General features: G+C 65.2%; 57 protein-coding genes (2 of these 57 running past the window's edge). 40 read left to right on the top strand and 17 right to left on the bottom strand.

Annotation, left to right across the window (positions count from 1 at the left end):
• On the bottom strand, positions 1-534 hold the 5' portion of the coding sequence (locus N4G42_RS03555) for a triacylglycerol lipase (RefSeq protein ID WP_260666196.1). The gene continues 363 nt to the left of window position 1, outside the view; only the first 534 of its 897 coding nucleotides appear in the window; the start codon lies at positions 532-534; its stop codon lies off the left edge, out of view.
• Between the two features lie 91 nt (positions 535-625).
• Here N4G42_RS03555 and N4G42_RS03550 point away from each other — a divergent pair, with 91 nt between their 5' ends.
• The 9 genes from N4G42_RS03550 (at position 626) to N4G42_RS03510 (ending at position 10,822) form a co-directional block, all read left to right on the top strand.
• Positions 626-1,369: an FFLEELY motif protein gene (locus tag N4G42_RS03550; RefSeq protein ID WP_260666194.1), complete on the top strand. Its 744-nt coding sequence runs from the start codon at positions 626-628 to the stop codon at positions 1,367-1,369.
• A gap of 74 nt (positions 1,370-1,443) precedes the next feature.
• Positions 1,444-3,126 (top strand): AMP-binding protein, encoded by a 1,683-nt coding sequence (locus N4G42_RS03545; protein ID WP_260666193.1) that lies wholly within the window; start codon positions 1,444-1,446, stop codon positions 3,124-3,126.
• A gap of 466 nt (positions 3,127-3,592) precedes the next feature.
• Positions 3,593-4,546, top strand: coding sequence for a sugar ABC transporter substrate-binding protein (locus tag N4G42_RS03540; RefSeq protein ID WP_056745474.1), 954 nt, complete (start codon positions 3,593-3,595; stop codon positions 4,544-4,546).
• Between the two features lie 160 nt (positions 4,547-4,706).
• On the top strand, positions 4,707-6,368 hold the full coding sequence (locus tag N4G42_RS03535; protein WP_260666192.1) for a sugar ABC transporter ATP-binding protein: 1,662 nt from the start codon (positions 4,707-4,709) through the stop codon (positions 6,366-6,368).
• Complete coding sequence (locus N4G42_RS03530; RefSeq protein WP_260666191.1) at positions 6,365-7,357, top strand: ABC transporter permease; 993 nt, start codon at positions 6,365-6,367, stop codon at positions 7,355-7,357. The genes N4G42_RS03535 and N4G42_RS03530 overlap by 4 nt, the downstream gene beginning before the upstream one ends.
• A 57-nt stretch (positions 7,358-7,414) precedes the next feature.
• Positions 7,415-8,437, top strand: coding sequence for a LacI family DNA-binding transcriptional regulator (locus N4G42_RS03525; RefSeq protein ID WP_260666189.1), 1,023 nt, complete (start codon positions 7,415-7,417; stop codon positions 8,435-8,437).
• On the top strand, positions 8,434-9,378 hold the full coding sequence (rbsK, locus tag N4G42_RS03520) for a ribokinase (RefSeq protein ID WP_260666188.1): 945 nt from the start codon (positions 8,434-8,436) through the stop codon (positions 9,376-9,378). Before N4G42_RS03525 ends, rbsK begins: the two co-directional genes overlap by 4 nt.
• Complete coding sequence (gene rbsD / locus N4G42_RS03515; protein ID WP_146870051.1) at positions 9,375-9,764, top strand: D-ribose pyranase; 390 nt, start codon at positions 9,375-9,377, stop codon at positions 9,762-9,764. Before rbsK ends, rbsD begins: the two co-directional genes overlap by 4 nt.
• Positions 9,765-9,889: 125 nt before the next feature.
• The gene (locus tag N4G42_RS03510; RefSeq protein WP_260666187.1) at positions 9,890-10,822 is read left to right on the top strand and encodes an MBL fold metallo-hydrolase; all 933 of its coding nucleotides are present in this window, start codon (positions 9,890-9,892) and stop codon (positions 10,820-10,822) included.
• Positions 10,823-10,918: 96 nt separating this feature from the next.
• On the opposite strand, the gene N4G42_RS03505 is transcribed toward N4G42_RS03510, so the two are convergent.
• Positions 10,919-11,515, bottom strand: coding sequence for a DUF4124 domain-containing protein (locus tag N4G42_RS03505; protein ID WP_260666186.1), 597 nt, complete (start codon positions 11,513-11,515; stop codon positions 10,919-10,921).
• Between the two features lie 119 nt (positions 11,516-11,634).
• Positions 11,635-13,620, bottom strand: coding sequence for a lytic transglycosylase domain-containing protein (locus tag N4G42_RS03500; RefSeq protein ID WP_260666184.1), 1,986 nt, complete (start codon positions 13,618-13,620; stop codon positions 11,635-11,637).
• Positions 13,621-13,634: 14 nt separating this feature from the next.
• Between N4G42_RS03500 and N4G42_RS03495 the strand changes: the two genes are divergently transcribed.
• The 3 genes from N4G42_RS03495 (at position 13,635) to N4G42_RS03485 (ending at position 15,349) form a co-directional block, all read left to right on the top strand.
• On the top strand, positions 13,635-14,207 hold the full coding sequence (locus tag N4G42_RS03495; protein WP_056059531.1) for a 5-formyltetrahydrofolate cyclo-ligase: 573 nt from the start codon (positions 13,635-13,637) through the stop codon (positions 14,205-14,207).
• Between the two features lie 132 nt (positions 14,208-14,339).
• The gene (locus N4G42_RS03490) at positions 14,340-15,032 is read left to right on the top strand and encodes a glutathione S-transferase family protein (RefSeq protein WP_260666182.1); all 693 of its coding nucleotides are present in this window, start codon (positions 14,340-14,342) and stop codon (positions 15,030-15,032) included.
• 8 nt (positions 15,033-15,040) lie between these two features.
• The gene (locus N4G42_RS03485; protein ID WP_260666181.1) at positions 15,041-15,349 is read left to right on the top strand and encodes an NIPSNAP family protein; all 309 of its coding nucleotides are present in this window, start codon (positions 15,041-15,043) and stop codon (positions 15,347-15,349) included.
• Between the two features lie 42 nt (positions 15,350-15,391).
• Here the strand turns inward: N4G42_RS03485 and N4G42_RS03480 are convergent, their stop codons facing one another.
• Complete coding sequence (locus N4G42_RS03480) at positions 15,392-15,853, bottom strand: hypothetical protein (RefSeq protein ID WP_260666180.1); 462 nt, start codon at positions 15,851-15,853, stop codon at positions 15,392-15,394.
• An 8-nt stretch (positions 15,854-15,861) separates the two neighbouring features.
• Positions 15,862-16,317: a hypothetical protein gene (locus N4G42_RS03475; RefSeq protein ID WP_260666179.1), complete on the bottom strand. Its 456-nt coding sequence runs from the start codon at positions 16,315-16,317 to the stop codon at positions 15,862-15,864.
• Positions 16,318-16,356: 39 nt separating this feature from the next.
• On the opposite strand from N4G42_RS03475, the gene N4G42_RS03470 reads away from it, so the two are divergent.
• Positions 16,357-17,616 carry a multifunctional CCA addition/repair protein gene (locus N4G42_RS03470; protein ID WP_260666178.1) on the top strand — a complete coding sequence of 420 codons (1,260 nt, stop codon included), beginning with the start codon at positions 16,357-16,359 and terminating at the stop codon, positions 17,614-17,616.
• Positions 17,617-17,724: 108 nt separating this feature from the next.
• The gene (locus N4G42_RS03465; protein WP_260666177.1) at positions 17,725-18,183 is read left to right on the top strand and encodes a GNAT family N-acetyltransferase; all 459 of its coding nucleotides are present in this window, start codon (positions 17,725-17,727) and stop codon (positions 18,181-18,183) included.
• A 21-nt stretch (positions 18,184-18,204) separates the two neighbouring features.
• On the opposite strand, the gene N4G42_RS03460 is transcribed toward N4G42_RS03465, so the two are convergent.
• Positions 18,205-18,846 carry a DUF1109 domain-containing protein gene (locus N4G42_RS03460; protein WP_099731337.1) on the bottom strand — a complete coding sequence of 214 codons (642 nt, stop codon included), beginning with the start codon at positions 18,844-18,846 and terminating at the stop codon, positions 18,205-18,207.
• Positions 18,843-19,439 carry a sigma-70 family RNA polymerase sigma factor gene (locus N4G42_RS03455; protein WP_260666176.1) on the bottom strand — a complete coding sequence of 199 codons (597 nt, stop codon included), beginning with the start codon at positions 19,437-19,439 and terminating at the stop codon, positions 18,843-18,845. Before N4G42_RS03455 ends, N4G42_RS03460 begins: the two co-directional genes overlap by 4 nt.
• A 161-nt stretch (positions 19,440-19,600) precedes the next feature.
• Between N4G42_RS03455 and N4G42_RS03450 the strand changes: the two genes are divergently transcribed.
• Genes N4G42_RS03450 through N4G42_RS03435 form a run of 4 tightly spaced genes read left to right on the top strand, consistent with a single transcriptional unit; the run spans position 19,601 to position 22,002 of the window.
• Positions 19,601-19,894, top strand: coding sequence for a DUF2282 domain-containing protein (locus N4G42_RS03450; RefSeq protein ID WP_056059544.1), 294 nt, complete (start codon positions 19,601-19,603; stop codon positions 19,892-19,894).
• Positions 19,895-19,896: 2 nt separating this feature from the next.
• Positions 19,897-20,745, top strand: coding sequence for a DUF692 domain-containing protein (locus N4G42_RS03445; RefSeq protein WP_260666175.1), 849 nt, complete (start codon positions 19,897-19,899; stop codon positions 20,743-20,745).
• Positions 20,736-21,506, top strand: a complete 771-nt coding sequence (locus N4G42_RS03440) for a DNA-binding domain-containing protein (protein WP_260666174.1) — start codon at positions 20,736-20,738, stop codon at positions 21,504-21,506. Before N4G42_RS03445 ends, N4G42_RS03440 begins: the two co-directional genes overlap by 10 nt.
• A 10-nt stretch (positions 21,507-21,516) precedes the next feature.
• Positions 21,517-22,002, top strand: coding sequence for a DoxX family protein (locus N4G42_RS03435; RefSeq protein WP_056059550.1), 486 nt, complete (start codon positions 21,517-21,519; stop codon positions 22,000-22,002).
• A gap of 108 nt (positions 22,003-22,110) precedes the next feature.
• Here N4G42_RS03435 and trxC read toward each other — a convergent pair whose 3' ends face one another.
• Positions 22,111-22,548, bottom strand: a complete 438-nt coding sequence (gene trxC, locus N4G42_RS03430; protein ID WP_108498515.1) for a thioredoxin TrxC — start codon at positions 22,546-22,548, stop codon at positions 22,111-22,113.
• Positions 22,549-22,692: 144 nt separating this feature from the next.
• On the opposite strand from trxC, the gene otsB reads away from it, so the two are divergent.
• The 3 genes from otsB to otsA are packed head-to-tail and all read left to right on the top strand — an operon-like array spanning position 22,693 to position 26,658.
• On the top strand, positions 22,693-23,430 hold the full coding sequence (otsB, locus tag N4G42_RS03425; RefSeq protein ID WP_260666173.1) for a trehalose-phosphatase: 738 nt from the start codon (positions 22,693-22,695) through the stop codon (positions 23,428-23,430).
• Complete coding sequence (locus N4G42_RS03420) at positions 23,427-25,232, top strand: glycoside hydrolase family 15 protein (protein WP_260666172.1); 1,806 nt, start codon at positions 23,427-23,429, stop codon at positions 25,230-25,232. The genes otsB and N4G42_RS03420 overlap by 4 nt, the downstream gene beginning before the upstream one ends.
• A 49-nt stretch (positions 25,233-25,281) precedes the next feature.
• Positions 25,282-26,658, top strand: coding sequence for an alpha,alpha-trehalose-phosphate synthase (UDP-forming) (gene otsA, locus N4G42_RS03415; protein ID WP_108498523.1), 1,377 nt, complete (start codon positions 25,282-25,284; stop codon positions 26,656-26,658).
• Between the two features lie 29 nt (positions 26,659-26,687).
• Here the strand turns inward: otsA and N4G42_RS03410 are convergent, their stop codons facing one another.
• On the bottom strand, positions 26,688-26,882 hold the full coding sequence (locus N4G42_RS03410) for a DUF2905 domain-containing protein (protein ID WP_056745516.1): 195 nt from the start codon (positions 26,880-26,882) through the stop codon (positions 26,688-26,690).
• A 21-nt stretch (positions 26,883-26,903) separates the two neighbouring features.
• Positions 26,904-28,022 carry a class I SAM-dependent methyltransferase gene (locus N4G42_RS03405; RefSeq protein WP_260666198.1) on the bottom strand — a complete coding sequence of 373 codons (1,119 nt, stop codon included), beginning with the start codon at positions 28,020-28,022 and terminating at the stop codon, positions 26,904-26,906.
• A 10-nt stretch (positions 28,023-28,032) separates the two neighbouring features.
• On the opposite strand from N4G42_RS03405, the gene N4G42_RS03400 reads away from it, so the two are divergent.
• The 7 genes from N4G42_RS03400 to N4G42_RS03370 all read left to right on the top strand — a co-directional run bounded on the left by N4G42_RS03400 (position 28,033) and on the right by N4G42_RS03370 (position 34,593).
• Entirely contained in the window at positions 28,033-28,827 is a 795-nt protein-coding gene (locus N4G42_RS03400) for an SDR family oxidoreductase (protein WP_260666171.1), read from the top strand.
• Positions 28,828-28,860: 33 nt separating this feature from the next.
• A complete protein-coding gene (locus N4G42_RS03395) occupies positions 28,861-29,244 on the top strand; it encodes a dihydroneopterin aldolase (protein ID WP_260666170.1) in 384 nt (127 codons plus the stop codon).
• Between the two features lie 4 nt (positions 29,245-29,248).
• Positions 29,249-30,217, top strand: a complete 969-nt coding sequence (gene ttcA / locus N4G42_RS03390; RefSeq protein WP_199731319.1) for a tRNA 2-thiocytidine(32) synthetase TtcA — start codon at positions 29,249-29,251, stop codon at positions 30,215-30,217.
• Between the two features lie 55 nt (positions 30,218-30,272).
• Complete coding sequence (locus N4G42_RS03385) at positions 30,273-30,896, top strand: DUF4136 domain-containing protein (protein ID WP_260666169.1); 624 nt, start codon at positions 30,273-30,275, stop codon at positions 30,894-30,896.
• Between the two features lie 23 nt (positions 30,897-30,919).
• Positions 30,920-31,561 (top strand): histidine phosphatase family protein, encoded by a 642-nt coding sequence (locus N4G42_RS03380; RefSeq protein WP_056059569.1) that lies wholly within the window; start codon positions 30,920-30,922, stop codon positions 31,559-31,561.
• A complete protein-coding gene (locus tag N4G42_RS03375; protein ID WP_099731351.1) occupies positions 31,545-32,711 on the top strand; it encodes a DSD1 family PLP-dependent enzyme in 1,167 nt (388 codons plus the stop codon). The genes N4G42_RS03380 and N4G42_RS03375 overlap by 17 nt, the downstream gene beginning before the upstream one ends.
• A 79-nt stretch (positions 32,712-32,790) precedes the next feature.
• Positions 32,791-34,593, top strand: a complete 1,803-nt coding sequence (locus N4G42_RS03370; RefSeq protein WP_260666168.1) for a lysoplasmalogenase family protein — start codon at positions 32,791-32,793, stop codon at positions 34,591-34,593.
• Here N4G42_RS03370 and ruvB read toward each other — a convergent pair.
• From ruvB to ruvA, 3 genes are all read right to left on the bottom strand, one after another.
• Complete coding sequence (gene ruvB / locus N4G42_RS03365) at positions 34,550-35,611, bottom strand: Holliday junction branch migration DNA helicase RuvB (protein WP_056059575.1); 1,062 nt, start codon at positions 35,609-35,611, stop codon at positions 34,550-34,552. The genes N4G42_RS03370 and ruvB overlap by 44 nt on opposite strands.
• 30 nt (positions 35,612-35,641) lie before the next feature.
• Entirely contained in the window at positions 35,642-37,555 is a 1,914-nt protein-coding gene (locus N4G42_RS03360) for a trypsin-like peptidase domain-containing protein (protein ID WP_260666167.1), read from the bottom strand.
• Between the two features lie 93 nt (positions 37,556-37,648).
• Complete coding sequence (ruvA, locus tag N4G42_RS03355; RefSeq protein ID WP_116748819.1) at positions 37,649-38,224, bottom strand: Holliday junction branch migration protein RuvA; 576 nt, start codon at positions 38,222-38,224, stop codon at positions 37,649-37,651.
• 80 nt (positions 38,225-38,304) lie between these two features.
• Here ruvA and N4G42_RS03350 point away from each other — a divergent pair, with 80 nt between their 5' ends.
• From N4G42_RS03350 to N4G42_RS03330, 5 genes are all read left to right on the top strand, one after another.
• Positions 38,305-39,261: a PhoH family protein gene (locus tag N4G42_RS03350; RefSeq protein WP_056059579.1), complete on the top strand. Its 957-nt coding sequence runs from the start codon at positions 38,305-38,307 to the stop codon at positions 39,259-39,261.
• A 62-nt stretch (positions 39,262-39,323) separates the two neighbouring features.
• A complete protein-coding gene (gene ybeY / locus N4G42_RS03345; RefSeq protein WP_260666166.1) occupies positions 39,324-39,782 on the top strand; it encodes an rRNA maturation RNase YbeY in 459 nt (152 codons plus the stop codon).
• 167 nt (positions 39,783-39,949) lie between these two features.
• The gene (locus N4G42_RS03340; protein ID WP_243415691.1) at positions 39,950-40,696 is read left to right on the top strand and encodes a sulfite exporter TauE/SafE family protein; all 747 of its coding nucleotides are present in this window, start codon (positions 39,950-39,952) and stop codon (positions 40,694-40,696) included.
• Positions 40,697-40,770: 74 nt separating this feature from the next.
• Positions 40,771-42,012: a nitrate/nitrite transporter gene (locus N4G42_RS03335; protein WP_260666197.1), complete on the top strand. Its 1,242-nt coding sequence runs from the start codon at positions 40,771-40,773 to the stop codon at positions 42,010-42,012.
• Positions 42,013-42,238: 226 nt separating this feature from the next.
• Positions 42,239-43,612: an immunoglobulin domain-containing protein gene (locus N4G42_RS03330; RefSeq protein ID WP_260666165.1), complete on the top strand. Its 1,374-nt coding sequence runs from the start codon at positions 42,239-42,241 to the stop codon at positions 43,610-43,612.
• A gap of 55 nt (positions 43,613-43,667) precedes the next feature.
• On the opposite strand, the gene dtd is transcribed toward N4G42_RS03330, so the two are convergent.
• Both dtd and N4G42_RS03320 read right to left on the bottom strand, forming a co-directional pair.
• Positions 43,668-44,114: a D-aminoacyl-tRNA deacylase gene (gene dtd, locus N4G42_RS03325; RefSeq protein WP_260666164.1), complete on the bottom strand. Its 447-nt coding sequence runs from the start codon at positions 44,112-44,114 to the stop codon at positions 43,668-43,670.
• Complete coding sequence (locus N4G42_RS03320; RefSeq protein ID WP_260666163.1) at positions 44,111-45,061, bottom strand: cation diffusion facilitator family transporter; 951 nt, start codon at positions 45,059-45,061, stop codon at positions 44,111-44,113. Before N4G42_RS03320 ends, dtd begins: the two co-directional genes overlap by 4 nt.
• Positions 45,062-45,188: 127 nt before the next feature.
• Between N4G42_RS03320 and N4G42_RS03315 the strand changes: the two genes are divergently transcribed.
• The 4 genes from N4G42_RS03315 (at position 45,189) to N4G42_RS03300 (ending at position 48,725) form a co-directional block, all read left to right on the top strand.
• Positions 45,189-46,733 (top strand): sensor histidine kinase, encoded by a 1,545-nt coding sequence (locus N4G42_RS03315; RefSeq protein ID WP_260666162.1) that lies wholly within the window; start codon positions 45,189-45,191, stop codon positions 46,731-46,733.
• Entirely contained in the window at positions 46,723-47,355 is a 633-nt protein-coding gene (locus tag N4G42_RS03310; protein WP_260666161.1) for a response regulator transcription factor, read from the top strand. Before N4G42_RS03315 ends, N4G42_RS03310 begins: the two co-directional genes overlap by 11 nt.
• Before the next feature lie 139 nt (positions 47,356-47,494).
• Complete coding sequence (locus N4G42_RS03305) at positions 47,495-47,989, top strand: GlcG/HbpS family heme-binding protein (RefSeq protein WP_260666160.1); 495 nt, start codon at positions 47,495-47,497, stop codon at positions 47,987-47,989.
• Positions 47,990-48,032: 43 nt separating this feature from the next.
• Complete coding sequence (locus tag N4G42_RS03300) at positions 48,033-48,725, top strand: ankyrin repeat domain-containing protein (RefSeq protein ID WP_056059593.1); 693 nt, start codon at positions 48,033-48,035, stop codon at positions 48,723-48,725.
• 78 nt (positions 48,726-48,803) lie between these two features.
• Here the strand turns inward: N4G42_RS03300 and dbpA are convergent, their stop codons facing one another.
• Positions 48,804-50,222: an ATP-dependent RNA helicase DbpA gene (dbpA, locus tag N4G42_RS03295; protein ID WP_260666158.1), complete on the bottom strand. Its 1,419-nt coding sequence runs from the start codon at positions 50,220-50,222 to the stop codon at positions 48,804-48,806.
• 93 nt (positions 50,223-50,315) lie between these two features.
• Here dbpA and N4G42_RS03290 point away from each other — a divergent pair, with 93 nt between their 5' ends.
• Complete coding sequence (locus N4G42_RS03290; protein ID WP_260666157.1) at positions 50,316-52,391, top strand: bifunctional diguanylate cyclase/phosphodiesterase; 2,076 nt, start codon at positions 50,316-50,318, stop codon at positions 52,389-52,391.
• Positions 52,392-52,633: 242 nt separating this feature from the next.
• Here the strand turns inward: N4G42_RS03290 and N4G42_RS03285 are convergent, their stop codons facing one another.
• On the bottom strand, positions 52,634-53,116 hold the full coding sequence (locus N4G42_RS03285) for an Hcp family type VI secretion system effector (protein WP_056059598.1): 483 nt from the start codon (positions 53,114-53,116) through the stop codon (positions 52,634-52,636).
• A 769-nt stretch (positions 53,117-53,885) separates the two neighbouring features.
• On the opposite strand from N4G42_RS03285, the gene N4G42_RS03280 reads away from it, so the two are divergent.
• Positions 53,886-55,865: a serine/threonine-protein kinase gene (locus N4G42_RS03280; RefSeq protein WP_260666156.1), complete on the top strand. Its 1,980-nt coding sequence runs from the start codon at positions 53,886-53,888 to the stop codon at positions 55,863-55,865.
• Positions 55,866-55,965: 100 nt separating this feature from the next.
• Positions 55,966-56,067, top strand: partial view of a PEGA domain-containing protein gene (locus tag N4G42_RS03275; protein ID WP_260666155.1) — the 5' end (the start) only. It continues 651 nt past the right edge of the window; only the first 102 of its 753 coding nucleotides appear in the window; its start codon is at positions 55,966-55,968; its stop codon lies off the right edge, out of view.

Genomic DNA, 56,067 nt, shown 5'->3' with positions numbered 1-56,067 from the left:
GCTGTGGCACAACAGCACCGGCGCCTGGCCCGTGGCCGCCGTCACTTGGCACACAGCGTCTTCAATGATGTCCGCGTACTCGTCAATCGAGCCCATCGCCGGCTCCAGATTCACCGCCACATAGGCATGACCCCGCGCCTGCAAAGGCGCAAACCACGGCAGCCAGAGCCCCCGGTTGCACATGAATCCATGCACCAGCACCACGCCGCGCTTTCCTGTCGGCTGTGCAGGCAGCCAGTCGGGCACGGAATCATGGCGAAACGGCTGGCGCCAGCAAAACACCATCAACGCCACCCACACCTCGGCCCACCAGGCACCCACCACCTGCGACAGGCGGGCGCGGGGCGCAGCATCGGCACGGTTGGTGATGTGCATCAGCACAAACTCCACCGCCATCACCACCAGGTAAATGCCGAGCGGCACCAGTGCCCCCAGTACGGCACGCAACGGTGAATGGGGCCATTGCCACACCAGCCAGGCGGCTATGGTCAGCAGGATGAACAGGAGCAGGGTTCGTTGCCAGCGCGCGATCATGGTGGTGATGGGCAGATGTTGTAATTGACCAGCCGCATTGTGCGGTCTGACCACCGCCCGACCCCGCAGAACGCAGAAAGGACCCCGCCCCATGGATGCCGCCCAGACCATCCGCGACTGCATCGCCGACGTGACCGCCCTGCGCCTGCACCGCACGGGCGACCCGGCGCTGGGGGCGGCGGTGGGCAGCGTCAAAAGCTTGCAGGCGCGGCGCTTTCGGGGCACCTATGCGGACCTGATGGACTCGCCCTCGTTCGGACCCGCAGCACAGTTCTTTCTGGAAGAGCTGTATAGCGACACCGACTACACCGACCGCGATCTGCAGTTTGGCCGCATCGCCGGCACGCTGCAGACCATGTTCCCCCAACCGGTCGTGAACACCGCCGTGGCCCTGGCGGTGCTGCACGCACAGACCGAGGGACTGGACCAGGACATGGGCCGTGCGTGGTTGCTGCACGAAGCCGATGCGGCCAACGTTGCCGCCCGCTACACCGCCGCCTGGCGCACTGTGGGCCAGCGCCATGCGCGCCAGCAGCAGCTGCAGCGCGTGCTGGCCATGGGGAATGACCTGGCGCGCCTCACGCGCACGCCCGGCCTGCGGATGATGCTGCGCATGATGCGCGGCCCGGCCAACGCCGCGGGCATGGGGGCGTTGCAGAAGTTTCTGGAGGCGGGGTTTGACACCTTCGGCCAGCTTGCGCGCCAGCGCGGCGGGGTGGAGCAGTTCCTGGCCACCATCGAGCAACGCGAGCGGGCGCTGATGGAGCAATTGTTCGATGCCGATCCTGTCACCTGCGGGACCCAGCTCGCCAGCACACTAGGACAAGCCCGATAGCCCGCAACGCGCCCGCCTTCCACAATCTGTGCCCACCTATCAATGGCATTTGGCGAGCACAAGGAAACAAGCGCATGGAAAAGATCTGGCTCAAGAGCTACCCCCCGGGCGTCCCACACGACGTGAAGCCCGAGCAATACCGCTCTGTGGCCCACCTGCTGGAAGAGTCGTTCCGCAAACACGCATCCAGCCCGTTCTCGGTCTGCATGGACCAGTGGATGACCTATGGCGAGCTGGAACGCCGCTCGGCCGCGCTGGGCGCCTATCTGCAGAGCCTGGGGCTGGAGCCCGGCGCGCGCGTGGCCATCATGCTGCCCAACATCCCGCAGTTTGGCGTGACCATGGCCGCCGTGCTGCGCGCTGGCTACACCTGCGTGAACGTGAACCCGCTCTACACCGCCCGCGAGCTGGAACACCAGCTCAAGGACTCGGGCGCCACCGCCATCGTGATCCTGGAGAACTTTGCCCACACGCTGGCCGAGGTCATTGACCACACGGCCGTCAAGCATGTGGTGATGGCGTCCATGGGCGACCTGCTGGGCTTCTGGTTTGGCAAATGGATCACCTTTGCCGTACGCCACCTGGCCAAGATGGTGCCTGCGTATGACCTGCCGCTGTCCAATGGCCGCAAGGTCGTCACCTTCAAGAAGGCGCTGTCGCTGGGCGAGCACAAGTCGCTCGCGCCGAGCCAGGCCACTCTGGATTCGACTGCCTTCCTGCAGTACACCGGTGGCACCACGGGCTTGTCGAAGGGCGCGGTGCTCACCCACCGCAACATCGTGGCCGCCACGCTGCAGGCCGAGGCCTGGTTCACGCCCGCGCTGTCCAAGGTGGGCGACCTCTCCAAGGCCAACTCCATCGCCGCGCTGCCGCTGTACCACATCTTCGCGCTCACGCTGTGCCTGCTGGCCATCCGCCAGGGCTCCAGCCTCACGCTGATCCCCAACCCGCGCGACATTCCGAAGTTCGTGGCAGAACTCAAGAAGCGCCCCTTCCACATGCTGCCTGCGGTGAACACGCTGTTCAACGCGCTGCTGCAAAACCCACAGTTCAAGGCGCTGGACTTCTCGCACCTGTGCGTGTCGCAGGCCGGGGGCATGGCGGCCAGCGAGGGCACGGCCAAGCAGTGGCAGAAGGTGACCGGCAGCACCATGATCGAGGGCTGGGGCATGAGCGAGACCTGCGCCATCGGCACCAACAACCCGGTGATCAACACCACCTTTAGCGGCAACATCGGCCTGCCGCTGCCGGGCATTGACATTGCCATCAAGGACGACGAAGGCAACAGCCTGCCCCAGGGCGAGTCCGGCGAGATCTGCATCCGCGGCCCCAACGTGATGGTGGGCTACTACAACCAGCCCGAAGAGAACGCCAAGGCCTTCACGCCGGACGGCTTCATGCGCACGGGCGATATCGGCATCATGGACCCGCAGGGCTACACCCGCATCATCGACCGCAAGAAGGACATGATCCTGGTGAGCGGTTTCAACGTGTTCCCCAACGAGCTGGAGCAGGTCATCAGCCTGTGCCCCGGCGTGGTCGAATGCGCGGCCATCGGCGTGCCCGATGAGAAGCAGGGCGAGGCCATCAAGGTGTTCATCATCAAGAACGACCCGGCCCTGACCGAGGACGAAGTGGCCAACTACTGCCACCAGAACCTCACCGGCTACAAGCGCCCCAAGTACATCGAGTTCCGCGACGAACTGCCCAAGAGCAACGTGGGCAAGATCCTGCGCAGGGAATTGCGCAAGGCTTGACGCTGTTCACAAGGGCGGCGCGCCAAGCGCAGCCCCCTGCCACCTCCCCAAGGGCGCTTCGGCGCCCTTTTTCTTGGGTTCCGACCATGCAGGTCGGCCGCCTGCACTAGGTGCTCCAATGTCCGTATCTCCGGGTTTTTACTGACTAGCAAACGTTTGCGCAAACGTTTGCTTTCGTTATCATCCCGATCGCGACAAGACACCGGGCATCCGCAGCCGCTCCCTCTTGGGGCGCTGCCGGGGATTTCCCTCCACGCTGTCGGTCGCCTTAGGGCGACGCTGGATAAGTCTCCGCGATGCGGCGGGCCCTGGATCGGGATGGACTGCAAGGCGCAAACCAGAGTGATAGCCGTAGCTATCGCGAGGATTTGCAACGCTGCAGACCGTCCTGAGCCAGGGATGCGCCGGGCGTGAGAGGCTTGTTCAGCGTTGCCTTTGTCCACATTCCAACCTGGAGACAACACCCATGCAGTTCACCCGCCGTTCCGTTCAGACCGCCGCCGCCCTCGCCGTTGTGGGCAGCCTGCTGGCCAGCCCTGCGTTTGCGCAGGACAAGCCGAAGATCGCGCTCATCATGAAGTCGCTGGCCAACGAGTTCTTCCGCACCATGGAAGACGGCGCCAAGGCGCACCAGAAGGCCCATGCCAAGGAATACACGCTGGTGGCCAATGGCATCAAGAACGAGACCGACACGGCAGCCCAGATCAAGATGATCGAGCAGGCCGTGGCCCAGAAGGTCAGCGCCATCGTGCTGGCACCCGCCGACTCCAAGGCGCTGGTGCCCGTGGTCAAGACGGCCATCGACAAGGGGATCCTCGTGGTCAACATCGACAACCAGCTCGATGCCGACGCGCTGAAGGAAAAGAACATCACCGTACCCTTCGTGGGCCCCGACAACCGTGCAGGCGCCAAGCTGGTGGGCGACCACCTGGCCAAGACGCTGAAGGCCGGCGACAAGGTCGGCATCATCGAAGGCGTGTCCACCACCTTCAATGCGCAGCAGCGCACCCTGGGCTACCAGGACGCCATGAAGGCCGCCAACATCACCGTGGTGGGCGTGCAGTCCGGCAACTGGGAGATCGAAAAGGGCAACACCGTGGCCGCCGGCATGATGCGCGAGCACCCTGACCTGGTGGCCCTGCTGGCCGGCAACGACAGCATGGCCCTGGGCGCCGTGGCCGCCGTGAAGGCCGCCGGCAAGACCGGCAAGGTGCAGGTGGTGGGCTACGACAACATCGGCGCCATCAAGCCCATGCTGGCCGACGGCCGCGTGCTGGCCACCGCCGACCAGTACGCCGCCAAGCAGGCCGTGTTTGGTATCGAACTGGCACAGAAGGCCCTGGCCGCCAAGACGCCGCAGAACCAGCTGCCCGCCACGGTGAAGACGGAGGTGGTGCTGGTGACGAAAGACAGCAAGTAAGCCTCGGAGCGGAGAACAAAGCTCTTCTGGCGTTGTTGCCGTGTCTTGTCGTACTTCCAGTACTGCCTGCGACACGGCGCCTAGCCAGAACCGCTTCGCTGAGCTTTGTTCACCGCTCAAGACATAAAGCCCGCTCTGCAGTCGCCCCCATCACACCACCATGCTCAGCCCCTCCGCCGCCCGACAAGCCACGCCCCTGCTCGCCATCCAGGCCGTGGGCAAGGACTACACCGCCACCGTGCTCGATGGCGTGAACGTGGAGCTCTTTGCGGGCGAGGTGCTGGCGCTGACCGGGGAAAACGGCGCGGGCAAGAGCACGCTGTCCAAGATCCTCTGCGGGCTGGAACAGCCCACACGCGGCGGCATGCAGCTGGCGGGGCAGGCCTACGCCCCCACGTCGCGCCGCGATGCCGAGCGCCACGGCGTGCGCATGGTGATGCAGGAGCTGGGCCTGGTGCCCACGCTCACCGTGGCCGAGAATTTGTTGATGGGCCGCCTGCCGCACCGCCTGGGCTGGCTGCAGCGCGATGTGCTGCACGCCGCCGCCCGCGCGCAGCTGGCCAAGATCGGGCTCGACACCATCGACCCCGCCACACCGGTCTCGCAGCTGGGCATCGGCCAGCAGCAGATGGTGGAGATTGCGCGCAACCTGCAGGACGACACACGCATCCTGGTGCTCGACGAGCCCACGGCCATGCTCACGCCGCGCGAGACCAATTACCTGTTTGAGCAGATCGCGCACCTCACCGCACGCGGCGTGGCCATCATCTACGTGTCGCACCGGCTCGAAGAACTGCGCCGCATTGCCGACCGCGTGGCCGTGCTGCGCGACGGCCGACTGGTGGACGTGCGTCCCATGGCCGGCATGAGCGAAGACGACCTGGTGCAGCGCATGGTGGGCCGCGTGGTGAGCGACCTGGACCACCGCCCGCGCCGCCCTGTGGGCCCGGTGGTGATGAGCGCTGACAAGCTGGGCCGGGGCACCGCCGTGCAGGACGTGAGCCTGGAGCTGCGCGCTGGCGAGATCTTCGGCATTGCCGGGCTGGTCGGATCGGGCCGCACCGAGCTGGTCCGCCTGCTGTTTGGCGCCGACCGGGCAGACCGTGGCAGCGTGACGCTGCACCCGAATTCAGAGCTAAAACAGTCGCAAGCGCTAGTAGATCATGCGCAAGCAGCTACACAAAACATAGCAAAACCACCCACACCAGCACCCACCGCCCCCCGCACCTGGCAGCGGGGTTTCGCATCGCCGCTGCAGGCCATCGCCGCCGGTGTGGGCCTGGTCACCGAAGACCGCAAATCCCAGGGCCTGCTGCTGTCACAGCCCATCCGGATCAACGCCACGCTGTCCGACCTGTCGGCCGTGTCGCGCGGCGGCTGGCTGCAGCGCGGGCTCGAAAGCCGCCTGGTGCAGGGCTTTGTGCGCACGCTGGGCATCCGCTGCCGCAGCCCCGAGCAGCCCGTGGGGCAACTGTCGGGCGGCAACCAGCAAAAGGTGGTGTTCGCCCGCTGGCTGCACCGCGAAGGCCGCGTGCTGCTGCTGGATGAACCCACGCGCGGCGTGGACGTGGGCGCACGCGCCGAGCTGTATGGCGAGCTGGACCGCATGGCCCTAGAAGGCCGCGCGCTGCTCATGGTGTCGTCCGACCTGCGCGAACTCATGGCCATGGCCGACCGCATCGGCGTGATGAGCGCGGGCCGCCTGGTGGCCGTGTTCGAGCGCGGCGAGTGGTCCGAGCAATCGCTGCTGGCGGCCGCGTTCTCCGAGCCCGGCGGGCGCACCAGCACCACCCCTTCAACTTCTTCTCCTGTGACCGCATGAACGCCCCCACCACATCTGCCGCGCCCGCTGCGGCGCCCTCCTCCGCCTCGGTCTGGCGCAGCCAGCTGGGCACCTACCTGGGCCTGCTGGCCGTGCTGGCGGGCATGGTGGCGCTGTTCTCGTCGCTGTCCGAATACTTCTGGAGCGCCGAGACCTTCATCACCATCGCCAACGAAATCCCGGCACTGGCCGTGATGGCGGTGGGCATGACCTTTGTGCTCATCATCGCGGGCATCGATTTGTCGGTGGGCTCGGTGATGGCGCTGGCCGCCGCCACCTCGGCCGCCGCCATCCTGCAATGGGGCTGGACGGTGCCCGCCGCCGCCGCGCTGGCACTGGCCACGGGCCTGGTGTGCGGCACCATCACCGGCACCATCTCGGTGGCATGGAGGTTGCCGTCGTTCATCGTGTCGCTGGGCATGCTCGAAGCCGTGCGTGGCAGCGCCTATGTGGTGACGGATTCGCGCACGCAGTATGTGGGCGATGCGATCTCGTGGCTGTCGGCACCCTTCTTTGGCGGCATTTCGTTCGCGTTCTTGCTGGCCGTGGTGCTGGTGGTGGTGGCGCAGCTGGTGCTGTCGCGCACGGTGTTCGGCCGCTGCGTGGTGGGCATTGGCACCAATGAAGAAGCCATGCGCCTCGCAGGCGTGGACCCGCGCCCCATCCGCGTCATCGTGTTTGCCATGACCGGCCTGCTGGCGGGCCTGGCGGGCCTGATGCAGTCGGCCCGGCTCGAAGCCGCCGACCCCAACGCCGGCACCGGCATGGAGCTGCAGGTGATTGCGGCCGTGGTGATTGGCGGCACCAGCCTCATGGGCGGGCGCGGCTCGGTGGTCAACACCGCGTTTGGCGTGCTCATCATCGCGGTGCTGGAGGCGGGTCTGGCCCAGGTGGGCGCCAGCGAGCCCAGCAAGCGCATCATCACGGGTTTTGTGATCGTGGCGGCTGTGATCGTGGACACGCTGCGCCAGCGCCGCGCCAAGGTCTGAGAGACTGATTACCGCGACCGTCTGCCCCACCAACAACGACCTCATTCTTCTTTTTGCATGGCTACTATCAAGGACGTTGCGCGCCACGCCGAGGTGTCGGTCACCACGGTGTCGCACGTTGTCAACGGCACGCGCCGCGTGAGCCCCGAGGGGCGCGAGCGCGTCGAGGCCGCCATCCGCGCCCTGGGCTACGTGCCCAGCGCCATTGCGCGCAGCCTCAAGAGCAACAACACGCGCACGCTGGGCATGCTGATCCCCAACAGCTCCAACCCCTACTTTGCCGAGATCGTGCACAGCGTGGAAGACCGCTGCTTTGGCGCAGGCTACAACGTCATCCTGTGCAACACCAACGACGAGGCGCACCGCCAGGGCACCTACCTGCAGGTGCTGGCCGAGCGGCGCATCGACGGGCTCATCGTGGTCTCCACCGGGCATGACGCCACGCTGGCCACGCAGCTGGCGGGCCTGTCCATCCCCACCGTGCTGGTGGACCGCGAAATCGACATCGCCGGGCAGCAGCCCTGCGACCTGGTGGAAACCGCCCACATGCAGGGTGGCCTGCTGGCCACGCGCCACCTGCTGTCGCTGGGCCACCGCCGCATTGCCTGCATTGGCGGCCCCGAAGGCATTGCGCCCAGCGAGCAGCGCATTGCCGGCTGGCGCACGGCCCTGGCCGACGCGGGCTACGGCACCGGCGAAGGCCTGCTGTGGCATGGCAACTTCACCAGCCAGGGCGGCTACGAAGCCATGCACGCCGTGCTGCGCGCGCCCGAGCCGCCCACCGCCGTCTTCGTGTGTAACGACCTCATGGCCATGGGCGCGCTGTGCGCCGCGCACGAACGCGACCTGCGGGTGCCCGAGGCGCTGTCCATCGTCGGCTTTGACGACATCGAATTGGCCGCCTTCACCAGCCCGCCGCTCACCACTGTGGCCCAGCCCAAGCAGCGCATCGGCGCCCTGGCCGTGGACATGCTGCTGGAGCGCATCGACGGCAAGCGCCAGGACGCGCGCAAGGTGATGCTGCAGCCCGAGCTGCGCGTGCGCGCCTCCACGGCCCATGCACCCGAAGGTGCGGCATGAGTACCACCCACACGCCCCGCATCGCCGTCGTCGGCAGCCTGAACATGGACCTGGTGCTGCAGGTGCAACACGCACCCGGCCCCGGCGAGACCGTGCTGGCCGACGCCCTGCACCTGGTGCCCGGCGGCAAGGGCGGCAACCAGGCCGTGGCCTGCGCGCGCCAAGGCGCGCAAGTGTTTCTGTTTGGCCGCGTGGGCGACGATGGCTACGGCCACACACTGCGCGCCGGGCTTGATGCCGACGGTATCGACCACAGCGGCGTGCAGACCGATACCGACGTCACCACCGGCGTGGCCGCCATCACGGTGGAAGCGACAGGGCAGAACCGCATCGTGGTCGTGCCCGGCGCCAATGGCCGCTTTGTGCTGAATGCCACCGCACTGGGCCCCGCGCTGCAGGGCGCAGGCGGCCTGGTGCTGCAGTTCGAAACCCCCCTGCCCCAGGTGCTGGCCGCCGCCGAGATGGCCCATGCGGCGGGTTGCCCCGTGGTGCTGAACCCCTCCCCCATCCAGCCCCTGCCCGATGCGATGTGGCCGCTGGTGCACACGCTGGTGGTGAACGAGGTGGAAGCCGCCGCGCTGGCGGGCCAGAGCGTGACCACGCCCGCCGATGCCGCGCAGGCAGCGCAGGCCCTGCGCGCCAAGGGCCCTACTCAAGTGGTGGTGACCCTGGGCGCCGCTGGAGCCGTGGCCGCCGATGCTGCAGGCAACCGCTACCACCCCGGCCTGGTCGTACAGGCGGTGGACACCACCGCTGCGGGCGACACCTTCCTGGGCGCGCTGACCGTGGCACTGGCACGCGCCGAGCCGCTGGATACCGCCGTGCGCGAAGGCATCCGCGCATCGGCGCTGTGCGTCACCCAGCCGGGCGCCCAGCCCTCCATCCCTACCCGCGCCGCCGTGGCGCAAGGCCCCCAACCGCCCGCCTGGAGCCCCCTGTGAAACGCACCGCCCTGCTGCACGCCGAACTCTCCCACGCCATCGCCACCCTGGGCCACGGCGACATGCTGGTGATCGGCGACGTCGGCCTGCCCATACCCAACGGCCCGCGCCGCATCGACCTGGCCCTCACGCCCGGCATCCCGGCCGTGGCCGATGTGCTGCGGGTGGTGCTGGAAGAAATGCAGGTCGAGAAAGCCGTGATCGCCACCGAAGCCATGGAGCGCAACAGTGGCCAGTTGCCCACGTGGTGCCAGCTTCCGGTAGTCCCTGGCACCGTATCGCACGAGGAGTTCAAGCGCCTGACCCAGCAGGCCCGCGTGATGGTGCGCACAGGCGAGTGCACGCCGTATGCCAATGTGATCCTGGTGGCGGGCGTCACGTTCTGACACAGCCTGGGCGGCTAGGCTGCGGGTTTTGGAGGACTTCGGGCAGGTGCGACCTGCGGTACGCTGGGCAGCAGCCCACGGCGCGGCGTTAAAGCCCGCCACCGAAGCCCCGAATTCCTGCACCCATGCCCACCACAGCGCCCCACGATCTCCTGCCCCCTGAAATCACCGTTCTCGAACGCGGCTGGCTGTCGGCCAACAACATCCTCTTCATCGGCCAGCACGACACAGCCATCGTGGACACCGGCTATTGCAGCCATGCCGAGCAAACCGTGGAGCTGGTGCGCGATGCTCTCGCGGGCCGCAGGCTGGATCGCCTGCTCAACACCCACCTGCACAGCGACCACTGCGGTGGCAATGCCGCGCTGCAAAAAGCCTGGCCCGGCGTGCTCACGGCCATACCGCCCGGCCAGGCCGACCATGTGCGCCAGTGGGATGCCTATGCGCTGAGCTACACCCCCACAGGACAGGAGTGCCCGCCCTTTCGGGCCGACACGCTGCTGGTGCCAAGCTCGTGCGTACTGCTGGGCGACAAGCCCTGGCAGGTGCATGCTGCGCCGGGGCACGACCCGCACTCGGTGGTGTTGTTCGAACCCCAGGGCCGCGTGCTGATCTCGGCCGATGCGCTGTGGGAAAACGGCTTTGGCGTGGTGTTCCCGGAGCTGGAGGGCGACGATGCCTTCGCCCAGGTGGGGGCCACACTGGACCTGATTGAAACGCTGTCGCCCCAGGTCGTGATCCCGGGCCACGGGCCGGTGTTTGCCGATGCCCCCCGCGCCATCGACGGCGCCCGTCGCCGCCTGGACGGTTTTGTGCGCAACCCGGGCAAGCACGCGCTTTATGCGGCCAAGGTGCTGCTCAAGTACAAGCTGCTCGAATGGCAGCAGATCGGCATCCCCGACCTCACGGCCTGGGCGCAGGCCACGCCGTATTTCGGCATGCTGCGTGCACGGCACTTTGCCACGCAGACCGAGGCCGAATGGCTGGAGAGCCTGGCGGATGAACTGGTGCGGTCAGGCGCCGCTGCGCGGCAGGGCGAGGTGCTGCACAACGTGTGAGGCCTGGCGCCTCGGCATCACTGGGTGCCGGTGCGTGCCCTGAAGGAGGGACCCCGCCGCTGGCGCAAAGCGCCTGGGCGGATCAGCACAACGCCGTCAGTGTTTGTATTGCTTGTCGCAGCCCGTCACGTGGTTCTTGCTGCTGGACATGCACTGGTAGAACGACTTCTTGTTGCCCGAGGCGCCCTGACAGTCCGACACGCTGTACTTGCCCTTGGCTTCGCGGATCTTGGGTGCCGTGGCATCGAAAGCCGCTTGGGTCATGTAGCCATCGCGCACGTTCTTCTGGCCCACCTCCAGCATCAGGTCGGCCTGGTAGTGAATGTTGTCAACGGCCACGGCGCAGTTCAGGGGCACCTGCTGGCTGTCCACGGTGCCCAGCGATTTCTTGAGCCCTTCGCCAAACTCCTCCACGTCCTTGGAGACCTTTTTGGTGCCATCGGGGTTGTACTGCTGGCCCGCCTTGGCGCTGGCGCCCTTGTTGCCGGATGAGGTGCTGCCGCCACTGGTGCCGTTGTTGCTCTGCAGCTTCAGCGGCTCGGCATCCTGCTTGGCGGGCGGGGGCTGCGAGCCGTAGTGGGTCTTGCCCTCGGCATCCACCCATTTGTACACGGGTTGCGCCTGCGCGCCCACGCTCCACGCCGCTGCCGCGGCCATTGTGGCTACACAGGCCATCCATGCCAGTTTGCCCATCACACCCTCTCTATTTTTTAATGAAACCCGGCTGAGGCGCTAGTTGAATATGCGCCTTCAGCTCCTCTATTGATAGCAATCCAGATACCTCTCGCCCCCGCCTGGCTAGCAACAGGGCCTCAGGGCAAGTCCTTGTTCACCTCAGGCAGGTTCGCGTCGCGGGGGCCAATGGTGCCCAGGCGGCTCTTGAGCGACTGAGGCAGGCCGGTGAGGATGGCTGCGTAATTGGTGGTGTTGGAGAGCACCTTCTTCACGTAGTCGCGCGTCTCGGCAAAGGGCACGTTCTCGGCCCAGATGGCGGCGTCCAGCACCGGGCCGTTGCGCCAGCTGCGCGGGCGGCCAGGGCCCGCGTTGTAGGCGGCCGCGGCCATGGGCATGGAGCCCGCGAAGTCGTCCAGCGCCAGCTTGAGGTAGGCCGTGCCGATGGTGATGTTGGTGTCGCGGTCGGTGATCTGGTCGGGCGTGAAGTTGGTGAGGCCAATCTTCTTGGCCGTCCAGCGGGCCGTGGCGGGCATCACCTGCATGAGGCCCGAGGCACCGACATGCGAGCGGGCATCCATCACAAAACGGCTTTCCTGGCGGATCAGGCCGTACACATAGGCCGGGTCGATGCCGATGCCTTGGGCACGCTCCACCACGGTGCTGCGAAACGGCATGGGAAAGCGCTGCGTGACGTCCACCACGCCCTTGGTGCGTTCGCTGGTGTTGATGCAGCGGTCCCACACCTCGCGCTGGCAGGCGAAGTCGGCGGCGGCCAGCAGTTCGCGGTCGGGCATGCCGCCGCTCTGGTGCAGGTTGGTGGTGTAGTTCCACTCGCGCACGCCTTCGCTGCGCAGGCCCAGCAGGATGGCGTACAGGGCGCGGTTGAGCCCCGGGTTGGCGCGGGCGGCAGCCTTTTCTTCGGCGGTGAGGGGCGCGGGAGCGGGGGGTGTGGTGATGCGCTGGCCCAACTCTTCAAGCGCCAGCTGCTCATAGAAGCCGCGCGTTCCGGCAATGCCTTCGAGCAGTTGCCGGGCTTCGGCGCGTTCGGCATCGCTCACGCGGCCCGCCAGCAGCGAGCGTGCCTTCCAGTACACCCAGGTGCTGTCCTGGCGGCCTTCAGGGCCCATGGCATCCACCGCCTTGCCCACGGCCTTCCACTGGCCGGCGCGCAAGGCGGCACGCACCTTCCAGCCCAGCAGGTCGTCGCTGAGGTCGCTGTCCTTGGTCACGTTGGCGAAGTAGCCGTGGGCGTTGCTGGCCAGTTTCTGCGCAGCGGTCTTGCCGATCACGCCCCAGGCCCAGTTGCGCTCTTCGGCCGAGAGGTGCACGCCCCATTTGTTCTCCAGCTGGTAGGCCGCGCCGTCCGGGTCGCTGGTGGCCAGCTTCAACAGGGCGAGCAGCACCAACTCTTGCCGGGCCTTGCCGGCCGCCGTGGCGCGCGAGAGCAGGTATTTGCTGGGCGCATCGAGCACATCCTTGAGCTGCGGCAGCGATTCGGGCGAAACGATCTCGACCGCCGAGCGCACCACGCGGGGGCGGTTGGCCTCCACGCCCAGGCGGGCCTTGCGCCACACGTCCAGGGCCGAGAGCTTCTTGTAGCCATACAGCTCGCGCGCGGCGTGGGTGCAGCCATCGTCGGCGTCGCGGATCGCATACCAGTTGCTGCGCACGTCCTCGGCCACGGTGGCCGGTGCCGTGCCCTTGATCTGGTCGATCAGCAGCGCGTAGCAGCGCACTTCGCGGTCGTCTGACATGCGGTAGCTGGGGTGTTGGTCGGCAAACTGGCCCCAGTCGCGCCGCTGGCCCAGCAGCAGCAGCCAGTCGTTGCGCAGGCGGTCTTCCTGGTAGGTGCCGGCGTAGCGCTGCATAAAGGCCTGAATCTCCTGTGACGAGGCCTCGCCCAGACGCACGCGCAACTCCCAGTAGGCGGCCCAAGGCTCCAGCGCATGGCCGCGTGCCGCAGGCAGCAGCTGCGCGAGCTTGTTGCGGTCGCCCTTGCGGAACGCCTGCTGCATCTCCAGCAGGGTATCGTCACCACGGTTTTGCGCCATGACAAGGGGCGCGGTGGCGGCCAGCAGGGTGGCGGCCACAAGGGGTGTCAGAATCGCTCTGAGAAATTGCATGGGGGAATTATCTGATGGACAAAGCAGCCCTTCGGCGCACATTGATAGAAGAACGCCTCAACCTGCCCGACCGCCTACAGCGGGCCGACCTGTTGCAGCAGGTGATGCGCATCTGGCTGGTGAACCGGCCGGATACGGTGATCGGCGCCTACTGGCCCATCAAGGGCGAGTTCGACCCCCTGCCCGCCCTGCACCGCTGGAAGGAAGACGGCGAGCTGCTGGACGAACCCCTGCGCCGCCGCATCGGCCTGCCGGTGGTCAACAAGCAGCACAAGACCCTCACCTTCCACGCCTGGTACCCCGGCTGCCCCATGGAAGAGGACGCCTATGGCATCCCCAAGCCCAAGGACACCGAGGTCATCGTGCCCACGCTGCTGTTTGTGCCCTGCGTGGGCTACGCACCGGGTGGCTACCGGCTGGGCTATGGCGGCGGCTTTTACGACCGCACGCTGGCGACGCTGCAGCCCAAGCCGTTCACCGTGGGCCTGGGCTTCACCCATGGCTACCTGGACGACTTCGAGCCCGAGGAGTTCGACCTGCCACTCGACGCCATCCTGAACGACAACGGCGTGGTCTGGCCCATCTGATCCCCGGCCAGGCAGACCTGCACGACGGCCTGTGATGCCGGCAGCGCATCATTCAGGCCAGTTTTTGGCATCGCTGACGCGCCCGGCAGCCGCTAGCATGGCGGGCTGACCCCTTCATCTCAGGTGCCCAACATGCTCAAGCTCTACATCGGCAACAAGAACTACTCGTCCTGGTCCATGCGCCCCTGGGTGCTGCTCAAGCAGGCGGGCATCGTCTTTGAAGAAGTGCGCGTGCGCTTTGACAGCTTTGACGCGCAGTCGGAATTCAAGCGCACCATCGGGGCCGTGAGCCCCACGGCCAAAGTGCCCGTGCTGGTGGACGGCGACCTGGTGGTGTGGGACACCCTGGCGATTGCGGAGTACGTGGCCGAAACCCACCCCGACAAAAAGCTCTGGCCCACCGACGCCAAGGCCCGCGCGCGCGCCCGCAGCGTCTGCGCCGAGATGCACAGCGGTTTCACCGCCCTGCGCAACCACTGCCCCATGAACATCGAAGCAAACCTTGCCGACACCGGCGCCCTGATCTGGCGCGACCAGGCCGGCGTGCGCGCCGACGTGCAGCGCCTGGTGGAGATGTGGAGTGCGCTGCTGCAAGAGCACGGTGGTCCGCTGCTGTTTGGTGAATTCACCGTGGCCGACGCCTACTTTGCCCCCGTCTGCATGCGCCTGCATACCTACGCCCTGCCCGTGCCTACGACCATCCGGGCCTATGTGGACCGGGTGTGCACCCTGCCCGGCGTGCAGGCCTGGATCGACGAGGCCCTGGCCGAGAAGGACTTCCTGGACTTCGAAGAGCCCTACCGCCTGCGCCATACCGAAGGCTGAGCACCACCATGGCCGTCACCATCTACCTGCGCTACGTGCTCAACACCAGCAAGCTGAAAGAGTTTGAGCACTACGGAAAACTGTGGATTCCGCTGGTCGAGAAATTCGGCGGCCAACACCACGGCTACTTCATGCCGAGCGAGGGCGCCAACAACATCGCGCTGGCGCTGTTCACGTTCGAGAGCCTCGCCGCCTACGAGCGCTACCGCGAGGCGTCGATGCAAGACGCGGAGTGCCAGGCGGCTTTCCGCTATGCCGAAGAGACGGGGTGCATCGTGAGTTATGAGCGGAGTTTTTTCCGCCCCGTGTTCAAGTGAGAGTTCAGGGCCAATCGATCGGGAGCCCAGCGCGCGCCCCGGCTATTCGCGCTGGATCAGCTTCCCCTCTTTGTCGTACTCGTTAGCCCAGCCAATGTGTATCGCTATCTGGCCCAACCCCACCAGCGCAACAATGGCCGCCATCACCAACACAAATGCCCGGCCGCTGTAAATGTCATCGTAGGGGTGAATGACTCTTTCCTTGTCAGCGATTTGGAGAACGCGCGCGCCATCGTGCCACACTGTGAGCTGCGCTTGACGCGCCTCCATTCGAACCAAGTGTTCTATAGGGCATCCCCCCGATTTGTGTCCACGCGAGCAGGACACCTGCGCGCCCGACGCTGTCCGAAAGACGGCCTCGCGCGCCACCGGCCCCGGGTGCTTTACTTCGACAGTGGCACTCTCCACCGTCAGTGTTTCAAGCGGGGTAGCGTACGGCCATAGAGCCATTCCCGTCAGCAAAGCCGCCAAGGCAAAAGTAACCACCGTGAAACGTTTCTTCATCGGCTGCGCTACCGGAACTGCTTGCGCAAGAACGCCTTGTGCCGCGCGATGTGGGCCAACTGGGTAGGGGCGATGGTGCCGCCCAGGTCTTCGTCCTCGGTGTTGAGCACCTGGTTCGCGTAGGCCATGGCGCGGGCCACCACCTCTTCCTCGCTCACGCCCTGGGTGGCTGCAAGGTCCATCGCCACGCGGCGCATGGCGCGCTGCGACAGCATCCACATCGCGCCGAAGGAATCCCATGCGGCCGCCACCTCCTTGAACTTGTCGTGTTCAGCCAGGATGTCGTTGAGCGGCTTGGCCAGGATCTCCTGCAGCGCCTCCACCTGGGCCTTCAGGGCCTCGAATTGCGCCTCGCGCTGCAGGGCCTCGGCGGCCGCATTGGCAGCGGCGTCTGGTGCCTGGGGCACAGGAACGCTGCCGTCGGGGTTGAGCTGGGCAATGGTGAGGTCGGACGATAGGGACATGGTGGCGGGACTATACGACCCTCGTCCTAAACTACGCCGATGCAAATCTACATGGTGGGCGGCGCCGTCCGCGACAAGCTGCTGGGCCGACCGGTGAATGACCACGACTGGGTGGTGGTGGGCGCGACGCCTGAGCAGATGCTGGCGCAAGGCTACCTGCCCGTGGGGCGCGACTTCCCCGTCTTTTTGCACCCCGAAACACGCGAGGAATACGCGCTGGCCCGCACCGAGCGCAAGAGCGGGCGCGGCTACCGGGGCTTTGTGGTGCAAAGCTCGCCCGATGTGACGCTGGAGGAAGACCTCTCGCGCCGCGACCTCACTATCAATTCAATAGCATCCAGCACAGATGAATCCGGCGCCACCCGCCTTTTTGACCCCTACCACGGCGAAAAAGACCTCCGTGCGCGCGTGCTGCGCCATGTGACCGATGCCTTCCGCGAAGACCCGGTACGCATCCTTCGCGTGGCGCGGTTTGCTGCGCGCTTCACCGACTTCACGGTGGCGCCCGAGACGATGCAGCTGATGCGCGAGATGGTCGCGCATGGCGAGGTGGACCACCTGGTGGCAGAGCGCGTGTGGCAAGAGCTGGCGCGCGGGCTGATGGAAGCACAACCCTCGCGCATGTTCGAGGTGCTGCGCGAGTGTGGCGCACTGGCCGTGCTGCTGCCCGAGGTGGCGTGCCTGTGGGGCGTGCCCCAGCGGGCCGAGTACCACCCCGAGGTGGACACCGGCGTGCACCTGATGATGGTGCTGGACATGGCTGCGCGGCTGCAGGCGCCACTCACCGTGCGCTTTGCCTGCCTGGTGCACGACCTGGGCAAGGGCACCACGGCCGCCGATGTGCTGCCGCGCCACATCGGGCATGAGGAGCGCAGTGCCGAGCTGCTGAAAGACGTGGCCGATCGCCTGCGCGTGCCCGTGGACTGCCGCGAGACCGCCGAAGTGGTGGCGCGCGAACACGGGCACATCCACCGCAGCGCCGACCTGTCTGCCGCTGCCCTGGTGCGCCTGCTGGAGCGCTGCGACGCCATCCGCAAGCCCGAGCGGTTTGCCGAGGTGCTGTTGGCCTGCGAGTGCGATGCGCGCGGGCGGCTGGGGTTTGAAGAGTCCGCGTATCCGCAGCGCCCCCGCCTGCTGGCCGTGCTGGCCGCCGTCCAATCGGTCGTCACGCGCGAGATTGCGGCCCAGGCCGCCGCCAGGGGCCAAAGCGGCCCGCAGGTGGGTGCGCTGATCCACCAGGCACGGGTCGAAGCCGTGGCGCAGTGGCTGCACACCCAGGCGCACGGCGCTATCACCTGACCGCGTGCGCTGCGTCGCCAAGATCGGTCCAACCCTCCCTACAATCCGCGTCCGCTCGCACTCTGGAAAGGGTGCGTCTTTTTGCTTTTTTGCGATCACGACGCCTCCATGACCTCTGTGCACATCCGACCCGCCACCCCGGCAGACGCCGACACCATCGCGCCGCTGTTTGACGCCTACCGGCAGTTCTACGAGCAGGCACCAGACCTGGCCGGAGCGCGGGCCTTCATTGCAAAGCGGTTGGAGCGCGAGGAGTCCGTGATCTTGCTTGCGATGGATGGGGCACAGGCAGCGGTGGGCTTTTGCCAGCTCTACCCCACGTTCTGCTCGGTGGAGGCAGCGCCCATCTACACGCTGTACGACCTGTTCGTGGCGCCCGCAGCGCGCAAGACCGGGGCCGGGCGCAGCTTGCTGCTGGCGGCAGAAGCGACGGCACGCGCCCATAGCAAGGTGCGCATGGACCTGACCACGGCCCACACCAACACCACGGCGCAAAAACTCTACGAATCGCTGGGCTGGACGCTGGACACAGTGTTCCGCGCGTACAACAAGCGTGTCAGCGCCTGAAGCTCCATTCCCCCACCAGCGCTACCAGCGCAGCAGACGCGGCCCCAGTACAGCCCCCAGAGCAGTCGGTATGGCCATGCCCGCCAGATACCACACCGCCAGAAACGGGGTGGCCATCTCGGGGCAATGCAGGGCATACACCAGCGCCCCCAGCGCGCCTGCCAGCAAGCCAGCGCCCGCTCCTGCCCACGCCAGCCGCGTGGGCGCAGCGCCCTTGAGCGCCCAGAAGCCTCCAACGAACGCCGGGACCGACAGCAAGGCGATATTGAAGGGACAAGTCCGCCAGGTGCTGCCCAGAATCAGCGGCACACGCTCCGCCGCAGGCACCTGCCACAGAGCCCCCAGGGCCATGGCCCACAGCACCAGCGGCGGCACTGCCAGCCACAGGGCTGCGAGGCCCAGCGGCATGCCCGGGCGGGCCATGCGGCGCAGCAGCGCCAGGCCAGCGGCTGCCAGGGCGGCCGCAAACACCAGCTTGCCCCAGAACATGGGCAACGCCATGGTCGCCAGCAGGTCAGGGCGCAGACCGAACAGGGCCAGCATCAGCCCCCCGGCACCGGCAATGCCCACAGCGCTGGCGACAGCAAACCGTCGCTCAATAGCGACGGGCTGCACCGGCCGGTCATCGGTGGCCAGCAGGTGGATCAATTCATCGGTTTTCATGCCATTCCCCTGATCTTGGCGGCCAGGGCCTTGAGCCCCCGGTGCACGCCGACTTTGACGGCCGACTCCGACAACCCCGTGAGGCGCGCCGTCTCGACCACCGACAACCCTTCCAGCTTCACATACTCAATGGGCAGCCGCTGCTTGTCTGGCAGCGTGCGCAACAGTTGCCCCAGGTCCCGCCGGGCTTCGGCAGCCTCGCTGTCGCTGGTGGCAAACAACTCGTCGGCATCGTCCAGCGGGTCGTTGCGGCCCTCCTTCACGGCATGCGAGCGCAGCCAGTCGATGAGCTTGTAGCGCGCAATCGCATGCGCCCAGGCGGTCACCGGCATCTCGGGCCGGTAGGTGTGGCGCTGGTTGTGCACGGCCAGCAGCGTCTCCTGCACCAGGTCTTCCACCTCATCGGGCCGCTGCGCAAGGCGGCGGCGAAGGAAGGCGCGCAGGTGGGCGCTCAGCTCCTTCAAAAAACGCTGGTAAGCGGCTGCATCGGCATCCAGCCCCTGCATCAGCAAGCCGCGCAAGCGCTCTTCCACTATCTCCATGGTGTCTCCCTGCGAGGAATTCGTATGCCGGGGCCAATGGGTTACAGGCAACACAAAAAATATTTGCGCAACGCCACCACGATTTTTTGAGCAGTGCTGTAACCCGCCTGCTGCACAGCCCGAATTACAACGCAGATCGGGCCACTCAATGCGACCTCAGTGCCGCCACCCGGTCGGATTCAACCTTTATCCAACCCTCGGAGAACCGTACCATGACCACTCGCACCCTCAGCCTCGGCGCCCTCGCACTTGTTGCCCTGACCTCTGGCGCCGCCATGGCCCAAACCAACGCCGCCCCCATGGACGGCGCCAAGCCTGCCATGGAGAAGTGCTACGGCGTCTCGATGGCTGGCAAGAACGACTGCGCCGCAGGTCCCGGCACCACCTGCGCGGGCACGTCCAAGATGGACTACCAGGGCAACGCCTGGAAGTTTGTGCCCGCAGGCACCTGCACCACCATCAAGACGCCCAAGGGCATGGGCATGCTGACGCCCATGAAGAGCTGACCATGGCATCCCCTCTCACCGCCGGCCTGGGTCTCAAGCCCCAGCACTACGACGAGGCGCTGCGGTGCACTGCCCCCGGCCTGTGGTGTGAGGTGCACCCCGAGAACTACCTGGCCGACGGCGGCCCGCGCCTGGCCTGGCTGGAGGCCATCCGTGCGTGCCACCCAGTGGCACTGCATGGCGTGTCACTGTCGCTTGCGGCCGATGCACCACCTGATGAGGCCCACCTGGCACGGCTTGCGGCCCTCGCAAGACGGATAGAGCCCGCCATCATTTCGGAGCACCTGGCCTGGTCCACTTGGCGCGGGCAGTACTTGCCCGACCTGCTGCCGTTTCCACGCGCGCACGCAGCACTGCACCGCATCGCCGGCAACATCGCCCGCACGCAGGATGTGCTGCAGCGCCCCATCGCCATCGAGAACCCCACGCATTACCTGCACATCGACGGCCACGACTGGGCAGAAACCGATTTTCTGGCCGAGCTGGTGCGGCGCACCGGCTGCACGCTGCTGCTGGACGTGAACAACGTGTACATCAGCGCCAACAACCTGGGATTTAGCGCGCAAGCCTACCTCGAAGCTTTCCCCCTGCACGCCGTGGCAGAGATCCACCTGGCAGGCCACCATGCCGACCCGGTGCATGGCAATGCTCTGCTGATCGATAGCCACGATGCGCCTATCGCGCCAGCGGTGTGGGTGCTGTACGAGCAGGTGATGGCGCGCACCGGCCCCGTCCCCACCCTGATCGAACGCGACGACCAGTTGCCCACCTTCAATGAACTGCTGGCCGAGCGGGAGCAGGCCCACCGTGCGCTCACCCATGCACAGCCCCGGGAGGTTGCATGCAGCTGAGCACCTTTCAGGACGGCTTCTCTGCCGCTCTGCTCGGCCATGCTGCAGATGCACCATGGCTGTCCGCATTGGAAGCTCAGCCCGGTTTTGCCGTGTACCGCAACACCGTGCTCAAGGGCTGCATCGATGCGCTGCAGGCCAATTACCCCACGGTGTGCCAGCTGGTGGGCGAAGACTGGTTCCGCGCCGCTGCGGCGGTGTTTGCCCGCGCGCAGCCGCCGCGTGACGGCTTGCTGGTGGACTATGGCGCGGGGTTTGACAACTTTCTGGCCGGTTTTGCACCGGCGGCCGAACTGCCCTACCTGAGCGCCGTGGCAAGCCTTGACCGCTGCTGGACCGCATGCCATCTGGCGGCAGACGCCACCGCCGTGGACCGCCACTGGCTGGCACAGCAGGCCCCTGGCACCGTGCCCCACGCGTCACTGCAGCCGCACCCCGCCGCACGCTGGGCCTGGTGCGAAGACTTTCCCGCCTATGCGCTGTGGCACCACCACCGCGAAGGCCTGGCCCTGCCCGAGGCCTTGGACTGGCACGGCGACGGCGCACTGCTCACCCGGCCCCATGCGGAAGTGATATGGCGGCCCCTTTCCCGCGCCGGCGTGGCGCTTCTGGACGCCTGCGCCCAAGGCCTGCCGCTGGAGACTGCCGCCACCCGCTCCCTGGAGGCCGACCCGGCGACCGACTTTGCCGCCCTGATGACCAGCCTGCTCGACGCGGGCGCCTTGACGACCACCAACCCACACACAGCCCACACCGGCTGAGGAGCCCACCATGCACATCCCCAACACCCCGGCCACCCACGTCCCCACGCCCCCCGCCACAGGCCCGCGCATGCTGTGGGCGCGCCTGGCCGATGCAGCCACCTGGCTCACCCCGCACAGCCTGCTGGCACTGGTCAACCGCGTGGCCATTGCAGGCATCTTCTGGCTGTCGGCCCGCACCAAGGTCGATGGCTGGTTCACCATCTCCGACAGCGCCTACACGCTGTTCCGCGACGAGTACAAGCTGCCCGTGCTGCCGCCCGAGCTGGCGGCGCAGATGGCCACCGTGGCAGAGCACCTTTTTCCGGTGCTGCTGGTGCTGGGCCTGTTCACACGCCTGTCGGCCCTGGCGCTGCTGGGCATGACGCTGACAATTCAGCTGTTTGTCTACCCGGACGCCTGGCCCACCCACCTGTCATGGGCGGGGCTGATGCTGTACCTGGTGGGGCGCGGTGCCGGCAACGTGTCGCTGGACCGGGCGCTTGGGATTCGTTGAGGAACCCGTCTGCGCGGGATCAATAGCTACTATTTCGATAGCACTCAAGGCATATTCAACTAGCGCTTGCGGCCTAAAACGCTTCAAAACCTGCCAAGTCGTTCCAAATCACCCCACCACGGTACGCACCCAGCGCACGATGTCCGCCGCCCCCAGCGCGCCCGAAATGCGCGCCACCTCACGCCCCTGCTGGAACAGGATCATGGTCGGAATGCTACGGATGGCATAGCGCGCCGCAATGGCCTGCTGGTCTTCGGTGTTGAGCTTGGCCAGGCGCACGCGGGGTTCCAGCTCACGGGCAGCCTGCGCAAAGGCGGGCGCCATCTGGCGGCACGGGCCGCACCATGGGGCCCAAAAATCCACCAGCACCGGGATGTGGCTGCGCACCACATGCTTGTCAAAGCTAGTGGCATCCAGCTCCAGCGGCGCCCCAGCAAACAGGGGCTGATGGCATTGGCCACAGTCGGGCGCGCTGCCCAGGTCGGCGCTCTGCACGCGGTTGGTGGTGTGGCAATGGGGGCAGACGATGTGCAGGGCTTCGGTCATGGCGTAGCGGGGGCATTGGGGTCTCTGAACACATTGCGGCACTGGCTCTCCGTTTCAAGAGGTCGCAAACCTTGCGCGCGTTTACCAGCCCAGAATCCCCCTGGTCGCCATATCTGCATTGCAGCGTCTGCTATGGTTTCGTGCATGCAGCTGCTCCCCACACTGACAACTGCCCATGCGCTTTTTCTCGACTTCGATGGCACGCTCACCGAGCTGGCACCGCGCCCCGAGGCGGTGCGCATCGCGTCGGGGCTGATTCCGACGCTGTCATCGCTGCACACCCAGCTGGGTGGCGCGCTGGCCATCGTGACTGGCAGGCCCGAGGCCGACATCGACGGATTTCTGGCGCCACTGCGCCTGCCGCTGGCGAGCGAACATGGGGCCCAATACCGCTTGGGCGAGACTTCCGTTCCCGCCACCGAGCCACCCGCCCTGGAGCCCGTGTTACAGGCCGCCCAAGACCTAGCAGCACGGCACCCTGGCCTGCTGGTGGAGACCAAGCGTGTGAGCGTGGCCCTGCACTACCGCCAGGCGCCCCACCTCGAATCCCTGTGCCACGACACGCTGGTGCGGGCCATGCGCGAGGTGGAAGGTGTGGAACTGCTGCGTGGCAAATGCGTCTTTGAAGTGAAACCCCGTGGCGTTCACAAAGGCCAGGCCATCGTCGACTTCATGACACAGCCACCCTTTGTGGGCCGCACGCCGGTCTTTGTGGGCGATGACGTCACCGACGAGGCCGGCTTTGCCGCTGTGCAGACGCTCGGCGGCTGGGGCATCAAGGTGGGCGAAGGGCCCACCATGGCACAACACCGCTGCATGACATCGGCCGCACTGCGGGGCTGGCTGTCGTCTGCACGCACAACGCTGGAGCGCGAACGATGAATACAGCCGCCACACACCCTCAGACAGGCTCGCTCAACCTCGGGATGATCGGCAACTGCGCCATCAGCGCGCTGATCGACGACCACGCCCGCATGGTGTGGTGCTGCCTGCCGCGCTTTGATGGCGACCCGGTGTTCAACGCCCTGCTGCAGCCCGGCGACGAGGGCAGCCATTTCGCGATCGAGCTGGAAGACCTGGCCTCAGCCCACCAGTGGTACGAGCCCAACACCGCCATCCTGCGCACGCAGTTGTTCGACAAGGCGGGCCACGGCATCGAGATCACCGACTTTGCGCCGCGCTTTTACAGCCGCTCGCGCTACTTCCGGCCCATGACGCTGGTGCGCCGGGTGCGCCCCATCCAGGGGTCGCCGCGCATACGGGTAGCGCTCAAGGTGCGCTATGACTGGGGCCAGACCACCCCCGAAATCACGCGCGGCAGCAACCACATACGCTACGTGGGCGAGAGCATGACGCTGCGCCTGTCCACCGATGCCCCGGTGTCGCATGTGCTGTCGGGCCAGGCGTTTGTGCTCACGCGCGAACACAACTTCCTGCTGGGCGCCGACGAGACGCTGGTGGACGGTATTGCCGATACCGCCCGCCGCTTTGAACAGGAGACCACGGCCTACTGGCGCAGCTGGAGCCGCGCGCTGGCCATTCCACTGGAATGGCAGGACGCGGTGATCCGTGCGGCCATCACGCTCAAGCTGTCGCTGTACGAAGAAACGGGCGCCATCGTGGCCGCCATGACCACCAGCATCCCTGAGTCGGCCCACAGCGGCCGCAACTGGGACTACCGCTACTGCTGGCTGCGCGATGCTTTTTTTGTGGTGCGCGCGCTCAACAGCATCTCCGAGGTGGGCACCATGGAGGACTACCTGCGCTGGCTGAGCAATGTGGTGGTCGAAGGCGGCGACGGCCACATCCAGCCGCTGTATGGCATCGGGCTGGAGAAAGACCTGCCCGAAAGTTTTGTGCCTCAGCTGGCCGGCTACCGGGGCATGGGCCCGGTGCGCGTGGGCAACCAGGCGGCCGAGCATTTTCAGCACGACGTGTACGGCAACATCGTGCTGGGCGCGGCCCAGGCCTTTCATGACCACCGCCTGCTGCACCGCGCGGGCCTGGCCGAATTCAAGCGGCTGGAACAGGTGGGCGACAACGCAGTGCGTGTGTACGGTCAGCCTGATGCGGGTATGTGGGAGCTTCGCACGCGCGCCCGGGTGCACACATCGTCCGCACTGATGAGCTGGGCCGCATGCGACCGGCTGGCCAAGATCGCCGCCACGCTGCAGCTGGCCGACCGTGCCAGCCACTGGCAGCAACATGCCGACCGCATGCGCGCCGAGATCCTCGACAAGTCGTGGTGCGAAGAACGCCAGGCGTTTGCCGAGAGTTTTGGCGGGCATGAGCTGGATGCCAGCGTGCTACTGATGGCCGAGGTGGGCCTCATCGACCCCAAGGACCCACGCTTTGTGAGCACCGTGGAGGCCATGGAAAAGAGCCTGTGCGATGGCCCCTACATGCGCCGCTACGAGGCGGCCGACGACTTTGGCAAGCCCGAAACGGCCTTCAACATCTGCACCTTCTGGCGCATCGACGCGCTGGCGCGCATTGGCCGCAAGGCCGAGGCACGGGCCATCTTCGAGACCATGCTGGCCGCACGCAACCCGCTGGGCCTGCTGTCGGAGGACACCCACCCCGAAACCCGCGAGATGTGGGGCAACTTCCCGCAGACCTATTCGATGGTGGGTGTGATCAACGCCGCCGTGCGCCTGTCAGCGCCCTGGGACAGCGTGATTTGAGGCGCTGTCCGACATCGGCCGGGGGCGGTCAGCACGGATGATTGCCCCCATGAGCCGTCTTGTCGTCATCTCCAACCGCCTTGCCGATCCGCGCAAGCCCGCCGCCGGTGGCCTTGCTGTGGCCCTGGGTGAAGCCCTGAACCAGACCGGAGGACTCTGGTTTGGCTGGAGCGGCACCGTGGTCGAAGACGGCACACCCGGCGAGAGCGAACTGCACACCCGCCAGGCCGGCGCCGTCACCCTGGCCACCGTAGACCTGTGCCGCGAAGACCATGACAGCTACTACCACGGCTACAGCAACAGCGTGCTGTGGCCGGTGTTCCATTACCGGCTGGACCTGGCCGACTTCAACGCCCGCTACATCACAGGCTACCGGCGTGTGAACCAGATGTTTGCGCGCAAGCTGCTGCCGCTGCTGCGCGACGACGACGTGATCTGGGTGCACGACTACCACCTGATCCCGCTGGCCGCCGAACTGCGCGCCATGGGCTGCAAGCAGCGCATCGGGTTCTTTCTGCACATTCCCATGCCGCCGCCGCTCATCATGGCGGCCATTCCGCAGCACGAGTGGCTGATGCGGTCTTTGTTCGCCTACGACCTGGTGGGCCTGCAGAGCGAGGCCGACGTGTCGCATTTCACGCGCTATGTGCGCAACGAGGGCAGCGCCGAAGCGGTGGACGAAAAGCGGGTGCGCGCCTTTGGGGCTACCGTGGTGGTGCAGTCGTTTCCCATCGGCATCGACGTGGACGAATTCACCCGCCTCACACACGCCCCCGACGCGGTGGAGACCTACGAGAACATGCGCGACGAGTATTCGCGCAGGCGCCTGCTGCTGGGCATTGACCGGCTCGACTACTCCAAGGGCATCCCACACCGCGTGCGCGCATTCCGAGAGCTGCTGGATCGTTACCCCGAAAACCGCGACAGTGCGACGATGATCATGATCGCCTCGCCCAGCCGCGACGACGTGCACGCCTATGCCGACCTGCGCCAGGAACTGGAGGGCCTGTGCGGCTCGGTCAATGGCGACTACGGCGAACTGGACTGGATGCCCGTGCGCTACATCCACCGCATGGTGGCGCGCAAACGTGTGCCGGGCCTGTGCCGCGCCGCTGCCGTGGGCCTGGTCACGCCACTGCGCGATGGCATGAACCTGGTGGCAAAGGAATACGTGGTGGCCCAAGACCCGGACAACCCCGGCGTGCTGGTGCTGTCACGGTTTGCAGGTGCAGCAGAACAGTTGAAAGAGGCGCTGCTGGTGAACCCCTACGACCCCCAAGGCATGGCCGACAGCATCCAGCAGGCGCTGCAGATGCCGCTGGCCGAACGGCAGGCGCGCCACCAGAAGCTCATGGCGCGCATCCGCGAGCACGACGTGCACTGGTGGCGCAAGGCGTTCCTGGACGCGCTGCAGACGGCGGGCTAGCAGGCGCAGCGGCCGCCGTGATGGCGGCCCTACAACAGCTTGGTGATCAGGCTGACCACAAAGCTCAGCAGCAGCGTGGACGCCAGCGGCACATCCCAATCGCGCCCCAGCCAGCGAAACCGGAAGTCCCCGGGCAACCGCCCAAAGCCCATGCGGCGCAGCAGCGGCGACAGCCAGCTAATGAACATCAGGGCCAGGAGGATGACGAGAAGCCAGCGGAACATGGGCAGCGCGGCAGCAGGCGCTCAGAGCCGGTGCGAACGGTCGCCGTGGCTGAACCCCAGCGGCTCCCATGGCTCGCCCGCGCCCACAGCCAGCACCTTGAACAGCTCGCCCATCTCGTTTTCCATGATCAATTTGGCCGCTGTCGCCCGCTGGGCTTGCGGTAGCTGCTCCATTTTTGGGAGCAACCCACAGTTGATGAGGAAATGCGCCTGCGTGGTGTAGCCCAGCACATTCAGGCCCGCCTCCTGCGCGGCCAGCGCCATGGCGGTGAAGTTGACATGCGCGGTGATGTCCTTGAGCCCCACCGCCACCAGCGGGTCGCCATCGGCCAGGTGGCCCTGGTGGCACATCACGGTGCCCATGTGGCGCTGGGGGTGGTAGTACTCGTCTTCGCCAAAACCGTAGTCCAGCAAGAAGGCTGCGCCGCGCGTGAGCCGGTCGGCCAGCATGCGCATAAAGCCTTCGCCCTGGGCGTGAATTTCGGTCAGGTAGTCCTGCGGGCCTTCGATGGCGATGGGTGGGCGCAGGTCGGTGGGGCGGTCGGCCCAGGCAAAGCGGCCGTCTTCGGCCACCACCACACCGCGCTCATGCCACACACCGCCCTGCTGGCCGCCATGGCGCGCCAGCAGTTGCACAGGCATGGCATCCAGCACCTCGTTGCCCACCACCACGCCGCTGAATTTCTCAGGCAAGGCATCCACCCAGCGCAGCTTGTGGGCATGCGCCACCAGTTTGGCCTGCTGGCGCGCGCGCAGGCTGCCCGACAGATCGACGATGGTGTAGCGCTGCACCCGGTCGCCCAACGCATCCAGCAACTGCAGCGCCAGCGCGCCGGAGCCCGCGCCAAACTCCCAGACCTCGTCGGTCCCGGTGTGTGCCAGCGCCTCGCCCACCTGCACGGCCAGCGTCTGGCCGAACAGTGGGGTCATCTCGGGCGCGGTCACAAAGTCGCTGCCCGACTCCGGCATGGCGCCGAATTTGGTGGAATCGTTGGCGTAGTAGCCCAGGCCGGGCGTGTACAAGGCCAAGGCCATGAAGCGATCAAAACCCAGCCATCCACCCTCGGCGGCAATGGCCTGGGTGATGTGCTGGTGCAGGGCGGTCGTTAAACTGTCGGGTCTTTGGGTCACGGCCCGCATTGTCCCCCACATGTCCACCCCTTCCCTTCCCCACCGCCCCCGCACCGTGCTGGTGACCGGTGCCGCCAAGCGCCTGGGCCGCAGCATTGCGCTGGCCCTGGCTGCCGGCGGCTGGCAGGTGGCGGTGCACTACCGCTCGTCAGCGCAAGATGCTATCAATACAGTAGCTGAATGTGCAATATTGACTAGCGCAAGCGCCCATTTTGAGGCCGATTTTGATGACGAAGCCGCCGTGCGCGGCCTGCTGCCCCGCGTGATCGCGCACTTTGGCCATGTGGATGCGGTGGTCAACAGCGCCTCCCTGTTCGAACACGACAACGTAGGGACCTTTGGCTTTGCTGCGCTCGAAAAGCATCTGCGCAGCAACACCGCGGCCCCCGTGCTGCTGGCCCAGGCCCTGCACCAGCATGTGGCCGACCGGGTGGCGGCGGGTGAGGCCGATGCGCAGGGCGCCGTGGTCAACCTGCTGGACCAGAAGCTCTGGAACCAGAACCCCGACTTCATAAGCTACACGCTCTCCAAGGCCGCGCTGGAAGCCGCCGGCACCATGCTGGCACTGGCCCTGGCGCCGCGCGTGCGTGTGGTGGGCGTGGCGCCCGGCCTCACATTGACCAGCCATATGCTGAGCGACGAAAAGTTTGCCCAGCTGCATTCCCTCAGCCCCCTGGGCCGCTCTTCCACCGCCGAGGACGTGGCCGCCACGGTGAAGTTTGCGCTGGAGAACCGCTCCATCACCGGCACCACGCTGCTGGTCGATGGCGGCCAGCACCTGATGAAGTTTGACCGCGATTTCTCGTTGATGTGAGCCCAGCGCTTGCGCACACAACGAGCCCCCACCATGACACAGACCCCTTCCCAGATGACTGGCACGCAGATCCTGACGCTCACCGGTTTGCGCTTCGATGCCAACCTGGGCATCCTCGACCACGAGAAGACCGACCCGCAACCCATCCAGGTCGATGCCGAACTGAGCCTGGGCGTGCAGCCGCTGGCCCCGCGTGACGACGACATCGGCCATGTGCTGGACTACCGGCGTGTGCGCCAGATCATCATCGACGAGTGCACGGCCGAGCATGTCAACCTGCTGGAGAGCCTGATCGGCAAGCTGGCCAACCGCCTGATGCAACTGCCCGGCGTGCTGGGCGTGCGCGTGAAGATTGCCAAACTCGAAATTTTTGACGACTGCGAAGTGGCCATTCGCATCGAGACAGGACAGTGGTGACCCTATGAGCGCAGTATTGAATGAAGCCCCAACCTCCGCCCAATCCACTGGCTGGACGGAGGAAAGCACGGAAGCCACCAGCGGCGCCGCCCGCATGAAGATCGAGCGCGAAACCCACAAGCTGGAAAAGCGCCTGTGCCGCGAGGTCGGCAAGGCCATCGTCGACTTCAACATGATCGAAGAAGGCGACAAGGTGATGGTGTGCATGTCCGGCGGCAAGGACAGCTATGCGCTGCTGGACATCCTGCTCAAGCTCAAGGCCCGCGCGCCCATCCACTTTGACCTGGTGGCCGTGAATCTGGACCAGAAGCAGCCGGGCTTCCCCGAGCATGTGCTGCCCGAGTACCTGGCCAGCACCGGCGTGCCCTTCCATATCGAGAACGAAGACACCTACAGCATCGTCAAGAAGCTGATCCCCGAGGGCAAGACCACCTGCAGCCTGTGCAGCCGCCTGCGCCGGGGCATTCTGTACCGCGTGGCCGACGAACTGGGCTGCACCAAGATCGCGCTGGGCCACCACCGCGACGACATCCTGCAGACGTTGCTGCTCAACATGTTCTTTGGCGGCAAGATGAAGAGCATGCCCCCCAAGCTGGTCAGCGACGATGGCAAGCATGTGGTGATCCGCCCGCTGGCCTACGTGGCCGAGAAAGACACCGCCCGCTGGGCTGCGCACCGCAACTTCCCCATCATCCCGTGTAACCTGTGCGGCAGCCAGGAGAACCTGCAGCGCAAGCAGGTGGGCGAGATGCTGCGCGAATGGGAAAAGCGCTTCCCCGGCCGCGTGGAGAACATGTTCAACGCCCTGCAGAATGTGGTGCCCTCGCACCTGCTGGATGGCAGCCTGTACGACTTCAAGAATGCCAAGGCCACCGGCATCGCCAGCGAAGACGGCGACAAGGCCTTTGACAAGGAAGAGTTTGCGGCGCCCTCGCCATCGCTGCCCGGCGTGCAGGTGGTGCAGCTGTCGTGAACCCTGGCAAGCTGGGGCACTCTCATGGAGACTTCTTTTTCTGGAGCGTCTGACCATGACAACGCAACGCCGATGGATTCCCCTTCTTGTACTGGGCTTGGCAACCGCCTTGCTCGCGGGCTGCAGCACCACCCGCGTGGTCGACGGGCAAGTACAAAGCTTCTCAACCCTGGCGGCCGCGCCTGCACCTGCCACCTACCGCATCGAACGCCTGCCTTCGCAGCAAACCCCATCGTTTGACGCCATCGCCGCACTGGCAGAACAGTCCCTGGCACGCGCCGGCCTGCAACGCGACGATGCCGCGCCCCGCCTGCGGGTGCAACTGGGCGTGCAGGCTGACACGGTGCCGCGCAACGATCCTTTCGGCCCCTACGGGCCCTACGGTGCGTATGGCCCCGGCCCTTGGGGCGTGGGTGGCTGGTATGGCCGAGGCTGGGGCGTGCATGGCATGTGGCGCTTTGGCGAGCCCACGCCCCTGCACCGCCGCGCGGTCAGCATCGTGATGCGCGACGCCAGCACCCAGGCCGTCGTGTACGAAACCTCCGCCGTGCACGAAGATGTGTGGGTGAGCGATCCGGCCGTCTATGGCGTGCTGTTCGACGCCGCACTCAACGGCTTTCCGAAGCCGCCCGAGGGGCCGCGGCAAGTACGCGTGCCATTGGTTCCGCCCTCACACTGATTCCCTCCACGCCCGTCTATTGCATGCACGCCACCCGCATCGTTGCCATCCGCCACGGCGAAACCGCCTGGAACGTGGACACCCGCATCCAGGGCCACCTGGACATCCCGCTCAACGACACCGGCCTGTGGCAGGCCGCCCAGGTCGCCCAGGCCCTGGTGGGCGAACCGATTGCAGCCATCTACTCCAGCGACCTGCAACGCGCGCACGCCACCGCCCAGGCCGTGGCCCACACCACAGGCGCCCCGTTGAAGACCGAGCCGGGATTGCGCGAACGCAGCTTCGGGCACTTTCAGGGCCGCACGTTTGCCGAGATCGAGGCCGAGCTGCCCGAGGACGCATTGCGCTGGCGCAAGCGCGACCCCCACTACACGCCCGAGGGCGGCGAATCCCTCGTCACCTTGCGTGACCGCATCGAACGCACCGTGACCGCGCTGGCGCAGCAGCATGTGGGCGAGCAGGTGGTGATGGTGGCGCACGGCGGCGTGCTCGATGTGCTGTACCGCCTGGCCACGCGCCAGGACATCCAGGCGCCGCGCACCTGGCAACTCTCCAACGCCGCCATCAACCGCCTGCTGTGGACGCCTGACGGCCTCACCCTCGTCGGCTGGGCGGACACCCAACACCTTGACCAGATTGTCCTGCGCGATGAAAACCACGCCTGAATTGCAATCCACCATCGGCCAGCGGGTGGACGCTATCGACACCCCCGCCCTGGTGGTGGACCTGGATGCCATGGACCGCAACATACAGCGAATGGCCGACTTCGCGCGCAAGCACCACGTGCGCTGGCGCCCCCATGCCAAGCTGCACAAGAGCGCCGAACTCGCGCTGCTGCAGCAACGCGCTGGCGCCCAGGGCGTGTGTGTGCAGAAGGTCGCTGAGGCCGAGGCGCTGGCCGCTGGCGGGGTCGATGACATCACCATCACCAACCAGGTCATTGCCATGCCCAAGCTGCACCGCGTGGCGCGGCTGGCGGCGCTGCTGGCGGCACGCGGCGGTCGCCTGGGCGTGGCCGTGGACCACATCGATGGCATCGAACGCCTGGCCGAAGCCATGGCGCAGTACGGCAGCGACGCGGGCATTGATGTGCTGGTCGAGATCGACGTGGGCCAGGGCCGCTGCGGCGTGCCGCCGGGCGAGGCCGCAGTACCTCTCGCGCTGGCCGTGTCGCGCAGCCCTCGCCTGCGGTTTGCGGGGCTGCAGGCCTACCATGGGCGCGCCCAGCACCTGGCCAGCAGCGTGGGTCGGCGCGAGACCATCGCCGCTGTCGTTCGCGCGGCGGATCACACGCGCCAGCTCATCGAAGCCGCCGGGCTGCCCGTGCCGCTGATCACCGGATCAGGCACAGGCACCCTGGTTCACGAGGCCGCCAGCGGCGTGTTTGGCGAGTTGCAGGCGGGCTCGTTTTTGTTCATGGACGCAGATTACGCGCGCAACGAACGCGATCCTGCGCAGCCCGCGTTTGAACATGCGCTGTACGTCAAGACCCAGGTGGTGTCGGTGCGCGACACCCACGCCGTGTGCGACGCCGGTCACAAGAGCCACGCCATTGACTCCGGCCTGCCCACGGTGGCCCTGCTGCCCGCCGACCGCACCCTGCGCTATGCCAACGGGGGCGACGAGCATGGCTTGCTCTACGCGGACGCTCCCGATGCCCGCCTGCCCAGCCTGGGACACATGCTCTGGCTCATCCCTGGCCATTGCGACCCCACGGTCAATCTGCATGACTTTTTGATCGGCGTGCGCGGCGGTTTGGCGGCCGGCACGGTGGAGCGCATCATCCGGGTGGATGCACGGGGAGCGCTGACATAGGCGCAGCCCTCTAAACACCGGCGCTATAGGGGTTCACCTGCCCCGGTGTGAGCTGGCTGCTGGACCACAATCCGGCAACATGAGCCCCAGCCAGATCATCGTCCTTGCCACACCCGTCTTCTTCCTGCTGATCGCCCTTGAGCTGGCCATTGGCTTCAAGCGCCAGCGCAACACCTACCGCCTGGCCGATGCCGTCAGCAGCATCAGCCTGGGCATGCTGAGCCAGACCAGCGCAGTGTTCACGCGGCTGCTGCGCATTGGCATCTACACCGCCCTGTTCGAGCACGTGGCGCTGTGGCGCAACGATGCGTTCTGGGCCAGCCTGCCCGGCTGGCTGCTGGCGCTGGTGTTCTACGACTTCTGCTACTACTGGCTCCACCGCATGGGGCATGAATCGGCGGTGCTGTGGGCCGCGCACGCGGTGCACCACCAGAGCCAGGACTACAACCTCAGCACCGCGCTGCGCCAGACGAGTTCGGGCGCGCTGCTGGGCTGGATCTTTTATGTGCCCATGGCACTGGCGGGCGTTCCGCCGCTGGTGTTCGGCGTCGTGGCGCTGATTGACCTGCTCTACCAGTTCTGGGTGCACACCGAGCAGGTGGGGCGCCTGGGCTGGTTCGACCGCTGGTTCTGCAGCCCCAGCAACCACCGCGTGCACCATGCCGTCAACGACGCCTATCTGGACAAAAACTACGGCGGCATCCTGATCCTGTGGGACCGACTGTTTGGCACCTTCAAGGATGAAGACGCGCAGGAGAAATGTGTGTACGGCACGCGCGGCCTGCTCAACAGCTGGGACCCGCTGTGGGCCAACGCCCAGGTGTACGCCGGGCTGGCGCACGACAGCTGGCACGCATGCAGCTGGCTCGACAAGCTCAAGGTCTGGATCAAGCCGCCGGGCTGGCGGCCTGCGGACGTGGCGGAGGGCTTTCCCAAGCCGGCCTTCAGCATGGCGCAGATGGCGCTCTACCACCCACCGATGTCGCGCGCCGTGCAATGGTTTGCACTGGTGCAGTTTGTGCTGCTGCTCGGGGGCGTGGCGGCCTTTTTGTGGCAGGCCGATACGGCGCCGCTGGCGCACAACGCCGTCTGGTTCGCCGTGCTGCTGACAGTGCAATGGTCGCTGGGCGCGGTGATGCAGGGGCGCATCGGCATGCTGATGGCGCTGATGCTGCAAAGCGCGGCACTGGCCACGGCCACCAGTGCGCTGGAGTTCACACAATGGCATTGGCTGTTCAAACCGCTGACCATGGCGATTGCTATTGTTTTGATAGCTGCCAGTGCATATTCGACTAGCGCAAGGGGTGCATTGGGCTCAAAAACGCCATGGGCCTTGCTCATCGCTGCCCTGGGCGGGTCATTGGCGGGGGATGTGTTCCTCATGTTCCAGGGCTTCTTCATCCCCGGCCTGGTGAGCTTTCTGGTGGCGCATCTGTTTTATGTGGCGCTGTTCAAAAGTGGACAGGCATGGTTTCCGCACCGGGGTGCACTAGCGGCCACGCTGGGCATCGGCACGGCCATGTACGCCTTTCTGTGGACGAGTGGCCTGCCACCTGCACTCCGCGCGCCCGTCGCAGCCTATGTGCTGGTGATTGCGTTGATGGCGGCCCAGGCCATTGGCCGCGCCACCGTGTTGCGCGACGCCGCTTCGCTGTGTGTCGCCATCGGCGCCGGGTTTTTCATGCTCAGCGACTCGCTGCTGGCCACCAACCGGTTTGTGACGCCCCTACCCATGGCGCAGGTCTGGGTGCTGGCGACGTATTACGCTGCACAGGCGCTGATCGTGGCAGGCATGCTGCGGGGCACAGCCCGCGCAGAGCCCAGCTCTGCCACGCCCCTCACACCCCAAACAGATCTTGCCCGCTCGCCTTCGGCGGCGTAACCCCCAGGTGGCGGAACGCCGCCAGCGTGGCAATGCGCCCGCGCGGCGTGCGCTGCAGGAAGCCCTGCTGGATCAGGTAGGGTTCGATCACGTCCTCGATGGTGCCAGCCTCTTCGCCAATGCTGGCCGCGATGTTGTCCAGCCCCACGGGGCCGCCATCGAAGCGGTGGATCACGGCTTCGAGCAGCTTGCGGTCCATCACGTCAAAGCCTTGCGGGTCCACATCAAGCATGGCCAGCGCCTTGTCGGCAATGGGTTTGGTAATGCGCCCATCGCCCTTGACCTCTGCATAGTCGCGCACCCGGCGCAGCAGCCGGTTGGCAATGCGCGGTGTGCCGCGCGAGCGGCGGGCGATCTCGAAGCCACCCTCCTCATCCATCGGTGCATGGAGCAACCCGGCACTGCGCTGGACAATGCGCGCCAGCTCCTCGGCCGTGTAGAACTCCAGCCGCGCCACGATGCCGAAGCGGTCGCGCAACGGGTTGGTCAGCATGCCCGCACGCGTGGTGGCGCCCACCAGGGTGAAGGGCTGAAGGTCCAGCTTGATGCTGCGCGCTGCCGGCCCCTCGCCGATCATGATGTCGATCTGGTAGTCCTCCAGCGCAGGGTAGAGGATTTCCTCCACCACGGGTGACAAGCGGTGGATCTCGTCGATGAAGAGAACGTCGTTCTTTTCCAGATTGGTCAGCAGCGCCGCCAGGTCCTTGGGCTTTTCCAGCACCGGGCCGCTGGTCTGGCGCAGGTTTACGCCCAACTCCGCCGCGATGATGTGCGACAGCGTGGTCTTACCCAGGCCGGGCGGGCCGAACAGCAGCACATGGTCCAGCGCCTCACCCCGCTTCCTCGCCGCGCCGATGAAGATTTCCAACTGCTCCCTGGCCTTGGCTTGGCCCACATACTCCTGCAAGAGTTTGGGGCGCAGGGCACGTTCGATGGCCTCCTCTTGGGGGGAAACGGGAACTGCGGAGATGACGCGTTTGGCGGGGGCAGGGGTGAAGTCGTCGGTCTGGATGGTCATTTAATAGTTAACAAACGGGTGCAACCATGCTCATTGAGAGGTCCAAGCAAAGTACACGGGACCTTCGTAAGTAAATTCTCGATTAACTTGAATAACAAGATCGCGCTCTGCAGTGCTAATCGTGTAGAAATGAGCTCCGGTTCTTGGGTTGTAAAAGCGAAAGATTGGCGTAGCATCATTCCCTGCCGCTCTCTGCGCGTACCAACTCACTCCCTCATATCGAAACAGGGGCAATTTAGCAATCACGTAGTCGCGCGTTGCAATATCTCCTGCGTAAAAATGCGCTTTTGACGTAGCGTTGTAAAAACGGAATATAGGATCCTTGTTCGAATTTGAGTCCGCATAGGCGTAGAACGCAACATTCTCATAGTTGAACTCGGGATAATTACGAATTACATAATCTCGCTCATTGGCGCCAGTGATATAGAAATGAGCCCCCGTGCTGGCGTTGTAGAACCGATAGACTGCCACACGACCGGCATCGGTAACCGTGGATGCCAACCAGTTTTTCAACGCTGCGTTATAAGCAATATCGAAACGACCATAGTAGTCAGCAGTAGACCTATTTGTGCAAACTGCACTACCCCCATACAAGGTGCCCACGACTTTTCCATTTCTGAAAAGAGCGGATCCACTGCTTCCCCCTTCAGTGGTTCCTTGACTCCAGTTAACCCGGTAGTAATTACCGCTAGTTCCTAGACATGAGAACTGCGTGTCAGAAATCGTGGCACAAGCCGATTGACCAACCACGGTACCGTAACTCAACTTGAGCAAATCTCCGCTGGGGTGATGCAAGCCAATGATTGAGACTCCTGCGGCAACGGTGGACGCGTCCCACCCCGCAAAAACTGCTCCAGCGGGGGGCGTATCGTTGAGCAACAGAAAAGATGTGTCGCTGTCTGCGCTGGCGTAGAGCAGCTTGGCACCACCGACCTTCTTGATACTTGAACTCTGCAGTGCACCGCTATTGCAGCTCGACGAACGGAAGAACCAGTCCGTCTGCAAGGTCGAGGCTACGGTCTGATCAGAAATGCAGTGGTTGGCGCTCAAGAAATAAGGCTTGCCGCTGGAGCTACCGTCATTGAGCAATGTGCCTGTGCAGGCATAGTACTTAGCCCCCTTGATAAACAGCATGCGAGCAACCGCGTTGCGTTCACTGGCTCCGTCGTTGTAGCACGTGGCATCTAGATTACAAGTATCTGAGTCGCCAATCTGTTTAGCGCTAAGAACCTGTGCGTTGTACTCGCGTTCGGTAGGTAAAGCCAAGTTCACAAAAACGTGCGACAGCTGGGGCACCGAAATTTGCAAGGTACTCGCGGCAATACCAGGTGGCAACTCCACCTCCAAGGTCGCCTCGCCGCCCCCGGTATCAGGTGTCCACCACGTGCGAGCAGCATCCGAACGGTCGCCCGCAGCCTGATTGCGCTCGATCAGTTGGAGAATTTCCTGCCCGGAGATCTCGAACACCTTGTCAGGCGCCGCCTGCGTATAAACGCGCACCACTGCGCTGCCCGGAAGCTGCTGAACAAGCACTCCCAGCCGCAAACCATAGGCCCCTTCCGCGCTGAAGCTCACCGCAGCAACCAAGCCACCCGCAGGTGCTTTGCGCCACTTCCACAGAGCTCCCATCGCAGACACAGACTTGGTCGCCTCCACATCACGGCCTTGCCCCACGAGCCGTGGCCCCACCGAGTCCACTGACTGGGTCTTTTCCGTAGCCAGTTCTTCCAACGCGACCACAGCTGCTGACGGCGCTGCAGTGGCACTGCGGGACTTCACTCGAGAAACATCCTGCACGGCTTCTACAGGCTGAACCCTGCTGTCCACCTGAGACAGCAACGGAGCGTTAGGTGCCGCGTCACCTGTGCCACCACCACACGCCACCAGCAGCGCTGCTGCCGAGAAGAGGGCGGGTACCCAACGCACTACGGAAAACTTTTTCATTGTCTGCATCCTAGAAATCGCTACGACTCACGCTTGCAAGCCTCAAAAGGGTCACCACTAAACCATTGTGGGGCGAACATTTCGGGGCGATTATCAGCGGGCCAACGCCTTCAACGCCAGCTTAATTCCGTCACTCACCCCCACCTCCGCTGGCAGCGCCTTGAGCGCCGCAGCCGCCTCCTTGTCGCTGTAGCCCAAAGCCAACAGCGCCTGCAGAATGTCGGCTTGCGCATCGCTGGTGGCCGCGCCACGCACAGCACCCATGTCCGCACCCAGCTTGCCCTTGAGCTCCAGCAGCAAACGCTCGGCTGTCTTTTTGCCAATGCCCGGCACCTTCACCAAACGGCCCGCCTCCTGCAGCGAAATCGCCTGCGCCAGGTCACTCACGCCCATCCCGCTCAGGATGGACAGCGCAGTGCGTGGTCCCACGCCGGAGATCTTGATCAGCTCACGAAACGCCTGGCGCTCAGGGGCGGTTGCAAAGCCGTACAGCAGCTGAGCATCCTCACGCACGATGAACTGTGTCAGCAGGCTCACACGCTCTCCCACGGCGGGCAGGTTGTAGAACGTGCTCATGGGCACATTCACTTCGTAGCCCACGCCGTGGCAGTCCAGCAGCACCTCGGGGGGATTCTTCTCCAGCAGGGTGCCGGTCAATTTGCCTATCATTGATGTCCTTTGACGACGCGGGCATGACATGCCGCGCCGCCGTTCTTGCTGTTTTCCGTTGCCTGACTGGAATTATCCGCGTGATCCTGCGCCACACCTTCACCCCCCACAACAACACCCGGCTCACCCACCTGTGTGGCCCGGCCGATGCGCACCTGCGCACCATCGAGGTGGCATTGCAGGTGAGCATTGCGCACCGGCACGAGCAGTTCAAGGTCGACGGCCCCAAGGCCAAGGCCACGCAGGCGATGGAGCTGCTGCAGGCCCTGTATGAGATGGCCGAGCGCCCCATTGGCGAGGACTATATCCAGCTGATGCTGGCGGGCGACAGCGAACTGCTGGAGGCCCCGGACGACGCCATCATCCTCAACACCCGCCGCGCGGACCTGCGCGGGCGCACCCCCACGCAGAACCTGTACCTGCAGAACATCGCCACGCACGACATCACCTTCGGCATCGGCCCTGCCGGCACCGGCAAGACGTATCTCGCCGTGGCCAGTGCGGTGGATGCATTGGAGCGCAGCAGCGTGCAGCGGATCGTGCTGACCCGCCCGGCGGTGGAGGCTGGAGAGCGCCTGGGCTTTTTGCCCGGCGATCTGGCGCAGAAGGTGGACCCTTATTTGCGCCCGCTGTACGACGCGCTGTACGAGCTGATGGGACACGACAAGGTGCAAAAGGCGTTTGAGCGCAACGCCATTGAGATTGCGCCGCTGGCCTTCATGCGCGGTCGCACGCTGAACAACGCGTTCGTCATCCTCGACGAGGCACAGAACACCACGCCCGAGCAGATGAAGATGTTCCTCACCCGTATCGGCTTTGGCGCTAAGGCCGTGGTGACCGGTGACGTCAGCCAGATCGACCTGCCCAAGGGCACCCTGAGCGGCCTGATCGACGCCGAGCGCGTATTGAAGCGCGTCAAGGGCATCTCGATCACCCACTTCACCAGCGCCGATGTGGTGCGCCATCCGCTAGTGGCCCGCATCGTGGACGCCTACGACGCCCCCCGCCGTGCCGCAGCGGCCCGCACCCGCGACTGAACTCCTAATTTGATAGCTACTTACGCTTATAAATTGGGCACCGGTAGCTTAAAACACCTCAAATGTCCTTAAACCAACTCTCCCTGTCGCTGCAGTTTGGCGCGTTTGACGAAGCCGCCGCCCACCGGGCTGTGCTGCCCCGCCACAAGGTCACGCGCTGGATTCGCCACGCGCTGGCCACCGACGCGGAGATCACCGTGCGCATCGTGGGTGCCGAAGAAGGCCAGCAGCTCAACCGCGAGTACCGCAAGAAGGACTACGCCACCAACGTGCTCACCTTCGACTACACGCAGGAGCCGGTGGTGACCGCCGACTTGGTGCTGTGCGCCCCCGTGATCGAGCGCGAGGCGAAGGAGCAAAACAAGAGCCTGGAAGAACACTACGCCCACATGCTGGTGCACGGCACGCTGCATGCCCAGGGGTGGGACCACGAGACGAGCAAGGCCGACGCCGAGGAGATGGAGGCGTACGAGTCCGACATCCTGCGCGAGCTGGGTTTTGAAGACCCCTACGCAACCTGACCGGATTCAGGATTTCCCCGAGAGCCTGCCGATCGCCCACCTGAAAAACGCAGCCGTGGGCAAAGCAGTCGCACCTTTTACGGTCGCAATTCGGACTCGAAAGCGCGGAATCTCCACCTAACATCGGTGCAATGCCGCGCGCGCAACGCCGCGGCCAAGGAGATACTTTGGATACCGCCCTGCTCGTCACCGCCGCCTTCGTCGCTGGCGCCCTCAATGCCGTCGCCGGAGGCGGCAGCTTTCTGACCCTGCCTGCCCTCGTCTTCACCGGCGTGCCGCCCGTGGTGGCCAACGCCACGGGCACGGTGGCGCTGTTGCCGGGCTACATGGCGGGGGCCTGGGGGTTTCGGGAAGACATGCAACCACCGCCTGGCCTGTCCATGCGGGCAGTGGTTTTGCTGGCCCTCATCGGCGGATCGGCCGGGGCGGCGCTGCTGCTGATCACGCCCGATGCCACCTTCCGCAAGGTCGTGCCCTGGCTGCTGCTGGCGGCCACGGCCATGTTTGCGCTGGGCCCGCGCCTGCGCCAGTGGGCGGGTGCCTCGGCCCATGGCCCTGCCGCGCCGTGGAAGGCGGCCCTGGGCATGCTGGCCGTGGCGGGGTATGGCGGCTACTTCAACGGCGGGTTGGGCATCTTGCTGCTGGCACTGTTCGGCCTGCTGGGGCAAACCCAGCTCAACGCCATGAACGGCATGAAGAACCTGGTCTCTGCGCTGCTCACCGCGATTGCGGTGGCCATCTACGCAGCAGGCGGTATCGTGCTGTGGCCGCAGGCGCTGATGATGATGGTGGCCGCCACCGCAGGCGGGTATGGCGGCGCCCGCGTAGCGCGCAAGCTGCCTGCCAACGTGCTCCGCTGGGGCATCGTGGCTACCGGGCTGGTGATGGCGGCGGTGTTCTTCTGGCGGCAGTGAGCAGCAGCCCCTTGGCCTCGCCACCAACGCCAAGGTCCACGCCTACGGCGGTACCGGCACCCACACCAGCACCAATTGCAGGCAGCAGCCGCCCGCCGCCCCGCGTGCTGTGGGCCATGCTGCTCACGCTGCTCAGCGGGTTCGCGCTGAGCCAGGCGTTTCGCACCACCACTGCCATCCTGGCCCAGGGGCTGACCGCCGAGTTCGGGCTGTCGCCCGGGTCGCTGGGGGCCTTTGCCGGGCTGTTCGGCCTGTCGTTCGGTGTGGCCCAGTTGCTGATGGGCGTGGGGCTGGACCTGTGGGGCCTGCGGCGCACGGTGCTGACCGCTTTCCCGCTGGCGATTGGCGGTGCCGCGCTGTCGGCGGCAGCGCCCGGCTATGCGTGGCTGATGGTGGGCCAGTTGATGATCGGCGTGGGCTGCTCGCCCGCGTTCCTGGCCTGCACGCTGTTCATTGCGCGGCATTTCCCTGCCGACCGGTTTGCCTACCTGTCGGGCGTGGCGATGGGAGTTGGAGGTCTGGGCCTGCTGTTCACCGGTACGCCGCTGGCCTGGCTGGTGCAGCACGGTGGCGGCTGGCGCACGGGCTATGCCGTGCTGGCGGTGCTCAGCGCGCTGTCGTGGCTGCTGATCTGGCTGCGGGTGCACGAGCCTGCCCCGCTGGTGCCGCCCCCGGCGCAGCGCGAAACCTGGGGCCAGGCGCTGCTCGGCTTTGGCCAGCTGCTCACGGTGCCGCACACCTGGGGCATCCTGCTGCTGGGCATGTCGGGCTACGCCGCGTTTTTGTCGTTGCGGGGCCTGTGGCTGGCGCCGTTGCTGATGGAGCGGTACCACCTCACGCTGGTGGACAGCGGCAACGTCGCGCTGGGCCTGTCGTTGATTGCGCTGTTTGCACCCGGTCTGGCGGGCCGGCTGGACCCAGGCATTGGCCGCCGCCGGCGATGGATTGGCAACGCCTCGCTGCTGATGGCCGGGCTGTTCGCGCTGCTGGCATTTTTGCGGGTGCACCCTGCCGCCAGCGTGATGCTGATCCTGCTGATGGGGCTGCTGTCGGGCTACGGCGTGCTGCAGTACGCAGACGTGCGCGCCTCGTACCCGCCCGCACTCACCGGCCGGGCCCTGTCGGCCTACACGATGGCAATGTTCCTGGGCGTGGCGCTAATGCAGTGGTTCACCGGCATCGTGGCCACAGGCGCCCAGCACCTGGGCTGGGATGCCCACACGGCGGTCATGCTGGCGATTGCGGCCTGGCTGGCGCTGGCGTCGGTGGCGTTTCGGGCGCTGCCGGTGTCGTCGCTAGTGATAGCGGAAAAATAAGAGAGAAATTAGGCTGCAGTGGTTATCCACTAAGCGCTGACAGCTCTTCTTTTCCCCCTCCTGCAATACAGCCACTCCACGGCTGACGCGCCCCAGCACGCGGGTGCGCGAACTCGCAAAACAGCTTGCGTTGCAGGACGGGCGCACTGAACAAGGTACCGCAAAATCTGATCGATAGAATTTCTAAAGACCACAATCGCACCATCTTCACCACCAGGAGATACTCATGCCCATCGATCCCATACTGAAAGCACCTCTGAGCCGCAGAACTTTGTCTCTGGTCACCGTCGCCATGGGACTCTCGGCTTGTGGAGGCGGGAGCGATGAACCCACCCCCACCTCTGAACTACCGCAGATCACTGAGCACCCGGCTGACGTCACAGCCTCAGCCGGCGAATCTGCAACATTTCGCGTCAAGGTCAATTCCAGTGGGCCGGTGTCTTACCAGTGGCTGCGCAATGGCGCATCCCTTGATGGCGCCACGACCTCAGAGCTGTCGCTAGCCTCCATCGAAACCACCGATTCAGGTAGCAGTTTCTCCGTCAGAGTCACCAATGCCGCAGGCTCCGTTCAATCTAATGCGGCAACACTTCTCGTCCATCCGCGAGGCGGGGAGGAAGGAATTGCCCTGGCTTCTGGCACTCTCGGCGCACTAGGGCGAAGCCGTACGGTCATCGGCTTCAGCCAGTCTGGCGATTTGTTTGTGTGGGAAAGAGTGGCTCGCCAGCTCACCCGGGTCACAACAGAAGGTCAGACCATTCCCTTACAGGGAGCCTTGCAGGCCCTGAAGTTTGATGTCTCTTGGAAGGTTGCCGTACTGGAGCATCCCGACGGCAATCTCTACGTCACAGAAACCTACTTGGCACCCAGCGGGCAAATCAATACCGAACACGGAGGAGGCGGAAAGCTTCATCGAATCTCAGCAGATGGGTCGCATGTTGTCCTCTACCAAGCTGTCATCAGCTTTGGAGAGAGCCCGGCAGGAAAGCTAACCCCCATTGGCGTTGCCCAAGGCCCCTCCGGGAATATCTGCACACTGCATTTCAACTCGCCGACTCTTTACAAAATACCGACAACGGTCACCCAAACTACCCCCTCAAAATTTGCAGACCTCTTGTTTGAGCCTTTCGAACAACTGGCAATTGTTCTCCGATACACCGTTTCTCTCAGCTTGACATCTACCTCTTCTGGGAAAATTTTCGCAAGCTCCACGGCAGGGCAGTCTGCCTCCGGAATAGCACCTGTGAAGCGTTATGACGCTTTTGACTACGAGATCAGTTCTGACGGCACACGCACCCCCATCAAGTTTGGTGCAACGTCAGCATACGACTTGATCGCGCATGGCGAGTACGTGTACGCATTGGTCAAGAACGAGCAAGGCTACATGTGCCTCGTTCGCCGCAGTCCGGAGGGATCCATGCAACTCATTGCAGGAGGCAGCGGGTCGGCGACCAAGCCGGGGCCACTGCCGGGAGGACTCGGCAATTGGGTCAGGCTGGCCGGGGTAACCCCCGAGGGACGCATTATTCTGGGAGATCTTGCACTCGATGAGACAGGCGAATATTTGCAGTACTTTGTGGTGACGCCCCCCGCCATTTGAGCAGATGGGGCCGCCTGCCATGCGGGCCAGCCCCTGCAATGAATGGGTTTTGCCGTCAGGGCGCCCTCATCCGCAGCGGAATCGTCACCGGCCCGTCATTCACCAGATGCACCTGCATGTCGGCTGCAAACTGGCCGGTGGCCACCACGGGATGGATCTTGCGCGCCTGGGCCACCAGGTAGTCGTACAGCCGCTGCCCTTCATCGGGTGCCGCAGCCTGGGTGAAGCTGGGGCGGTTGCCGCCGGTGGTGTCTGCCGCCAGCGTGAACTGGCTGACCAGCAGCAGGCCGCCACCGATGTCCTGCACGCTCTGGTTCATCTTGCCTGCGGCGTCCGAAAAGATGCGCAGCTTGAGGATCTTGGCCAGCAGCCTGTCGGCTTCAGCCTCGGTGTCTCCACGCTCCGCACACACCAGCACCAGCAGTCCCGCGCCGATGGCGCCCACGGTCTGCCCGTCCACATCCACACGCGCTTCACGCACACGTTGTAATACGCTGATCACTTCACGGCATCCTTCACATCGTCACGGGGGTCGTCGAAATGCGCCTCCACGTCGGTAGGCAGCAGCTCGATGGTGGCACGCAGGCCGGGCACGGCGGTCATCAGCGCGCGCTCGACCTGACCGCGCAGCTCGGCGGCGTGGCGCAGGGTCCAGTCGGCGGGCATGTGCAGGTGCATGTCCACAAACTGGCGCTGGCCCGCGCGGCGGGTGGAGACATGGTCGAACCGCACAGCGCCCGGCGCCTGGGCGGCCACAAACTGCTGCAGCGTGGCGTCGATGGTGGACTGCACCTCGGGCTCCACCGCCGAATCCATGAGGCCCTGGGACGACCGCCACACCAGCTCCACCCCTTCTTTCAGGATGTTCAGCGCCACGGCAATGGCCGCCACCGCATCCAGCCACAACCACCCGGTCAGGGCAGCGCCCGCAATGCCCACCAGCACACCGGCCGAGGTCCACACGTCGGTGACCAGGTGGCGTGCATCGGCCTCCAGCGCGATGGAGCGGTGCTCGCGCGCCGAGCGGAACATCACCCAGGCCAGCAGCCCGTTCAGGGCCGAGCTGAGCACCGACAGTCCCAGGCCCCAGCCCACCTGCTCGATGGGTTGTGGGTCAAACAAGCGGTGCCCGGCCGCCCACAGAATGCCCGCCGACACGCCCATGATGAGGATGCCCTCAAAGCCCGAGGAAAAGTATTCGGCCTTGTGGTGGCCGTAGGGGTGGTCGTCATCGGCTGGCCGTGCCGCCACCGTCACCATGGCCAGCGCAAACATGGCGCTGGCCAGATTCACAAACGACTCCATCGCGTCAGACAACAGACCCACCGAGCCCGTGACCACCCAGGCCAGCGTCTTGAGCGCAATGGTGACCACCGCCACGGCCACCGAGGCCCACAGCAGGTTGCGGGGTGAAAGCCAGGGGTGGGATGCGGGAGAAGATGCTGACATGGCGGGTGGGCGAAGGAGCGGAAACAGGCGAGTCTGAAATTACACCAGAGCCACCTTAAGAACCTGTTCAGGATCTGAGCACCGTTTAATAGCAGGCCCCAGCATGCCCCCATGCCAGAATCCGCGCATGCTCCCCGCCTGGCGACGCCTTCTGCCCCGACACGCCCTGCACCTGCCCAGCCTGCTGTTGTGGGTGGCGGTGGCCTGCATCGGTTGCGGCTGGCTGGTGGTGGACCGCCTGCAGCAACTGCACGCGGCGTTTGAGACCGACGCGCGCATCGTGCATCGGCTGCTGAGCCAGCGCGTGGTGCAGCACGACGCCATCATGGCCACGCTGGCGCTGCTGCAGCCAGCCGCTGCGGTGGATGACCTGCACAACGCGGCATCGCCCCTGCCCCGCCTCACGTCGGTGTATCCGCAGATTCTGGCGGTGCTGCAGCGCTCGGCCCACAGCGACTGGCCGCCCGCACTGCAGGCCGAGCTGACAGCCGCCGAGGCCACCTCACGACGCACCGGCCACGCCGCTACGGCAGGCCTGAACCTACCCGCAGGCCGTTACTACCTGGTGCTGGCGGGCACGCCAGCCAGCTATGCGCTGCACATCGACCTGCGCACCACCATCCCCACTGACGAGTGGCCCATGGACATGGCCGCCAGCCCGGTGCGCGTGACGCTGGAGCAGGGCGGCACGGCCTTTGTGGTGCAGCCCGGCCAGGCCGACCAGGGCAGCGGCATCCGCACCTACGACTTTCACAAACTGCTGGCTGCCGCCAGCCAGCCGCTGGACGTGGTGGCCCGCCGCACCGTGGGCCTGCACGAACTGCCCTGGTGGCGCATGTTGGGCTGGTGCCTGCTGACCGCAGCGCTGTGGGCCGCAGGCCGCGCACTGTGGCGCCAGCGCGTGGCGCGCCAGCGGGCCGAAGAGCTGCTGCGCCTGGGCCAGGTGGCGCGGCTGAACACATTGGGCGAATTGGCCGCTGGCATGGCCCACGAACTGAACCAGCCGCTGACCGCCCTGCTGTCCAGCACCCAGGCCGCCCAGCGCCTGCTGGCCGACGACCCACCCGACCTCGACACCGCACAGACCGCCATGGCCCGCGCCGTGGAGCAGGCGCGCCGCGCATCCACCGTGGTGGGCCGCCTGCGCCGCCTGGTGGAGCGGCCCGACCTGGCCGGTCAGGCCCAGCCCCTGGCACTGCCCACCGCCGTGCAGGACGTGCTGCACCTGCTGGAGCCCGAGCTGGCACAGCGCGGCGTGGTGCCCGAGGTGTTGGCCGCCGCAGACCTGCCCCCGGTGCTGGCCGAACCCGTGGCCCTGCAACAGATCATCCACAACCTGCTGATGAACGCGCTGCAGGCGCTGGAGCAAGTGCCCCCCGCTGAACGCCAGCTGCACCTTGCAATGGCGCAGGCTGGTGCCGGACAGGTGGCGCTTTCGGTGCGCGACCACGGCCCCGGTATCCCGCCCGAAGCACGCCAGCACCTGTTCGAGCCCTTCTACACCACACGCAACGGCGGCCTGGGCCTGGGCCTCACGCTGTGCGAGAGCCTGGCGCAGGCCATGGGCGCGCATCTGAGCCTGGCGCCCGAAGCCACGCCCCCATCCGCCGCCCAACGGGGGGCTGAGTTTGTGCTGACCCTCAACGTCGCACCACCCACCGATGACCGATAGCGCCCCCTCCCTCTCGCCCCTGATCCACCTTGTGGACGACGATGCTGCCGTGCGCGAGGGCCTCTCCCTGCTCATCAGCACCGTGGGCCTGCGCGTGCAGACCTGGGCCGACCCGCAGTCCTTCATGGCCGGGTTTGACCGCGCCAGCATCGGCGCCATCGTTCTGGATGTGCGCATGCCGGGCATCAGCGGCCTCACGGTGCTGGAGCAGCTGCTGGCGCAGGGCGTGGACCAGCCCGCGATCCTGCTCACCGGCCACGGCACGGTGGAGATGTGCCGCCGCGCCTTCAAAACTGGCGCGGCCGAGTTTCTGGAAAAGCCGGTGGACGACGAAGTGCTGATCGAAGCCCTGCAAAACGCCGTGCGCCAGCATGTGCGCTCGCGCGAACGCCACCAGGCCGACCAGCAGGCGCGCGAGCGTTTTGCGCAGCTCTCGGCCCGCGAGCGCGAGGTGCTGGGACTGATCGTGGAGGGTCTGACCAACAAGGAAATCGGCCGGGCGCTCGAACTATCGCCCCGCACGGTGGAAACACACCGCGCCAACCTGTTTGCCAAGCTGGGGGCCGAGTCGCTGGCGCAGCTGATTCGGCGCTACGCGGCGCTAGTGGACGCGGCCGCGTGAGCTGCCCCTTGGCGGGCTTTCCGTAGTTCTACGGAGGCCCGCGCGTAGCCGCCCGAATGGCCGAAAACGGCGGCCATTTCTACAGTTCTCCCACGGCGCCACAACGGGTGGCACCGACCCAGAAACACCGGAGAACACCATGCAAAACCGCCTCGCCACCGTCGCCGCCCTCACCCTGTCCCTGATCGCCACCGCCGCCAGCGCCGAAGGCGTGCGCACCGAAAAGAACATGTCGCTGGACCTGGCCACGCAGATCGCCGCGCAAACCGTGGCCACCTGCACCGCCAACGGCTACGCCGTCACGGCCACCGTGGTGGACCGCGCAGGCACCTTGCGTGCTGTGCAGCGCGCCGACAACGCCGGCCCCCACACGCTGGAAGCCAGCCGCCTCAAGGCCTACACCTCGGCATCGGCCAAGAACACCACGCTGGCCATGATGGAAGGCGCGCAGAAGAACCCCGCTGCGGCCAACCTGGTGAACATCCCCGGCTACCTGCTGCTGGGCGGCGGCGTGCCGGTGAAGGTGGGCAACGAGGTGATCGGCGCTGTGGGCGTGGGCGGTGCACCCGGCGGCCACCTGGACGAGCAGTGCGCGGTGGCGGGCATTGCCAAGGTGCAGGACTTACTGAAGTAAGCCAGCCCAACCACAGGCACCTGAGCATTCAGCGGAGGCCCCCATGAAGCCGTGGAATCTTGTTTTCGCCCTGGCCGCCGCACTGGCCTGTGCCACCCCGGCCCAGGCCCAGGTGCCACCCACGGCGGCCGAAACAGCAGCCTACCAGGGCCTGCATGCCGCTGCGGCGCGGGGCGATGTGCCCAGGCTCACCCAGCTGATCGCAGCGCGGGCCGACGTGAATGCCCGCGATGGCTACGGCCGCACGCCGCTGCATGTGGCCACCTTTGCCCGGCAGGCCGATGCCATCCGCGCCCTCGCCCAGGCTGGGGCCGACCTGAATGCGCTGGAGAACGACCGCTACGACGCCGTGACCATCGCCGCCGTGGCCGACGACGAGGCCACGCTGCGCGTGCTGCTGCAGCTGGGCGCCAGCGCCAAACAGGTGACCAGCCGTTACGACGGCACGGCCCTGATTGCTGCTGCCCACCTGGGGCACGACGGCGTGGTGCGTCAGTTGATCGCCGCCGGGGCGCCGCTGGACCATGTGAACAACCTGCACTGGACAGCGCTCATCGAGTCCATCGTGCTGGGCAACGGCGGTCCGCGCCACCAGGCCACACTGCAAGCCTTGCTACAGGCGGGGGCCAGCCAGGCACTGACCGACCGGCAGGGCAACACGCCCCTGCAGCTGGCGCGCCAGCGGGGCTTTGGAGAGATGGTGCGGATGCTGGAGGCTGCCGCAGCACGGCGCTGATGCCGCCAGTGCAGGACGCGCGCCCACTATCAAATTGATAGCTATTGGCGCATGATTGACTAGCGCATCCGGCGCTTTTTACTCAAAGTCCTGGGTTCCCGTCACCAGGCGGGCCTTCACGGTCTTGCCCTTCACCCGGCCCTGGTTCAGGCGCTGGGCAGCTTGGGCGCCGATGGCACGGTCCACCGCCACATAGGTGGAAAAGTCGTTCACGTTGATCTTGCCGATCTGCTCTCGGGTGTAGCCCATCTCGCCGGTCAGCGCGCCCAGCACGTCGCCCGCACGGATCTTCTCCTTGCGGCCACCGATGATCTGGATGGTGACCATGGGCGGCACCAGCGGGCCGTTGCCGGTCGGTGTCAGGTCGGCCACGGGGAACCAGCGCGACTCTCGGCCCTGCAATTGTTCGATCTTGCCCACGCTGCCCATCTCGTCCAGGCTGGCCAGGTTCAGCGCCAGCCCTTCGGCATCGCCCCGGCCCGTGCGGCCGATGCGGTGGATGTGCACCTCGGGGTCGGGCGTCACGTCCACGTTGATCACGGCGGCCAGGTTGGCAATGTCCAGCCCGCGCGCGGCCACGTCGGTGGCCACCAGCACCGAGCAGCTCTTGTTGGCAAACTGCACCAGCACCTGGTCGCGCTCGCGCTGCTCCAGCTCGCCAAACAGCGCCAGCGCGCTGAAGCCCTGGGCCTGCAGCACGGCCACCAGGTCGCGGCACTGCTGCTTGGTGTTGCAGAACGCGATGGACGAATCGGGCCGGAAGTGGTTGAGCAGCAGCGACACGGCATGCAGGCGCTCGCTGTTCTTCACCTCGTACCAGCGCTGCTCGATCTTGCCCTCGGCATGCTGCGCCTGCACGGCGATCTGCTCGGGCGACTTCATGAACTGGGCGCTCAGCTTGGCGATGCCCTCGGGGTAGGTGGCCGAGAACAGCAGGGTCTGGCGCTCTTTGGGACACTGCTTGGCCACCACGACGATGTCGTCGAAGAAGCCCATGTCGAGCATGCGGTCGGCCTCGTCGAGCACCAGGGTGTTGAGCGCCTCCAGCGTCAGGTGCTGGCGCTCCAGGTGGTCCATCACCCGGCCAGGCGTGCCCACCACGATGTGCGCGCCATGCTCCAGGCTCAGCATCTGGCCGCGCAGCGGCACGCCGCCGCACAGGGTCACGACCTTGATGTTTTCTTCGGCGCGCGCCAGGCGGCGGATTTCAGTGGTCACCTGGTCGGCCAGCTCGCGCGTGGGGCACAGCACCAGGGCCTGTACCGCAAAGCGGCGGGGGTTGAGGTTGGCCAGCAGCGCCAGCGCAAACGCGGCGGTCTTGCCGCTGCCGGTGCTGGCCTGGGCGATCAGATCCTTGCCCAGCAGGGCGGGCGGCAGGCTGGCCGCCTGAATGGGCGTCATCGTGGTGTAGCCCAGCTGCTGCAGGTTGGCCAGCATGGCGGAGCTCAGGGCCAGCGCGCTGAAATCAGCGCGGGCTTGGTTTTCTTTGGAGGTCATGGGCCGATTATCCGGTGGGGGGTATCCGGGCAACTACCTTACGCCCCCGTCAGGTGTATCGGCTATAACAAACAGATACGTACCGAGCGGTCCATGCCAGACTCATCCAACGCAGCCAACACGCCAGGTCAAGGGGGTTCCAGCGACTCGCTGCTGCGCCTGATCGCCGACTCGGTCCCGGCCCTGATGGCTTACTACGACCTGCCAGGCCTACGCTGCCAGTTCGCCAACCAGGGCTACGCTGCCTACAACGGCCACAGCACAGAATCCATCCTGGGACTGACCGTGCAGGAGGCGATTGGCGACAAGGCCTGGCAGGCCATCCAGCCGTACGTGGAGCGCTGCTCACACGGTGAGCGCGTGAAATACACGCGCGAGCAAACCCTGCCCAACGGCGAGGTGCGGATGATCGAGGTCAACCTGATCCCGCATTTTGGCAACGCGGGGCTGCAGCTCGGCTCCTTTGTGCTGATCACCGACATCACCGAGCGTTGGCGCGCCGAGCGTGAGGTACGCCAGAGCGAAGAACGCATGCGCAAGTTCACCGAGGCCACGGACGAGGCCATCGTGTTCCATCGCGACGGCATCATCACCGACGGCAACGAGGCACTGTACCGCTTGACGGGATTTGCACTGCACGAAGTGCTGGGCCTGTCGATCTTCAACTTCATCAGCCCCGAGTGGCGCGCCACCGCGCTGGAATACACCCGCAGCGGACGGGAGGATCCGTACGAAGTCACCATCCGCCATAAGGATGGGCATCCCATCCCCGTCGAGGTCGTCGGCAAGACCATGCCCCTGCACCATGCCGACTACCGCATCGTGGTGGTGCGCGACATCACAGCCCGCAAACAGGCGCAGGAGCGCGAAGCCTTCATCGCACTGCACGACCCCCTCACGCAATTGCCCAACCGGCACTTCCTGATGGAGCAGCTGTCGCAGGTGCTGTCGCTGGCCCGCCGGCGGCATGGCCGTGTGGCGGTGCTGTTCATGAACCTGGACCATTTCAAGACCGTGAACGACTCGCTCGGCCACCATGCGGGCGACCAGCTGCTGTGCAACGTCGCCGAGCGACTGCGCCAGGGTGTGCGCGATGCCGACGTGGTCGCGCGCATCGGCGGCGACGAGTTTGTGGTGGTGCTGACCGACGTGCAGACGCCCGATGACGCGGCCATGGTGGCCGACAAGCTGCTGGAGTCCATGCACGGCGTTTTCACGGTCGATCAGCTGCCGCTCACCATCTCCCCGTCCATCGGCATCAGCCTGTACCCGGACCACGGTGGCAGCGCCGACATGCTGCTGCGCTGCGCCGATGCGGCCATGCAGCATGCCAAGGACAGCGGGCGCGGCAACCGCCAGTTCTACGCCACCAGCATGGAAGCCAGTGCCCTCGATGTGCTGCACCAGGAGCGCCTGCTGCGCGACGCCATTGCACGCAACGACTTCGTGCTGCATTACCAGCCGCAAATTTGCCTGGCCGACGGTTCGCTGCAAGGCCTGGAAGCGCTGGTGCGATGGCGCCACACCGAGCGTGGGCTGGTGGGGCCCGATGAGTTCATCACGTTCTCGGAGTCACGGGGCCTCATCACGCCCATCGGCCGCTGGGTGATGCGCGAAGCCTGCCGCCAGCTCAAAGCCTGGCAGGACCAGGGCCTGGCCAAGGTGCCCGTGGCAGTCAACCTCTCGGCCCTCGAATTCCGCCAGCGCGATGTGGCCGCAGAAATCGCGGCCGTCCTCCAGGAAACAGGGCTGGCACCGCAATACCTGGAGATCGAACTGACCGAGTCCGTGCTCATGCACCAGACTGGCCAGACCCTGAACACCCTGCACGCCGTCAAGGCGTTGGGCGTCGGCATCTCCATCGATGACTTCGGCACCGGGTACTCCTCCCTGGCATATCTGAAGCGCTACCCCATCGACAAGCTCAAGATCGACCGGTCATTTGTCACCGACACCCCCGGCAGTGCCGACGACGTCGCCATCGTCACCGCCATCATCCAGATGGCCCGCAGCCTGCAGCTCAAGACGGTGGCGGAAGGGGTGGAGACGCAAGGGCAGATCGCATTGCTCAAGGAACTGGGGTGCGATGTGATCCAGGGGTTTGTGGTGTCGGTACCGATGGATGAGACGATTGCGCGGGAATGGCTGGAGAGTAACGGTAGTGGGTAAAACCGTTTCCGACGGATGGACCGCCAGCCCCCCAGTTCTCGGTGAAATGGCTTAGCGGCAGCCAACGGCTGGGCCCGCTCTGCGGCGCTTGCACGCTCTCATTTCCTGCTCGCACATCGAATCGCGTCGATCTCACAAGTCACTGAGGCCGAGAGCGAACGCTTGCAGGAAAGCCGGCCCCCTACAGTACGACACTTGGATAGCGCTCACCCAAGTGGGCGCTATCACAAGCAGCCGTGCGTTCAGGCTTCCTTGTTTTCTTTGATGCTGAAGCCCATCTGGCTGGTAGCGCCCTTGCCGCCTTGGTTGGTCTGTTCGGAGTACTCCGTCTTGATCTTGGCAGCCTGGAACGCGTAGTTCACGACCACGGTGTCGCCAGAACTTGTACCGCTGACGGTCACGTTGGTAACCATCACGTCCGTCAGGGTGATCTTGCCGAATTCAATCTGCGTGCCACCGGCCTTGCACATCGAAATTTCTACCTGACCCAAATGCTTGCCCGTGGCGCAATGCTTGAGCACAGCGGGATAGCACTTGTCGATGTTGGCGACAACATTCAGGTTTTGAAAGTCAGCCTTACCGGCACCGGCACCACCACCAGAGGCCATAGAGTGCGGTTGGGTCACCCCCCAGGTAAACGACTCGACATCCGTCCAATCCTTGTGCGCTGCGTCTTTCGATTCACCGCTCGCACCTTCCACCTTCATAAAAATCGCAACTGTCATTCGGGTACCTCTCCTTGGTTCAAAAATGCGTTGCAGGTGCCGTTGCTTGAACGGCACACGCACGCTCTCAATTTCCGCAGAGGCAGCGTTGCGCCCCCACAGAATTCACGACTGAAGGAGAGGTACGAAGCTCACAGCCGGCATGCGAGACATGCGGAAACACTGTGCCATACGCAACCACTACGCTCACCTTGGAAACGTGTGTTTGTTTGTGCATATGGAGCTTCGCTTGCTTGAATTCCCCTCCCTCGCAAGCTTGTTGGCGGGCGGATGATACGGACGCCAAGCGCCCGGAGGGGTATCAAGTCACAGCAATTCAGCGGCTCTCAGCAACATTAGCAACAGTGTGTTTCGCAGCATCTGAAGTCGTGGTTTTGTGACGTTTTTTGCAATTTGTCCACGTTAGACTCGCCCGCCACAAACGCACTACAAGTAACTTGGCGATGAGTGCTCTTCAGGAGGCGAACATGACTGCGAAGGGTTGTGCCAACGATTGACTCTAGTGGCTTGGCGAAGAAACAAAAATGCCAGAGCCTTCCCCGTCAATCGAAAACGATTGAGGGCATTGAAAAAGTCTTCCATACGTCAGGGGCGCAGTAGTCCGACAAGTTGCAGCGGTCAAGCTGCGACAACGTAAATGGCATACACAGCGAGACAAGTCAGCACATTGCAAGAGCAGACAGCGTCAGCTCCGATTGCAGGAGCACTGAAGATCTACTGACCGCTTGGGAAAAGCCGATGAGGCGATGAATACACAGGGAGCCACGTGATGATTGAGACCGCAGGAGGTTCGGCAAACTGCCTCGCGCCGGGCGTCCATATCGGTGAATACCGGCTGTTGGACGTCATTGGAGAAGGTGGTTTTGGCATTGTGTATCGCGCCCGCGATGTGAGCCTTGACAGGATTGTTGCCATCAAGGAATACATGCCCGCCACGTTGGCGGGGCGTAAATCATCCAACGAAATCCACGTCCGTTCGCAGCATCGTGGGGCATTCGATGCCGGGCTGCGAAGCTTCATCAACGAAGCCCGACTGCTGGCCAAGTTCTCGCATCCAGCTCTGGTACATGTGTACCGATTTTTCGAACTGAACGGCACGGCCTACATGGTCATGCGCCATTACGAAGGGCAGACGTTCCGAGCATTTTTGAATGCCCAACAAGAACGCATGAATCAACGCATGCTGGCCGCGATCGTAGGCCCCATCCTCGATGTCGTCGAGATGCTGCATGCAGCCGATTGCTACCACCGCGATATCGCTCCCGATAACGTATTCCTGCAAAACTCAGGGATGCCTGTGCTGCTCGATTTTGGGGCCGCTCGGCGAATCATCGGTGACATGACGCAGGCCCTGACGATGGTGTTGAAGCCAGGCTTCGCTCCCATTGAACAGTACGTAGATGACGGCGCCATGCCGCAGGGAGCATGGACCGACATTTACCAAATTGGCGCGATGCTCTACCTAGCGATCACCGGGAAGCCACCAGCAACATCGGTCGCCAGAATGATCAACGATCCGGTGGCAGCTTTATCGCCCGCTGACTACCCAGGATACTCATCCCAGTTTCTGCGTGGAGTGGGTCACGCATTGGCGGTGAAACCTCAGGAGCGACCACAGACGATTGCTGCACTCAAGGATCTGCTCGGCATCACAACGTTCACCATGCCCATGCATGCGCCCTGGCACGATGTCTTACCAGGTGCTCAGGTGGTTACCTCTTCGCTCCCCCATCCAACGCTCGCAGCCTCGGACAACACGGGCCTGCATGAGTCGTTGAAACCCACTGGCGTAGTTGCCGAGGCCAACGCATCATTGCCGTTAAACCATTCGGCAGAACCCGCTCAGCGCGAGCCCGTTACCGCGATGGCCACCCATGCGAACCAGACACTTCCGCAAGCAGCAGTCGTCGCCAGCGACATCGACATCGACATACTGAAGTTTGCCCCCCAGACATCGTCTGCTGCATCAACTAGCAACGCCACAGCAACACCCCAACTGCCCGCGAAGCCGGACGCTCGAGAACGCCAAAATGCGGAGATCAGCAGCGATCTGCGACACACGCGCACACGCGCTTTGACGCTGCGATGGACGATTGCGGCCGTCGCGCTGTTCGTAGCCACTGCGTTGGTTCTGTGGTTAACCAAGCACGACGTGGCCGCGCACCAGTCCGCAGAAGAGATAGCACTGAATCTGGAAGACCAACATTGGAAAGAAGCACAAGCTGCGGGCTCTGCAGCCATGCTGGACTCGTACCTGAGCGCCTACCCGAAGGGCAAGCATCGCAGCGAAGCGATGGCCCTCATCAATCGTCTGGAATTTCTAGACCCGGTTGTCAGTCCGCCGCCAGCTGCCTTAGCGTCAGCACCCACCCAGCCTGTCGTTGCCGCGACCTCTGCGCCCTCAGCGTCAGAGCCGCCTGCAACAACGGCCCCAAAGGCTGTGGCGGTGGCAGCGACGACACCACCGCCTGCGCCCAAAGGAGATCCTGCCGTTGCAGATTCGGTAGTAGCAGCCAAGACTCCGCCAAAGACAGCGGGAGAAGTAGGGCGTGTTGTTCTGCGCGTAAGCCCATGGGGCCGGATCTCGGTGAACGGCAACTCTTTGGGAACCACGCCACCACTGACTTCCATCGAGCTTCCTGAAGGCTTGCATCGCATTGACGTGAGCAATCCGGCCGCAGCGCCAGTCACCAAGACAGTCCAGGTCAAAAAAGGCGAGCCGGTGGTGATCAGTCACCAGTTCGAATAATTCACGTCCGCGAGCGCCTGCTGTCGATATGCCAATAAACGCTTTACTGCGATGGGGAGCTTGTTGCCTGTGCCTGGGTCTAAGCACTGCAATCGCCTCGGTGGATTGCAACGAACCAAGCAAACCTGAAGCGGGGAACTCGGTTTCTTCGGCTGGACGTCAATATCTGGGACAGGGCATATCGCTCTACGAGACGCGAAAG

Source organism: Acidovorax sp. K2F (assembly GCF_025246485.1).
Lineage (GTDB): Bacteria > Pseudomonadota > Gammaproteobacteria > Burkholderiales > Burkholderiaceae_C > Acidovorax > Acidovorax delafieldii.
Note: the sequence above shows the minus strand (reverse complement) of the source record. Positions and strands in the feature narration are given on the sequence as shown.

Bases quoted from the DNA above. Each gene is read 5' to 3' on its own strand.
- N4G42_RS03280 (WP_260666156.1), top strand. From the start codon at position 53,886: ATGATTGAGACCGCAGGAGGTTCGGCAAACTGCCTCGCGCCGGGCGTC.
- N4G42_RS03460 (WP_099731337.1), bottom strand. From the start codon at position 18,846: ATGAAAACCGATGAATTGATCCACCTGCTGGCCACCGATGACCGGCCG.
- N4G42_RS03380 (WP_056059569.1), top strand. From the start codon at position 30,920: ATGCACGCCACCCGCATCGTTGCCATCCGCCACGGCGAAACCGCCTGG.
- otsA (WP_108498523.1), top strand. From the start codon at position 25,282: ATGAGCCGTCTTGTCGTCATCTCCAACCGCCTTGCCGATCCGCGCAAG.
- N4G42_RS03315 (WP_260666162.1), top strand. From the start codon at position 45,189: ATGCTCCCCGCCTGGCGACGCCTTCTGCCCCGACACGCCCTGCACCTG.
- N4G42_RS03420 (WP_260666172.1), top strand. From the start codon at position 23,427: ATGAATACAGCCGCCACACACCCTCAGACAGGCTCGCTCAACCTCGGG.
- N4G42_RS03545 (WP_260666193.1), top strand. From the start codon at position 1,444: ATGGAAAAGATCTGGCTCAAGAGCTACCCCCCGGGCGTCCCACACGAC.
- N4G42_RS03510 (WP_260666187.1), top strand. From the start codon at position 9,890: ATGCCCACCACAGCGCCCCACGATCTCCTGCCCCCTGAAATCACCGTT.
- N4G42_RS03300 (WP_056059593.1), top strand. From the start codon at position 48,033: ATGAAGCCGTGGAATCTTGTTTTCGCCCTGGCCGCCGCACTGGCCTGT.
- N4G42_RS03310 (WP_260666161.1), top strand. From the start codon at position 46,723: ATGACCGATAGCGCCCCCTCCCTCTCGCCCCTGATCCACCTTGTGGAC.
- N4G42_RS03305 (WP_260666160.1), top strand. From the start codon at position 47,495: ATGCAAAACCGCCTCGCCACCGTCGCCGCCCTCACCCTGTCCCTGATC.
- N4G42_RS03445 (WP_260666175.1), top strand. From the start codon at position 19,897: ATGGCATCCCCTCTCACCGCCGGCCTGGGTCTCAAGCCCCAGCACTAC.
- N4G42_RS03450 (WP_056059544.1), top strand. From the start codon at position 19,601: ATGACCACTCGCACCCTCAGCCTCGGCGCCCTCGCACTTGTTGCCCTG.
- ruvB (WP_056059575.1), bottom strand. From the start codon at position 35,611: ATGACCATCCAGACCGACGACTTCACCCCTGCCCCCGCCAAACGCGTC.
- N4G42_RS03470 (WP_260666178.1), top strand. From the start codon at position 16,357: ATGCAAATCTACATGGTGGGCGGCGCCGTCCGCGACAAGCTGCTGGGC.
- trxC (WP_108498515.1), bottom strand. From the start codon at position 22,548: ATGACCGAAGCCCTGCACATCGTCTGCCCCCATTGCCACACCACCAAC.
- ttcA (WP_199731319.1), top strand. From the start codon at position 29,249: ATGAGCGCAGTATTGAATGAAGCCCCAACCTCCGCCCAATCCACTGGC.
- N4G42_RS03400 (WP_260666171.1), top strand. From the start codon at position 28,033: ATGTCCACCCCTTCCCTTCCCCACCGCCCCCGCACCGTGCTGGTGACC.
- N4G42_RS03485 (WP_260666181.1), top strand. From the start codon at position 15,041: ATGGCCGTCACCATCTACCTGCGCTACGTGCTCAACACCAGCAAGCTG.
- N4G42_RS03405 (WP_260666198.1), bottom strand. From the start codon at position 28,022: ATGCGGGCCGTGACCCAAAGACCCGACAGTTTAACGACCGCCCTGCAC.
- N4G42_RS03475 (WP_260666179.1), bottom strand. From the start codon at position 16,317: ATGTCCCTATCGTCCGACCTCACCATTGCCCAGCTCAACCCCGACGGC.
- N4G42_RS03495 (WP_056059531.1), top strand. From the start codon at position 13,635: ATGGACAAAGCAGCCCTTCGGCGCACATTGATAGAAGAACGCCTCAAC.
- N4G42_RS03505 (WP_260666186.1), bottom strand. From the start codon at position 11,515: ATGGGCAAACTGGCATGGATGGCCTGTGTAGCCACAATGGCCGCGGCA.
- N4G42_RS03525 (WP_260666189.1), top strand. From the start codon at position 7,415: ATGGCTACTATCAAGGACGTTGCGCGCCACGCCGAGGTGTCGGTCACC.
- N4G42_RS03370 (WP_260666168.1), top strand. From the start codon at position 32,791: ATGAGCCCCAGCCAGATCATCGTCCTTGCCACACCCGTCTTCTTCCTG.
- N4G42_RS03530 (WP_260666191.1), top strand. From the start codon at position 6,365: ATGAACGCCCCCACCACATCTGCCGCGCCCGCTGCGGCGCCCTCCTCC.
- N4G42_RS03320 (WP_260666163.1), bottom strand. From the start codon at position 45,061: ATGTCAGCATCTTCTCCCGCATCCCACCCCTGGCTTTCACCCCGCAAC.
- N4G42_RS03330 (WP_260666165.1), top strand. From the start codon at position 42,239: ATGCCCATCGATCCCATACTGAAAGCACCTCTGAGCCGCAGAACTTTG.
- N4G42_RS03395 (WP_260666170.1), top strand. From the start codon at position 28,861: ATGACACAGACCCCTTCCCAGATGACTGGCACGCAGATCCTGACGCTC.
- otsB (WP_260666173.1), top strand. From the start codon at position 22,693: ATGCAGCTGCTCCCCACACTGACAACTGCCCATGCGCTTTTTCTCGAC.
- N4G42_RS03410 (WP_056745516.1), bottom strand. From the start codon at position 26,882: ATGTTCCGCTGGCTTCTCGTCATCCTCCTGGCCCTGATGTTCATTAGC.
- rbsK (WP_260666188.1), top strand. From the start codon at position 8,434: ATGAGTACCACCCACACGCCCCGCATCGCCGTCGTCGGCAGCCTGAAC.
- N4G42_RS03480 (WP_260666180.1), bottom strand. From the start codon at position 15,853: ATGAAGAAACGTTTCACGGTGGTTACTTTTGCCTTGGCGGCTTTGCTG.
- N4G42_RS03375 (WP_099731351.1), top strand. From the start codon at position 31,545: ATGAAAACCACGCCTGAATTGCAATCCACCATCGGCCAGCGGGTGGAC.
- N4G42_RS03385 (WP_260666169.1), top strand. From the start codon at position 30,273: ATGACAACGCAACGCCGATGGATTCCCCTTCTTGTACTGGGCTTGGCA.
- N4G42_RS03285 (WP_056059598.1), bottom strand. From the start codon at position 53,116: ATGACAGTTGCGATTTTTATGAAGGTGGAAGGTGCGAGCGGTGAATCG.
- N4G42_RS03290 (WP_260666157.1), top strand. From the start codon at position 50,316: ATGCCAGACTCATCCAACGCAGCCAACACGCCAGGTCAAGGGGGTTCC.
- dbpA (WP_260666158.1), bottom strand. From the start codon at position 50,222: ATGACCTCCAAAGAAAACCAAGCCCGCGCTGATTTCAGCGCGCTGGCC.
- ruvA (WP_116748819.1), bottom strand. From the start codon at position 38,224: ATGATAGGCAAATTGACCGGCACCCTGCTGGAGAAGAATCCCCCCGAG.
- N4G42_RS03435 (WP_056059550.1), top strand. From the start codon at position 21,517: ATGCACATCCCCAACACCCCGGCCACCCACGTCCCCACGCCCCCCGCC.
- N4G42_RS03535 (WP_260666192.1), top strand. From the start codon at position 4,707: ATGCTCAGCCCCTCCGCCGCCCGACAAGCCACGCCCCTGCTCGCCATC.
- ybeY (WP_260666166.1), top strand. From the start codon at position 39,324: ATGTCCTTAAACCAACTCTCCCTGTCGCTGCAGTTTGGCGCGTTTGAC.
- N4G42_RS03440 (WP_260666174.1), top strand. From the start codon at position 20,736: ATGCAGCTGAGCACCTTTCAGGACGGCTTCTCTGCCGCTCTGCTCGGC.
- N4G42_RS03550 (WP_260666194.1), top strand. From the start codon at position 626: ATGGATGCCGCCCAGACCATCCGCGACTGCATCGCCGACGTGACCGCC.
- N4G42_RS03490 (WP_260666182.1), top strand. From the start codon at position 14,340: ATGCTCAAGCTCTACATCGGCAACAAGAACTACTCGTCCTGGTCCATG.
- N4G42_RS03500 (WP_260666184.1), bottom strand. From the start codon at position 13,620: ATGCAATTTCTCAGAGCGATTCTGACACCCCTTGTGGCCGCCACCCTG.
- N4G42_RS03540 (WP_056745474.1), top strand. From the start codon at position 3,593: ATGCAGTTCACCCGCCGTTCCGTTCAGACCGCCGCCGCCCTCGCCGTT.
- N4G42_RS03465 (WP_260666177.1), top strand. From the start codon at position 17,725: ATGACCTCTGTGCACATCCGACCCGCCACCCCGGCAGACGCCGACACC.
- N4G42_RS03360 (WP_260666167.1), bottom strand. From the start codon at position 37,555: ATGAAAAAGTTTTCCGTAGTGCGTTGGGTACCCGCCCTCTTCTCGGCA.